The following is a 57,671-nucleotide window of genomic DNA, read 5'->3' as shown; positions in this document are numbered from 1 at the left end:
TCCGAAGAAATGTCGCTCACCTCCTTCTTTACCGGCCTTTCGATGACCAACGCGGTGCGTACGGCAGGCATTCGAGGTGTCACCGAGATCTGCCCAGCCAACGCCAGCTTCCAGATTCGCTTCAACCCCGACATCGTCAAGCCGCAGGATTTGCTCCGCGAACTGAAGTCGATGGAAGAGGCGGCCTCGAAGGCGGACCCGGTGCTGAAGACCCGGATCATCGAACTGCCGGTTTATTTCCAGGATCCATGGACGCGTGAAACCTGCTTGCGCTTCCGCGAGCGCCATCAGGACCCGTCCTCCACCGATCTTGAATATTCGGCCCGCATCAACGGCTACGCCACGGTGGAAGAGTTTATCGCGGCCTATTCCGGCCAGCCCTGGTTCGTATCCATGGTCGGCTTCGTCGCCGGACTGCCCTTCCTGTACCAGATGGTTGAGCGCAAGAAACAGATTCAGGCGCCGAAATACTTGCGTCCACGCACCGACACTCCCAAGCTCACCATTGGCCATGGCGGCTGCTTTGCAGCGATCTATTCGGTGCGCGGCGCTGGCGGCTACCAGATGTATGGCATAACCCCGGCCCCGATCTACGACCCGACCAGGAAGGTGCGCTACCTCTCCGATGACATGTGCCTGTTCAAGCCAGGCGACATCGTCAAGTTCAAGGCCATTGGCCGCGATGACTACGACGCCACGCTGGAGGAAATCGAAGCCAATCGGTGGCAGCCGACGGTTCGCGAGTGCACCTTCAGCCTGAAGGACTTCAACAGCGATATCTACGGCACCAATGCAAAGCTGATGGAGCTTATCAATGGCCGTTAAGGTAATCTCTCCCGGCCTCTCCACTTCCGTGCAGGACCTTGGCCGACCAGGCCACTATCATGTCGGCATTCCCGAAGGCGGCGGCATGGACCGCTTTGCCACACGCATCGCAAACCTGCTTGTCGGCAACGATCCGGGTGCCGCGGTGCTCGAAGCCACCTTCATGGGCCCCGAACTCGAATTCACCCAATCCGCGGTCGTCGCCGTCACGGGTGGAGAGCTCCCACCCAAACTCAATGGCGAGGAACGGCCTACCTGGGAAAGCTTTCCGGTCAAGGCCGGTGACCGGCTTTCCTTCGGCTTCCTCAAGGGCGGCGCGCGCGCTTATCTGGCCGTCTCCGGCGGCATCGACGTACCCGTGGTTCTCGGTTCGCGCTCGACTTACATTCTGGGCGCACTCGGCGGCCATCAGGGCCGCACGCTGAAGGCGGGTGATGAGCTTCCCCTCGGCGAAGGTTCCGGCAAAGCCGGTCTTTCACTGCCTGCAAATCTGCGCCGCGCGGGCAATAGTCCGGCGGAACTCAGAATGCTTCCCGGCATGTACTGGCATCGGATCACCGAGGCTGCCGGCAATCGGTTCTTTGAGGAAACCTGGAAGGTCGCGCCCGAAGCCGACCGCATCGGCTATCGCTTCCGGGGCGGGACGCCGCTGGAGTTCGTCGAGCGCGAGCAGCCTTTCGGTGCGGGCTCCGACCCCTCGAACATCGTCGATGCCTGCTATCCCTACGGATCCGTCCAGGTGCCGAGTGGCACGGAGCCGATCGTTCTTCACCGGGACGCGGTTTCGGGTGGCGGGTACATGATGCTGGGCGTGGTGATATCGGCCGACATGGACCTTATCGCCCAGCTCCAGCCGCACACCCCGGCGCGCTTCGTTCCGGTGACGCTGGAAGACGCGCTTGCCGCGCGAACCGAACAGCGCGCCGCGCTGGCGCGTGCTGAAGGGCATCTGGCCGGCTGACGTCAGCCGGAAAAATGCCGGCGGAGGAGCCGGTGGCGAGGAGATCGGCCGGCCAAAACCGACCGTGCGTGGCGGAAGACAAAATCCGGTGCGCGAAACGACAAGACGACGCCGGGCAACGGCGTGAATTTGGCATCCGAGCAGTCCGCTAGAGACCGCCGGAACCGACAGGGGAAGACATTTGCAACGTGACTGGCCGCAAGGCCGGATGCTTCGCGCCTTTCCGTCGGTAGAAAGAAGGAAAGGGTCATGAGTCATCTGAGCGCGGAGAACGTCTCGGTATCGTTTGCGGGGCTGAAGGCCCTGTCATCGGTAGACCTCCAAATTACGCCCGGCCGCATCAGTGGCCTCATCGGCCCGAATGGCGCTGGCAAGACCACGCTCGTCAACGTGCTGACCGGCTTCCAGGCACCGACGGAAGGCACCGTCAAGCTCGACGGGGCGGCACTCACGGGTCTCAAGCCTCATCAGGTCCGGCGGCGCGGCATCGCCCGCACCTTTCAGGGTGGGCGGCTCTTCCGCGACCTGCCTGTGCTGGACAATTTGGAGGTAACCGGCGTTGGTCTGGGAATGAGCCGGCGCGCTGCCGTCGCCGAAGCGGAAGCGATGCTCGACTGGATAGGCATCGGTGCGCTGGGCACCCGCATTGCCGGAACGTTGCCATATACGGACGAGCGCCGCGTCGCCATTGGCCGCGCCCTGATGGGACGGCCCGCATACATCCTGCTCGACGAGCCCGCGGCTGGCATGAGCGCACTGGAGGCGCGGGAGCTTTCGGCCCTGATAAGACATATCGCCAGCGATCTCGGCTGCGGTGTCCTGCTCATCGAGCACAATGTCGGGCTGGTGCTCGGCCTCTGCCAGCATATCGTCGTGCTCGATTCCGGAGCGATCATCGAGGAAGGCCCGCCTGCCGCGATCCGCGACAGCGAAAAGGTGCGCCACGCTTATATGGGCACAGCCGCAAACACCGACCTGCCTGTGCTGGAGGCGATGGAATGAGCCTGCTCGCCCTTTCCGATATCACCATCCGCTACAGCCGTCTCACGGCGGTCCGAAATGTCTCCTTCTCCATGGACGAGGGAGAAATCCTGTTCATCACCGGCCCGAACGGAGCCGGGAAGTCTTCGCTGCTGCGCGCGATCGCCGGTGTTACGCCGGTGGCGGGCGGGCGGATCGACCTTGCAGGTCATGAGATCACCGGCCAGGCGCCGGAGAACATCGCCCGGCTCGGATTCTCCATGGTGCCGGAGGGGCGCGATGTCTTCGGCTCGCTGACGACCGAAGAGAACCTTCTGGTCGGAACCGGCATGCACGCCCGCGAACGCGGCTGGCGCGGCCGAGCGGCCGACGAACTCGAAGCCGTCTACGCAACCTTCCCGATGCTGAAAGAGAGGCGGCACGGGCAGGCGGGATTGCTGTCCGGCGGGCAGCAGCAAATGCTGGTCATCGGACGCGCGCTGATGACCAATCCGCGGCTTGTAGCCATCGACGAGCCTTCGCTGGGCCTCGCCCCCAACATCAACGACCAGGTCTACGAGCGGCTGATCGCGCTGCGTGCGCAGCGCCAGCTCACGCTCCTGATCGTTGAGCAGAGCTCGGCCCGGGCGATGATGGTGGGCGGGAGGATGATCCTGATGCGTGGCGGACAGATCGTGCTCGATGGCGACGCGCGGACGCTCGGCAATGGCGAGGCGATCCAGGCTGCCTATTTCGGCTACGAGGACAATTGAGATGCTTCAGATCCTGTTCGACGCACTCTCGCTTGGCTCGCTGTACGCGCTCGGAGCGCTTGGCATTGCCCTCATCTTCGGCGTCATGCGGCTGGTGAACTTCGCGCATGGCGACGTCATCGCCTTCTGCGTCTTCGCGCTGCTATGGCCGTCTACGGACGCAATGGCCATCGTCTTCGCCGGCCAATTGCCGTGGTACCTTCTGGTTCCCTTCGTCCTCCTCTGCGGGGCCGGGCTGTCGGTTTTGTGCGAAATCGTCGTCTTCAGGCGGTTCCGCCAGGCAAATCCGGCAACCATGATGATCGCCTCCTTCGCGCTCGGTTTCGTAATTCGCTACTTCCTGCTCATGCTGTTCTCCAGTCGGCCGAAATCGATTTCGCTGCTGCCCGAACTGTCCCAGCCGGTGGCGATCCTCGGTGCCCGGCTTCCCCTCCTCCAACTCATAACGATCGTGACTACGATGGTCATCCTGATCGGCCTGACATTGTTCCTGCGTCAAACTCGCTTCGGCCTGGAGATGCGGGCGGCGGCCGAGAATTTCTCGATGGCCCGCATGCTGGGTGTGCGTGCGAACCGGGTCATCATGGGTGCGTTCGCCCTCTCCGGCGCGTTGGCCGCCGCCATTGCGCTGATCTTTGGCGCCCAGACAGGCACGCTGGACATCCAGATGGGCGCCTCGATCATGTTGATGGCCTTCATCGCCACCGTCATTGGCGGCCTCGGCAGCCTTGGGGGGGCCGTGCTCGCCGGCTTCCTGCTGGGTGCCGCCTCGGTGATCATGCAGGTCATGCTGCCCATCGACGCCCGGCCATTCCGCGATGCCTTTGTCTATGGAGCGGTCATCCTCGTCCTCCTCTTCCGCCCGCAGGGGCTTATTGCCGCGCGCGGCACCAAGGAAAGGGTCTGATTTCATGGGTGTCGCCGCCTCCCTCACCAACTCTACCGCTGCCGGTGCCGCGGCTGCCGAGCGAAAGCCCGCCCGCTTCGCGCTTGCCCGCCGCACAATCCTGACGCCGGTCCTGCTTTCTCTGCTGCTGCTGGCCATCGCGCTGATCACGGTGATGACCGGATCGCGGCCCTTCAACCAGACGGTGATCGACGTGTTCGTCCGTGTCATCCTCGTCGTGGGCCTATACATCTTTATCGGAAATTCCGGCGTTCTCAGCTTCGGGCATATCGGCTTCACCTGCCTTGGCGCCTACGCGGCCGCATGGCTCACCATCAATCCGATGATGAAACGCGGTTCGCTGCCGGGACTGCCCGAATGGCTGCTGGCGACCCGTTTGCCCTACTGGCAATCGGCTGTGCTGGCGGCATTGTTCGCCGCCCTCGCCGCTCTCATTTTCGGGCGGGTGCTGATGCGGCTATCGGGCATCGCGGCTTCGATCGCGACCTTCGCGATGCTCGCCATGATCAACACAATTTATTCCAACTGGGAGAGCGTGACCGGAGCGACCTCATCGGTCGTCGGCATTCCGATCGTGCGCGTGATCTGGCCGTATCTCATCGGCGCCGTGGTCGCAATCTTCATCGCCTGGGCGCACGCGATCTCCCGGTCCGGCCTGGCCCTTCGTGCTGCCCGCGACGAGCCCACCGCCGCCGCGGCTTCCGGTATCGACATTCCCAGGGAAAGACTGGTGGCGTTCGTCGTATCGGGCGCGGTGATGGGGCTGGGCGGTGCGCTCATGGCTCATTCCATCGGCGTGGTCACACCCGATACATTCTATCTCGGTCTCACCTTCATCACCCTTTCCATGCTCGTCGTCGGCGGCATGGGCAGCCTGTCGGGGGGTGTGGTGGGTGTCGTCCTGCTGTCCGCCCTCATCCAGGCGCTGCGCTGGCTGGAGGCAGGCGTACCGCTCGGCGAGTCCACTTTCGCCCTCCCGAAAGGGGTTCAGGAAATAGCCCTCGGCGTCATCATGATCGTGATCCTCGCGCTTCGCCCATCCGGACTCATGGGCAACCGCGAGCTCACCTTACCTCGCAGCAGTCGCAACAAGTGACCGGCGGCACAAGCCCGACCGGAAAACAAAAAAGGAGACGTGCATGACATACAAAATGAGAATTGTCGCAACCGCTCTGGCCTCGATGTCCATCACATACCCGGCCCTGGCAGATGACAAGACCATCGTCGTCGGCTTCGCCACTGCGGAGTCGGGCTTCATGGAGGCCTATGACAAGCCTGCCCAGGAGGCGGCCTTGATCCGCATCGACGAGATCAATGCGGCTGGCGGTCTGCTTGGAAAGCAGATCAAGGTCGTCAAGGCCGACACCAAGTCCGACCGGGCCGAGGGCGCCAAGGCGGGCCTTTCCGTGCTCGACCAGGGTGCCGATCTCGTGGTCGTCTCCTGCGACTACGACTTCGGATCGCCGGCTGCGCTCGCGGCCGAGGACGCGGGCCGTATCTCCTTCTTCCTGTGCGCGGAATCGGTCAAGGCCGGTATCCAGGGTGTCGGCCCGCACAGCTTCTCCGCGTCTGTGCTGGCGGCCGTGCAGGGAGCGACCATGGCCGAATGGGCATTCAAGGAAAAGGGCGCAAAGGACTTCTACCGTCTGCTCGATACCTGGACGGCCTACAACAAGGGCATCTGCGACGGCTTCGACTGGATGATGCCGAAGCTCGAAGCCCAGGGCGCGAAGCTTGTCGGTGAAGACACCTTCAAGAACGAGGATGCCTCCATTGCCGCGCAGATCACCCGCATCAAGTCTCTGCCGAAGGAGCCGGATGCGATCATGCTTTGCACGATGATGCCGGGCGCCGTCTCGGCCATCAAGCAGCTTCGCGCCGCGGGTATCAACTCCATGATCCTGAATGGATCGGGCGTCGACGGTAGCTATTGGCTCTCGGCTGTGCCCGATCTGACGAACTTCTACGTCCCCGTTCAGGGATCGATCTATGGCGACGATCCCAATCCGGCCGTGCTGAAGTTCAATGCCACCTACAAGCAGAAGACAGGCGCCGATCCATCGAGCCAGTATGTCTTTCCGGGTTACGTCATGGTCGACGTCTGGGCCAAGGCGGTGGAGCGTGCAGGCACGGCCGATGCCGACGCGGTCGTCGCGGAACTGGAAAAGATGAAGAATGAGCCGACACTGTTCGGGCCTCGTACCTTCACGCCGGAACTGCATCACCAGAACCAGACCCGGTACCTGATCGTCGAGACCAAGGCCGGCAAGCCGGGTGTTGTAGGCAACTGGACGATTTCCGAGCCGGTACCGATGGAAGCCTTGCTCAAGTAGGAAAGATGGCCGGATAAGTCCGGCCCTTCATATGCGAAAGGCCCGGTTCTTTTGGGACGACCGGGCCTTTCGTCTTTTGAGGATCTCGCCTTTGGAAAAAACGAGGGCGGCCCGCTTGGACCGCCCTCGTCGCCCGATGAATTCAGATTTTCGCTATCCTCGCGCTTTGCGGTACGAATCCTTGAGCGCTATGAGCTCCCCCGAGAAAGCGAAGATATCGCAGCCGTCGACTTCGATTTGCTGCCCCGCTGCCGTGGTGCCGACGAAGCGCCATGATGAAAGCCCGGTGTCGCCCGTCACGATGTGCCGTCCCCTGATCCACGCGGCTTTCGGGAAGGCATCGAACAGCGCTGCATAGGCGACGCGCACTGCGTCACGCCCCACATGCTTGCGCCCTTCGGCATCGGGGCCGGCCGAGCCGTGGAAAGCGCAATTCTCAACCATGCAGTCCATCAGCGCGCCCACGTCGCGAGCGTTCCAGGCCGCGAGGAACCGGTCGAGCACGGCGAGCCGCCTGGCTGCGAGATCGCCAGCCTCAACGACCTCGACCTCGAGAAAGGCGAGCGGCGCATCGCCGGCATTGATGACATTGTGGGCCACACCCGTCCGCCGCGAGTAGGGCACCCCTTGAGTGAGAGCGGCTTGCGACTGCGCGCCGTCCGGGCCTTCGAGACCGAGCTTGCCGTCCGTAAGCGGCACGATGACGTAGTCATGGCCATGGATGTGCCAGCCGGTCTCGGCCCCGGTGGCAAAGCGCCATTCGGTGACCCGAAAGCGTTCGTCGTCGATATGGATGACCGGTTCGGCTTTCATGCGGGTCATTCAAGTCCCTCCTTGGCAACCGCACCGGTCAGGCGCTCAAGCGTCCGGCCCATGCGCGTCATGATTTCCTTCACATCGTCTTCTGTCGAGATCATCGGCGGGCAGAGCGCGAGCTGGTCGCCGATGGCGCGGAAGATGAGGCCTTCATCGTGGCCGATCCCTGCTGCGATAGCCCCTGCACGCCCAACTTTGGTGAAGGGGCGTTTCGTCGCCTTGTCTAGCACCAGCTCAACGGCGCCGATAAGACCGGTGCCCCGCGCTTCGCCGACAAGCGGGTGATCGGCGAATGAGCGGATGCCGGCCTGGAACGACGTCTCAAGGCGGGCCGCGTTTCCGATCAAGTCCCGCTCCTCGAAGATGGCGAGGTTTTCGAGACCCACCGCCGTCGCGACCGGATGACCCGACGCCGTGAAGCCGTGGCCGAAATTGCCGATCGTTGCGGTGTTGTCGGCGATCGCCTGATAGATCGCATCGGAGAAAATGACGGCGGCAAGCGGCATATAAGACGACGTGATTTGCTTGGAGACCGTCATGATATCAGGCGTGAAGCCGTATTTCTGAGCGCCGAAAGGCGTGCCGAGCCGCCCGAAACCACAGATCACCTCGTCTGCTATCAGAATGATATCATTTGCCCGGCAGATTTTCTCCACGCCTTCCCAGTACCCGACCGGCGGCGGCAGAACGCCGCCGGCTGCCATAAGCGGCTCGCCTATGAAGGCTGCGATGGTGTCAGCTCCTTCTTCCGCGATCACCGCTTCCAGCTCGGCGAGCAGGCGCGCCGTGAAGGCGGCTTCGTCTTCGCCTTCCATACCGAAGCGATAGAAGTGCGGACAGGTCAAATGGCGAACGGGAATCGCCGGCAGATCGAAGTCGCGATGGTTGACCGGCAGGCCCGTCAGGCTGCCGGAGGCGACGGTGATGCCGTGATAGCCCTTGGTCCGTGCCAGGAATTTCTTCTTTTTTGGCCGGCCCAGCGCGTTGTTCATGAACCACATCATCTTGACGATGGTGTCGTTGGCTTCCGAGCCCGACGACGTGAAGAAGACACGCGTCAGGTTTTCCGGCGTCATCTCCACAAGTTTCTCCGCCAGCCGGATGGATGGCTCATGCGCCTTGGAAGAGAAGGTGTGGTAGTAGGGCAGCTTCAGCATTTGCTGGTAGGCAGCGTCGGCCAACCGCTTTTCCGAAAAGCCGACGCCCACCGACCAAAGCCCGGCGAGCCCTTCGATGTATTCCTTGCCGCGTTCGTCATACACACGGATGCCGTCGCCTCGGCTGATGATCAGCGGCCCGGTTTCCTCGTGCTGACGCAGGTTTGTGTAGGGGTGCATGGAGGTGGCGATGTCGGCGGCGGCGAGAGAGTTGGAAAGCGCATCCATGGAAGTCCTCAGCGGCTTGGGGAAATGGTTCGGGCGGTGAGTTCGAGATAGTCCTCGATCCCATGCGTGGAGCTTTCACGATTCGGGAAACGAATCATGGCAGGCTGTTGGAATGGGTGTCGATGATCCGCCGCATCAGCGCGGCGACGTCGCGCGCATTCGGCGGATCGGAGTGGATGCAGACGGTGTCGAAGTCGACCGGGCGGATCGTACCGTCTGTCGTGACGAGTTCGCGTCGGGTAAGCGCCCCCACCATGCGACGCTCGGCAAGCTTCAGGTCGATGGCCGACTGGACGCGCGGGATGATCAGGCTGCCGCCGGGAGCGTAGGCAAGATCGGGAAAGAACTCGCCCACGAAGGCAACGCCGAGTTCGGCTGCCGCCGTCTCGTGACAGGTTCCCGCCATGCCGAAGAGAGGGACGCCGAACGGCTTGACCGCCGCGGCAATTGCTCGCGCAGTGTCCACATCGTGCGCGGCCATGCCGTAAATGATGCCATGCGGCTTGACATGACTGAGCTGCCCGCCCTCGGCGGCCAGCATTCCTGTCAGCGCACCGATTTGGTAGAGGAAGGCGGCTGTCAGTTCCTCGGGCTGAAGTTTCATCTCGCGCCGGCCGAACCCCTCGCGATCGGGAAGGGACGGATGCGCGCCAACCTGCTTTCCGTGCGAAAGCGCGAGCCGCACGGTCTTCAGCATCGTCCATGGATCGGAGGCGTGGAAGCCGCATGCGATGTTGGCGCAATCGATGTGAGGCATGATGCCGGCATCGTCGCCGAAACGCCAGTTGCCGTAACTTTCCCCCATGTCGCAGTTCAGGGTGACCATGGTTTGCTTGCCTCAGCCCAGAGTGTTCGACGCCCAGCCGGGGGCGATGTGCGGGAATTCCGGCGGTGGTTCGCGCTCATGCAGCAGTCGAAGCACGCGCGGCGGCGTCAGTGGCAGCTGCCGCACCGGCTTGCCGATGGCGCGTGCCACAGCGCAGCCGATCGCCGCGCCCACGGCCAGGATCGGGACCTCGCCCGCGCCCTTGGTGCCTAGAGGTCCCATCGACGGTGCGCCCTCGTAGAGATCGGCGGCGACCGGGATCACGTCCTGCGCCAGCGGCAGGCGATAAGTCTCGAAATCGTCCTGCGCGATGCGTCCGTCAGCGGTGATCGTCACCTCCTCATGCAGGGCGTAGCCGAGACCCTGCACGACACCACCCTGTATCTGGCCCATGACCGCGCGCGGGTTGAGTGCGCGGCCGACATCCTGCACCACGCGATAGGCCAGCACCTCGACATGGCCGGTGTCCGGATCAACCGCCACCTCGGCCTCGTGAACGACGAAGACGGGGATGTCGAGCGCATCGATGAAGTGCCCCATCGCGCAGCCGGACATTGCCGGAGTGTTCCTGGCGGTAAAGGCTCCGCTTCCGGTGATCGGGCCGGTGGTTGCCTGCGCATGGGCGACCACAGCGGGGATCGACATGCCGGAACCGGGACGTCCCGTGATCTCGACACGACCGTCCCGCAGCACCAAGTCTTCCGGTCGGGTCTGCAGCATCTCGCCAGCGGTCCGCAGCAGCTTCTCCCGCACTTCCGCGCAGGCAGCCACACTTGCCGCGCCGATGGACACGGTGGTTCGTCCGCCGCCAACGCCGACATCGAGACCGGCGGCATCCGTGTCGGCTTCGCGCACGATCACCTGGTCGGGAGCGAGGCCGAGTTGCCCGGCCACGATCTGCGGCAGGGATTGCACCATCGTGCCGGAACCAATCTCCACACCCGACGTGACCAGTGTTGCACTGCCGTCGGCGTTCAAATTCACCGTCGCCGCCGAAGGCCCGACGAAAACGAACCATGTGCCGACCGTGGTTGCAATACCATAGAGCCTGCCGTCGGCCTCGGCCTCTGACGTACCGGTACTGGCGCGCAGTGTCTCCATGCGATCGAGCATCGGACCCAGCACGTCGGCCTCGAAAACCTGGCCCGTGGCACCGAGATCGCCATCTCCCAGGACATTTTTCTTCCGGAACTCCATCGGGTCGAAGCCTAGCGCATCACAGATTTCGTCGGTGTGTCGTTCCAAAGCGAATGTGTTGTAGACGCCGTTGCAAGCCCGGAAAGCACCGTTGGGTGGTGTGTTGGTGTATACGGCGCGGCTGACGAGCCGCGTTGCGCCAACCCTGTAATTGCCGCCCAGCGTGTGCGCCGTCATCGTCGTCAGAAAAACCTGTTCGCCTCCATACGCGCCGCAGTCCATCAGCACGACCGCCTCGCGCCCGGCGATGTATCCTTCGGCAGTGACAGCGGACCGGATGCGGATTTCCGCATTCTCGCGGCAGAGGCAGGTTGCCATCTCTTCCTGTCGGGTATTTTCCAGGACCACCGTGCGCCCGGTCATCCGCGCCAGAAGTGCAGTGATAGGCTCGATGGATGCATCGAATTTCAGGCCGAACCCGCCGCCGACAGGGGGTACAGTGACCCGCACACGCCCGGGCGGAAGCTGCATGACCCTTCCGGTGACGTTGCGCACGGTCCAAGGCACCTGCGTCGAGGTCTGTATGTGAGCACGGCCGTCCTCCCAGGAGCCGATGGCAACGCGCGGTTCGAAGGGCACATGGTTCTGCCGGCCGACGGTAAAGCTGCTCTCGACAATGCGTATGTCGGGGCGGGCGAAGGCCGCATCGACGTCGCCGCGACTGGATTTTGCCTCCCATGCGATGTTGCCGGCACGCGCACCGCCCTCGGTGATCACCTCATAGCCGCGCCAGCCCTCGTGGACGAGACGGGCGGCGGGCTGGAGCGCTTCGGCCATGGTGGACACCGGTGCCAGCGGCTCGACCTCAAGCACGACGACTGCAAGCGCCGCCCGCGCCTGCTTCTCCGTTTCGGCGGCAATGACGGCGATTGGTTCGCCGTGATAGCGGATCGTGTCGATGGCCAGGAGCGGATGGTCGGCAATGCCGATGCCGTAGAGCCCTGGCGCATCGGCGCCGGTCGCCACCGCGCGCACACCAGGACAGCGAAGTGCTGCCGAAACGTCGAGCTTGCGGATCCGGCCAGCGGGAACGGTCGACCGCAGCAGCACCGCATGCAACATGTCGGGGCGAACTCGGTCGTTGGTGTATTTCGTGCGCCCGCGCAGCTTGTCCTGCGCATCGCGGCGGGAAAGATTCATCACCGTGGCGGACAGCTCAGACATGGATGCCTCCTACCACCTGGCCAGCCATCCGCGCTTGGTCGAGGCAGTCGGCCACGGCGTCGACGATCCGCTCATATCCGGTGCAGCGGCAGATGTTGCCGGCCATCGCGGCCTTGATTTCGGGACGGCTCGCATGCGGATTGTCACGCACGAACGCCGAAAGGCTCATGACCATTCCCGGAAAACACATGCCGCATTGCACGGCGTCGGCGGCCTCTAGACTGGCCTGGAGCGGGTGCAGCGCCTGGTTTCCGGAACTCAATCCCTCGATGGTCGTCACCGCGCATCCCTGGACGAGGCCAATCGGCTTCAGGCAGGACGGCACCGCCTCATCGTCGACATGTACGGTGCACGCGCCGCAGAAGCCTTCGCGGCACACGGCTTTGGTCCCCGTCAGGAATCGTTCCTGCCGCAGGATGTCGACGAGCGGCGTCATCGGATCGCCATCAAAGCGGCAGTCCTCGCCATTCAGCTGGAATATCACGGTCATACCAGGCGCCCGGTCTTGAGAAGTGCGGCAACACCGCGCTTGACCAGCGGGGCAAGAACCTGGCGCCGGTACCAACCCTCCGCTTCCTTGCCGTCGCGGCCCTGAAAATCATTGTGCTCCAGCGCAAGCCCGGCGGCGCGTTCCGGATCGAACGCAGAGGCCGAGTCCGCCGCCATGGCCTGTTCGAGCGCCGTCCAGCGCCGCGCTACCGGCTCCACCGAGCCGACGGCGATGCGACATCGTTTGTCTTTGTCTACCGCAAGCGAGACGATGGCGACCGGATAGTCGCCGGCTTTCCGAAGCGGCAGGCGGATATGAGCACTTGCGACAAGGTCGCGGCGCAGATGAATTCTCGTCACAATCGCTTCGGCCAGCAGCGTATGCCTGTCCTTGAGGAAATCTGAAATACCGAGAAGTTTTGGGCCTTCGAACGTCTCCAGTTCCACCGCCGCCTCACAGACGAGAAGCGCAGGGGCGAGATCGGCGGCGGCAAAGTCGAGGGCACAAAGGTTGCCGCCCACGGTGGCGACCTTTCGGATGCCGGGATTGGCCGCATTCTCCGCCGCGGCAACCAGACCTTCGAAGCCCACTGCCCCGTGCAACGCGCGGCCAAGGACTGCATGGGTAACGGCTGCGCCGATCACGACATGGTCCGGTTCGATTTCGACCTTGGACAAGGCGGGTATTCGGTGGAGTGCGACCACCGCCTCGGGAAGATCGACCCCGCGCCGTGGATCACGCATCATCCAGGTGCCGCCGGCAAGCACCGCCGCGCCTTGCCGGCGTGCGGCCATTGCCTCTTCAATCGTGCTGGCTGCGGTGAACGATCGTTCCACGCTTGGTGCCATCTGTCATACCCCTCGGAAGCAGCCAACTTTCGCGGCGCTGCGGCATTGTTGCTCCAGCTTTAGGCTCCTGTGAAATAGTAATTCTTTGAGTATCGTATCGAAAAAACAGATAACTCTGCGGCGTGCTCTTTGGCGCTCAGGCCCAGTGAGCGACCGTGCGTTTCTCAAAGCTCTCACGGAACTGGGCGGTGGTTTTGGGGAGCAGTTCGCCAGTCTCCCAGTCGAGGATCACGGCATAGTGCCGAACCGCATCGAGCGTATCGATCTCGCCGGAGCGGTATTTGCGCGCGACCTCCTCAGGATCCATGCGTGCCCAGTCCTTCCGTTTCGCCCGGATGTCGGCACGGCAGGCTTCGGTTGCCGTCCCGTCGATTTCGTACTGGCACAGGTCGCGGTCGATTTCGCGGATCACCACGCCGTAGTCAGTCTTGGCGCGCTCCAGAGAAACGTAGTCGTCGATCACGTCCTCCATCACCTTGCGGGGCTCGCGCTGCAGTGGATCGCCGAAACCGCCGCCGCCGGCGGTCGGACGAGCGAACTGGTCGCCTGTGTGGACGGAGTAATCGGAGAATACGGAGCCGAGCCAGATCTCGGTCTCTTCTCCGGCGCGCTTCATGGTCAAGCCGTGGGGCATCGACGGCAGGCCTCCTTCGACACCCCAGACGACAGCGCGCTCGCGGTCGCAAATATAGGACATGACGGCATTTTCAGCCTCAAGCAGCAACGAGGTCTTCTGCACGCCGACGCCGCCCCGCCATTTACCGGGTCCGGCTGAATCCTGCTTGATTTGGAACTCGACCGTCCGAGTCGGATTCACCCGTTCGTTGCCTTCGTTCGGTTGCGACATCAACCCGGTTCCGAAGCAGGCGGTGGTGACATCGGCACCATCCTTGCCGTTGCGCCCGCCCCAACCGCCGGGCAGCCATTCGTAGAACATGAAGATCGGCTTTTCGGGTTTGCGCGCGTCCCGTCCCCCGGCCAGCAGATATTCGAGGTTGAAGGCGCAGGCGATAGCGCGTTCGGGCATGATCTTCGACCACATCTCGAAGATCGCGTTCATGATCTTTTCGAACGGCATCAGGAACCCGGTCACCGCCACCGGCCATTCCGCACTGACGATGCTGTTCTTTGGCGCAGTCACCTCGATCATCCGGTAAAATCCGCTGTTGAGCGGGAGGTCCGGAAAGAAGGTTTTCATGCCGGCGACCACGGCCGAGAAGGTCGCGCCCGGGGCGGAATTGTACATCGAGGCAATGGTCGAATGGCTTCCCGTAAAATCGTAGTGGATCGTGTCGCCCTTGATCGTCATCTTGATGCGGATCGGGATCATGCCTTCGCCGGCACCGAGATCCCGGTCGATGTAGTCGACCGTCTCCCAGGTGCCGTCGGGTAGCTCCGCGAGACGCTTTCGCACGGCACGTTCGACGTAATCCTGAACCTCCTCCATCCCGCGCATGACCTGGCCACGCCCGTACTTCTTGACCAGCCGCAGCAGTTCGCGCTCGGCGGCCTGCGTCGCCTGCGCCTGGGAATGGATGTCGCCAATGATCGACGCGGGATCGCGCGTGTTGGCCGCGATCATGTTGGCAACATCGGAGCAGAAGCGGCCGCGCTGGAAAAGGCGCAGCGGCGTGATCCGCAGGCCTTCGCGGAACATGTCGCGGGCGGTGACGTCGAAGGAACCCGGCACCGAGCCGCCGAGATCCGACCAGTGTCCGTTCGACTGGGAGAAGCCGATCAGTTTGTCTTCATCGAAGATCGGTCGGACGAGCCGAACATCGCTGAAATGCGTACCGCCGGCATAGGGATCGTTGATTGCGTAGACGTCACCGGGTGCCATATCGCCTTCGAAAACCCGGATCACCTCCTTGCATGTGTTGTGCAGTGTGCCGACATGGACCGCGATGTCGTAGTTGCCCTGGGCAACGGAGTTGCCATCGGCGTCGTGCAGGGCGTTCGAAAAGTCTCGGTTGTAGATGACGAAGGAATAGCAGGTGCGAAGCATCTGTTCGGCCATCTGGTCGACGGTGGTGATGAAGGAGTTCTTCAGCACCTCGAACGTTACCGGATCGAGGCCAGGGCTCGTTTCAATCAGCTTTGTCATGTCTCAGCCTTTCGTCACGATGAGAATGTTCAGGAAGTCGTCGACGGTGGCGCTCATTCCCGGCGGAACCACGGTGGTGGAATCGAACTGTTCGACGATGGCGGGTCCCGCAAAGGCAGCGCCGGCCCTGAGTTGATCGCGTTCATAGACAGCCGCATCATGAGATACGCCGTCGAACCAGACGCCGCGGCGGCCGAGCGGCTCGGGCACATGAGGCAAGACTTCGTGTCGCGGCATCTCGGCTTTCGGGACGATGCCGATCGCCTTGACCGCGATGCGGAAGATCGACACCGGCGCCTCTTCGCGGCGGTAGTTGAACTCGCGTTCGTGCTCGTTGTGGAATGCCTCTATCAGCGAGCAGATGCTCTCGATCCGCGCCGGGGCTGACACCGCGAGCGAGCGCCACTGGCCCTGGTACATCATCTCGACCGTACGCTGCAGCGCCATGTCTTCGCGCGCCACGCCCTCATGGGTCAGACGCTCAACCGCCTGTTCTTCCATCAGAACAAAGGCCGTCTGCATCTCGGCGGGCGAGACCGTCGAAGCATCGGCCATGAAGCTTTCGGAGAAATCATGCTGCACGTCGACGAGAAGGCAACCGAGCGCGGAGGTGACGCCAGGATTGGGCGGCACGATCACGGTTGGAATCGAAAGCTCCTTCGCCACGGCCGCTCCGTGCAAAGCGCCTGCACCGCCGAATGCGACGAGCGCAAAGTCTCGTGGGTCATAGCCCCGGCTGATGGAGAGAAGCCGGACGGCATTGCCCATATTGGCGTTGGCGACGGCGATGATCGCCTCGGCCGCCTGGTGGAGTTCCATGCTGAAGGGTGTCGCCACAGTCTCCTGCACCGCCTGGGCGGCCAGGGCGGGGTCGAGCGTGATCTTGCCGCCCGCAAGGCTGGTGCCGAGACGACCGAGCACGACGTTGGCGTCGGTGTTGGTGGCAATGCGGTTGCCATTCTTGTAACAGGCCGGGCCCGGAAAGGCGCCGGCGGACTGCGGTCCGTTGCGCAAGCTGCCGCCCTCGTCCTGCCATGCCAACGAACCGCCGCCCGCGCCGATGGTCAGCACCTCGATGGAGGGGAAGCGGATCGGATATCCGAATTCGATGTACCAGTCTTTTGTGATGCGCGACTCCCCGTTCCATGCGAGCGAGACGTCGGTGCTGGTGCCGCCCATGTCGAAGCCGATCGAGTTCTGGAAGCCACAGAGATTTCCGATGAAGCGGCTTGCGATCGCACCGGCGGCGATGCCCGATCCTGCGAGCCGGGCTGAGAAATCCCTGACGCTTGCGGGTGTCATGACCCCGCCACCGCTGTGCAGCAACAGGAGATCTCGCTTGTATCCGGCCGCGGCAAGCTTTTCTCCGAGACGCGACACGTAGTCGACGACGACCGGGGCGCAGACGGCGTTGGCCATGGTGGTGGAAAAACGCTCGTGCTCGAAGATTTCCGGCATCACCTCCGAGGAGATCGAAACCGGCAGATCCGGCATGGCCTCCTTCAGAATCTCACGCATACGGCGCTCATTGGCGCCGTTGACATAGGAGTTCATGAAGCAGACGGCGATGGACTTGACCTGCCGTTTGACGAGAATTTCCGCGACGCGGTGAGCGGCCTCTTCGTCCAGTGCTTCCAGGATCGTGCCCTCGGCACTGACCCGTTCCCGGACTGTCAGCCGGTCGCGCCGCGGGATATAGGGCTTGGCGACATCCTTGTAGGTGTCCCAGAGGTCTTCCTTGTTGGCGCGGCGGATCTCGACAACATCACGGAAACCCTCGGTGCAGACCATTGCGGTGCGTGGCAGGCGGCGGGTGATCAGCGCATTGGTGGCGACCGTCGTACCATGAGAGAACAGCGTCACCTCCGAAAGATCGATGCGGCCCTGCTCCACGCCATTCATGATCGCCTGCATGGGATCGTCAGGCGTGGAGGCGGTCTTCTCGATGCGGATCGCGCCGCTATCTTCGTCCATGATGCAGATGTCGGTGAAAGTCCCTCCGACATCGACGGCAACTCTTATTCTGCTCATGACAGTTCCTTCGCGGGATATTTGCGGGCAAGGCCCGGCTTTCGCCGCCCTTGCCGGGGCGGCGTCGCAATAGATTATGGAATTGGCCCGGATTTCGCCGGGTCTAGTGCCGCTCTCTTGAGGTCGAAGCGCGGCCTGCCCGGTTCGCTGCTTCGCGACGGGTATCAGTCGGTGCGCAACCGAACCGCGTCCGGTAGTGCTTGCAGAATTGAGACTGGTCGGCAAAGCCCCAGCGGTAAGCAATCTCGGCAACGCTGCTGATGTTGGTCACCGACATCAGTTCCTCGGAGCAAAGTTCAAGCCGGGCGTCGCGGATGAAGCCGTTGATCGACTGGTTGCTGTCCTGAAAAAGAACCTGCAGGTAACGCAGGGAAATCCCGCAGGCATCGGCCACCGCCTGCGGGCCGAGGCCGGAATTCTTCAGATTGTCGCGAATATACTGCTCGGCACGATGCAAATGGCCGGCCCGGATCGACGAGATGCTGCTGTCCAGCACGCGATCGTCGCTCACGATCGACAGGCACAGCATTTCCAGGATGTGCCTGCCCATCATCTCACGAGCGACTTCAGTGATCTCATCGACATGGCCGATCGTGGTTCGCACCGTGTCAAGGAAGAGCGCGGCGACGCCTTGGGTTGCGTCGAAACTGAGCGCACTGAGCCGTTCGGCAGACCCGATCCGCGCCCGAACGCTCGACGACGGCACCTTCAGGACCCACAGCGCGTTTGGCTTGCCGTGCCAGAATTCGTAAGGCGCATCTCCCCTCTCAACGAGGAAGCCCCCCGGACCGCAATTGACGGTCCTCGACCCTTGCGAGAAATTCACCTCCGACATCTCCGGGATGGTGATGAGCAGGCTGGCGTCACGTTCGTTGAGGAAGTGGCGGCGATGGCGGCGATAGCTTACGGCATCGCAGCGCATTTTAGACACGCTGACGAGCCCAAGCGAGAAGGTTTCCAGCGTGCCTGAAAATTCACGACGGTTCCGATACTCGGTGTCGAGCGGAAAATAGGCTTCGGTAACAGCGGCTTGCCAGGCATCACCGCCTGTGGGACCGCCGATCGTATCGACGACGTATTTCATTCCCCGACCTTTCTGGTTGACCCCGGTTAGCCGGTGTTTTTCTGAAGATTACAGGAATCCGCCGGCGCGTATTGGTCAAAAACGAATAAACTTATGTGGCCGTTTGGCCCAAGGGCCGGAGCTCGCGACGGTTTCAATTGTCGTCACGGTCCTGGTGTGCAGTTGATCAAACCAGCCTTGGGCGCGCAAACCGCAAGCCAACTTGGAGCCAATGCATTCTTTTCGCACACTCATTCAGGATAAGTTGGCCAGCGCCGGGATCGCCGCCATGTTCTGTGCCAGGCCGACGGTCACCGCCGCCTCGGCCAGTTCCTGCGCACCCTTCACCCCGAGGATCTTGAGCGCGATGTGGGCCAGCGGACGCGTCCGGTGGCGCCGCCAACCAGACCGAGCGCCATCGGCATCTCGATCGTCCCCCGAGAAACCCTGTTTCGCCAAAAATGGTGACGATCCGCTCGGCTCCTCGGTCGTTTTGGCCCATGAGCCCAACCCTTCCACGCGCCGAAGCAACGCGCCGGCCTAGTCGGCCGCCGGGATAATCCGCCAAATCTTGTTGCCCACATCATCCGCGATCAGCAATGCGCCAGTTCGGTCGATGGCGACGCCAACCGGACGACCGAATGCCTTGTCATCGTTGCTCAGAAATCCGGTGAGCAAGTCCTGTGGCGGCCCCGACGGCTTGCCGTCGGCAAACGGCACGAAGATCACCTTGTAGCCGCTTCGCGGCATGCGATTCCATGAACCATGCTGGCCGACAAAGGCGCCATTCTTCATGTGCGGGCCGAACAGGTCGGCGGTGTTGAAGGTGAGCCCAAGCGACCCGGTGTGCGCCCCGAGTGCGTAGTCGGGCACGATCGCCTTGCCGACGAGGTCCGGACGCGGTGGCTGCGCCCTGACATCGATGTGTTGGCCGAAATAGCTGTGGGGCCAGCCGTAGAAGGCGCCATCCCTGACCGATGTCATGTAGTCGGGAACGAGGTCGCTGCCGATCTCGTCCCGCTCGTTGACGACCGCCCAGAGTTCCCCGCTTTCAGGGTTCCAGGAGAGGCCGTTCGGGTTGCGCAGACCCGACGCAAAGAGCCGCGTCTGCCGCGTCGCGAGGTCGATTTCGTGCACGGCGGCGCGGCCTTCTTCCTCCTCCATGCCGTTTTCGCCGACATTGGAGTTGGAGCCCACGGTGGCATAGAGCTTCGTTCCGTCCGGACTGGCAATGACGTCCTTGGTCCAATGGTGATTGCGGCCGGCCGGAAGGTCGACGATCTTCTCGGACGGAGCAGTGATCTCGGTGGTGCCGTCGCGATAGGGGAAAGCGACGACCGCGTCGGCATTGGCGACATAGAGCTTGCCGTCGAGCAGCGTCATGCCGAAGGGCGAGAAGAGGCTGCTGAGGAGGGCTGTCCTGGTCTCAGCCACGCCATCGCCGTTCTCGTCGCGTAACAGCGAGATACGGTTGGCGCTCCGCACCTCGGCGCCAGCCCGGCTCTGGAACAGGTTCATGAACCAGCCACGTATGGAAAAACCTTCGTCAGGTTTTGGCGGCGCGTTGCTTTCGGCGACCAGCACGTCGCCATTGGGCAGCACGTGCAGCCAGCGCGGATGGTCGAGGCCGCCAGCGAATTCGTTGACGGCGAAGCCTTGGGCGGCGACCGGCATCTTGCCTTGGGGCCAAGGGGTCGCCTCGGCAACGTGGACCGTGGGTATCCAGGTCGGATTGGGTTCGGCGAGCGTCGGGTTTGGACCGTAGGTCTGCTCGATCGGAACGGTGGCCTGTTCGCGCGAGAAGAAGAACAAGCTCGCCCCCGCGATTACGACGAAGGCGACAATGACGAGTAAAACGCCGAGAATTTTTCGCATCAGATATTCCCGAGATTGGGACAGTGACGTAACGCCATCAGGGCGTTCCGGTTGCGGCGGCACGCGACATTTGCACGAAATAGGCGGCCAGTGCGGCAATATCGTCGTCCGAGAGGTTTTTAGCAGCGTTGCGCATCAGATGGGCGAAGCGCGTGCCGCCGCGCTTTTCCTCGCGGAAAAGCTCGAGCTGGGTCGCAATGTATTTGGCGGGCTGTCCGGACAGTTCCGGATAGATGGGGTTGCGGTCCGGACGACCGTGGCAACCCAGGCATGCCGGAACGTCGCGCTCCGGGATGCCGCGTCGCGCGATCTCATCGGCACGCGCGAGCCGGGCACGGTCCGGTTGCGTTGACGTTGCAGGCGCAGGCAGCGCGGAAAAATGCCGCGCGAGATCGGCGAGGAGTGCAGGGTCGACAGCGGTGACAGAAATTCCCATGACACCGCTCTGGCGGTGGCCGGCGCCGTAGGCTCTCAAACTTTCAAGAAGATAAGTTTCGCGCTGAGAGGCCAAGACGGGCGTTGCGGGGCTCCGGCCGAGCCCATCTGTGCCGTGGCAGCGGGTACAGTCGGCGAGTGCGCGTTCGAGGCCTCGTGTTTGGCCAGTCGGCGGTTCGCTACTGCCATAAGCAAGGTCGCGCCACCGCGCCTGGTCCATCATCGGCAGTTCGCGCAGGAAGGCGACCATCGCCCAGACTTCATCGTCGCGCTGCTGCGTCGGCCAGGCCGGCATGCCGGTGAAGCGCACGCCGTGCTGGACGATGCGGAAGAGTTCGGCGTCCGTCCATTCGCCGACCTTACCGGCAAGGTCCGGCGGCTGCGGCAGCATCGCAAGGACGGCGGGCGAGCGCGGTTCGCCGGGCGCGCCGTGGCAGATGGCGCAGCCGCGGGCGAAGTGGCCGGCAGCCGGCTGAATAGCGTAGCGCGGCAGCTCGTCCGGCACCTTGACCGTGAGTGCGTATGTCCGTACGGCCGAGCGCATGGCGAAGTGCAGGAACCACTCGGTCACCTTCCAGTGGCCGGTCGAGGCGCCAACGTTGAAGAAGCCGATCCAGGTCGCGAAAAGCACGGCGGCCGGCAAAATCGCCAAGCCTATCGCCAAGTGTTTCCAGTTGACGTGCATCAGCCGGCCAGCCTCTCGGTTTTGCCGCCTAGGAGCCTGGCAAGCAGGAAGACACCTCCAGCGAGGTAAGCGGCAGCGCCGATCATCAACATGATGATGCCGCCGAGCGCTTGGTCCTGTCCCGCCCCGAGCACGAGGCCGAAGCACGTCACATCGCTGAGGCCATAGAGCGGTCGCGAGGCGAGCGAGAGCAGCGCGCCAAGCAACGTCATGTGGATGGAGGTCAGGAGCAACGCAAAGGCGCCGGCAGCGTCCCTAGCCGGCGCATCGGAATTGCGCGGCGCCACGCACGTCAGCCACAGGAACAGCCCGGCGCCAAGGAAGGACACCTGCTCGATCATGGTGGCGATGGTCGATGTCTCGGCCCACTGGCGCGCAGCCGGCGCATGCCAGCCCCAGACGACAATCAGTTCGACGAGAGAGGCGATAAGGGGAGCGGCGGTGGCCACGGAGCGTATCGTCCTGGCAATACCGATTGCGATCAGCGGCGCCGCGATCGCGACGACGCCCATGTGGGCAAGCATGTGGGCCGCGAACGAGCCACGCCATGCATCGAGCAGCGGTCCCGCCCAGACCAGCGCGAGGGTGACGAAGCCCAGCAACAGGCTTGCCGTCCTCATGAGGAGCATCCGTCGATGAAGAGCAGCGGCAGCGCCACGTAGAGCACGGCGACGAAGCTCAGGCCGCAAAGCAGTAGCGTGGCAAACCCCTGGAAGAGGTTGCGGTCCGTCGCTGTGGGATCGTCGTGCGGCGGGTCGTTCGTGCCGAAGCCCCACTGCCTCCAGGCGAGCCACCCAGACAAGACGATCATCGCGAGTGCCGCCAGCGTCATAGCCACTATGCCAGCCTGGACGACAGCGAAACCGAGGTCACCGCGCTTTGCACACCAGATTGCGGCCAGTGCGTAACAGGCGAGGAAATGTCCGGCCCAGATCACGGGCGCGGTGAAGAGCGTCCAGAGCGTTTCGACCTCTTTGGGAATGATGCGCATCACCGTCTCACATCGCTTCAGGGAAAAGACCGATGACGGCGAAGGTGATGACAGCGGTGATCGCCATAAAATGCCAGTAGAGCGCGACGTTGTGCAGTTCCATGTCGTGCTCCCGCGTCAGGCGACCGGCGAGGCTGCGCGCAAGGCAATAGAGCTGCATGACGGATCCGACCGCGGCATGAGCAAGCGCCCAGATGACGAGAATCCAGACGATCGCCGGATAGACATGCGCGGTCGGCTGCATGTCATGCTGCCAGGGTCCGGCAAAACCGGCTGCAGAGGCAGCAAGCGTCAGCAGAAACGCGGCAACAAGCGCAACGCGTGCGCCGTCGATCCACCCGCTTGCGTTCAGTCGGCGCGCACCAAGCATCGCGACCCATGCGGCGACGAAGAGAGACAGCGCGATCATCGGCCACCGCATACCGGGACCCGGCTGCCCCAGAGTGAAGTCGGGATGGATGGTCCAGTAGAAGAAATAGCCGAAGATGAGGCTGGCGAAGGCAGTTCCGTCGCCAACCATCGTAATGAACATCGCCCACCAGCCAACAGAATCCGGACCGGAGGCATAGAGCGGCAAGCGCAGTCCAAGGCCGACATCCTTGGTCTTCTTTTCCGGGGTTTCGCCGGTGCCGGTCCAGAGCCACCACAAAATGGCAGAGAGCGTGCCGATGCCCGACAATAGGGCGAGGATCCAGAGTTCGAAGGTGAGCGCGACGAAGACGCCGCCGAGCAATGCGGCCGAGATTATTGTGATCGTGGTTGATGTCGCCACGCGCTGGCACTGCAGCGGATGGGCGTCGAGCACCGAGGTGATGAGCGTCTCGCGGCGATTCTCCTTGGCACTGCGAAGATAATAGGCGCCCCCATTGACCTTTTGCATCAGATCCGCCTGGTCCCAAAGCGGATACCGGCTCTCGATGATCGGAATGGATCGAACGCCCCAGTTCTCCTCGGGCTCGTTCAGCCATTCGAGCGTGCCCGCCTTCCACGGATTCTGCTCGCTGCGGGGTTCGCGATGCTTCGGCCGTACAACATCGAAGACAACCACCAGCACCCCTGCCGCGAAAACATAGGCGCCGATCGTGGAGATGAGATTCAGCCAGTCCCACCCGATCCCCTCGGGGTAGGTGAAGACGCGGCGCGGCATCCCGCGCAGGCCGCTGAGATGCATCGGAAAGAAGGCGACGTTGAAGCCGGCAAACATCAGCCAGAAGGCGGTGCGCCCGAGACGGGGCGAGAGCATCCGCGCATTGATCAGCGGGTAATAATAGTAAACGCCGGCGACCAACGGGAACAGCATTCCACCGATCAGCACGTAATGCAGATGTGCGACGATAAAATAGGTATCGTGCGCCTGCCAGTCGAACGGCACGAGCGCGACCATCACGCCGGTCAGCCCGCCGATGACGAAGATAGCGAGCCCGCCGGCGCCAAACAGCATCGGCACCGAGAAGATGACACGTCCGGCCAGCATGGTGGCGATGAAGACGAAGATCTGCACGCCGGTTGGAATCGCGACCGCTTCCGAGGCGGCAGAGAAGAATGCCAGCGAAATCTGCGGCAGGCCGGTCGCGAACATGTGGTGGACCCAGAGGCCGAACGATAGGAAGCCGGTGCCGACAGCAGCAAGCACGATCCAGGAATAGCCGACGATCGGACGTTGCGAAAAGGTTGGCACGATCATCGCCATCAGCGCGATGGCGGGCAAGAAGATGATGTAGACCTCGGGGTGCCCGAAGATCCAGAACAGGTGTTGCCACAGCAGTGGGTCGCCGCCCCGCGTCGGGTCGAAGAACGGCCAGTCGAACATGCGCTGCATCTCAAACAGGATGTCGCCGGCGATCAGCGGCGGAAAAGCGAATAGGATCATGCCCGCGACGATCAGCAGGTACCAGGCGAACAGTGGCATTAGGTTGATGCGCATGCCCGGCGCGCGGCACTTCATGATGCCGACGATCAGTTCGACCGCCGCAGCAATGGAGGCGACTTCGATAAAGGAGAGGCCCAGCAGCCAGATGTCGGCACCAATGCCGGAATATGCCTTGTCAGTGGCAAGAGGCGGATACATGAACCAGCCTGAAGAGGGAGCGGCGTCGAAGAAGATCGAACCGCAAACGAAGACACCGCCGATCAGAAAGCTCCAGAAGCCGAAGGCGCCAAGACGGGGAAATGGCAGTTCACGCGCACCGAGCATTGGCGGCAGCAGAAAGATGGCGACGGCCTCGAAGATGGGCACGGCAAACAGGAACATCATCACGGTGCCATGCAGCGTGAAGGCCTGGTTATAGAAGTCGGCAGAGAGGAAATTGTTTCCCGGAACCGCGAGTTGCGTGCGCACAAGAAGCGCCAGAACGCCGCCAAACAGCATGAAGGCAAAGGCCGCACCCCCGTACCAGAGGCCAACCTGCGTATTGTTGACCGAAGTCCAGTAACGCCAGCCGATCGGCGTCTTCCAGACGAGGCGCAGCTGTTCTTCCTCGATCTTCTCTGCGGAGGGCAAGGCGTTTCGCTTGATGCGGGCTTTGAGGGTTGTCATTCGAGTCCCTTCAGCCAGGAGGCGATTTCGGCGATGTCCTGTTGGGGCAACATGTTGAAGTCGGGCATCTTCGAACCCGGCTTGATCAAATGCGGATGGGCGATGAAGCTACGAACGGCCTCATCGTCGGTGGGCAAAACGCCGGCACCAATCGTTCCCCGCGAACCCATATGCGAGAGATCCGGGCCGACACCACCCTCAGCTTGTGTGCCCGCAACGCGGTGGCACGCGCCGCAGCCGTTGCGAAGGAATATGTCGCGTCCGGGCAAGGATGCGCCGGGCGAAGGGTTCGCCCGCACAGCCAGCCATTCCCGGAAGGCAGCGGGCTGCATGGCGACGGCCGTGAAGGTCATCAGCGCGTGCGAGGTCCCGCAATATTCCGCGCAAGGGCCGCGGTAGGTGCCAGGTTTGGTAGCCAGCAACGAGAGCCGATTCACGCGACCCGGGATCATGTCCATCTTGCCACCGAGCGCGGGAATCCAGAAGGAATGGATGACGTCGGTGCTTTTCAGCAAGAACTCGACGCGCTCGCCAACCGGCAGCCTGATCTCGTTGGCGGAAAGAATAGGAACTCCGCCGTCAGCCGGGTGGTAGGCGACCCGCCACCAGAATTGCTCACCGGTCACTTCGATCCTGAGACCATTGGCTTCGCCGGCTCGTGCGAAAGGTCTCAGTCCAGGCATCAACCAAAGCGCATAGCCTAGCAAGAGAAAGAGGAGTAGCGAAGGAATGGCTGCCCCGCCCCAGAAAATCAGCCGGCTTGCAATACGCTCGTCTATGGGAGTGCGCTCATGACGCGTCGCGTGGACCAGAAGACCGATGACCGTCAGCCAGATAAAACCACCAGCAATGGCCATGAGCCAGAAAAGGTCAGCGATCTGGCGCGCTTCCTCTCCGGCCGGATCAAGCGCCGACTGGGCTCCCGAGCAGCTGGAACAGGTTCCCAAACATAACCACAGCGCGAGCCAGCGCACCGCAGCGAGTTCCGTAATCCGGGCGCTTGTGCTTGGAACTGTTGACGAATCTATCCCTCCAATCGATGCCCTTGCTCACAAACGCGCCCGCAACCGAGTGGTTGCGCCAAAACTTCAGTTTAGCGGCAATGGCCAGTGCTCATGCAATCTATGCGCGTCATTTGTGCGCCGGTAGGCTTCGCCGAGCCGGCCGTCGATCTCGAACATCTCGATCAGGAACCCGCGCCTCCGGCGCGGTTGCAACGCCAGTCCTGTAAATGTCCGCAACGCCAAGGGGGCGGCTCAGCCATCCTCCCTGGCGACCAGTAGAAAAGGTTCGCGCTCCGGCGTCGTCACCGAAAAGCCCGAAGGGCCCACCGCGCTGAAAAAGCGATGGAACATGTCGATGAAGACACGCACGAAGAGTGGCTTTGCCGAACCGTACATGTCGGCGACGATCAGCGTCGGTGGCGGCAGTTCATCGAGGATTGGTCTTCGAACGATCTCCTCGCCATCGGCGGTGGCGCGACCGATCGGCCGCATGTTGAGGACGGCCATGCCGAAGCCGGATGCGACGGCCGAGCGCACCGTTTCGTAAGAGCGCGTGCGAAAGCGCACCTCCGGCCGTTTCGCCAGCACGTCGAACAGGGTCAGGAGATAGGTCGCCGTGTGCGGCAGGTCGAGCAGCACCAGCGGCCGTGCCGCCAGTTCCGCCAGCCAGATGCCGTCGCGCGCGGCAAGGGGATCGTCTGCATTGAGCACGGCATGCGCCGGTACCTTGCAGATGCGGGTTACGCTGTCGATACCGATTGGACCGATATCGTAGAGAATGGCCAGATCGATCTGGCCGGCGACAAGCCGTTCCTGCAACTGGACCTGGTCGGCCTCGACAAGGTCGATCTCGACATCGCCGACGCTGTCGAGGTAGCTGCGCAGCATCTCCGGCATGAACAGCGCGCCGAACGGCTCGAAGCAGCCGATGCGCAGGACCTTCGGCACGCGCCCGTTGAGGTCTCCGATCGACCGGTTGAACTCCGTTTCCGCCGCCAGCATGATGCGGGCGGCGGCGACGAAGCGTTGGCCGGCCGGCGTGATGGAGACGCCGCGCGCCGGCCGCCTGTCGAAAATGCGCGCCTCCATCCCGGCCTCGGCCAGAGTGATCGCCGCGAGGATCGAGGATTGCGAGATGTAGAGCGATCTGGAGGCCGCCAGCACGCTGCCAAGGCGGGCGACTTCGCAGACATAGCGCAACTGCCGAATGGTCAGATTCATGGCTCTTTGTTACATTAAATAGCGAATATTCCCCACAACAATACATTTTATGGTGATGAAAAAACCCGCCAGATTGCCCGGGCTGACAAGGCTGCCGCAAGAGCGGCCATGAAGTGAGGGGTTCGAACTGCATGCCGAATGGGCTGTCTCCCATTGCCGACGCCGATGATCTGTGCCGCCTGGCTGCTGCGGAGCTTAGCGCCGCCTACCGCGCTGGATCGCTGTCGCCCGTCGAGGTGACGCTGGCGGCGCTGGATCGCGCCGAAGCGATCAATCCGCTTTTCAACGCTTTCACCATGATCGACCGCAAGGGTGCGATCGAGGCCGCAGGTGCTTCCGAGAAACGCTGGCGGGCAGGCGAGCCGCTGTCGGAAGCCGACGGCATACCGACGACGCTGAAGGACATCGTCTGGGTCGAGGGCTGGAGCGTGCGTTACGGCAGCCGGACGACGACTTCCGCCGCCTATGACAAGGATGCCCCCGCCGTTGCCCTGCTGCGCAGAGCCGGCGCCGTCTTCATCGGACAGACGACGACGCCCGAATTCGGCTGGAAGGCGATTACCGACAGCGGCCTCTGCGGCATCACGCGCAATCCCTGGAATGCGCAAAAGACCCCCGGCGGTTCCTCCGGCGGAGCGGCGGTGGCCGCCGCCACCGGCGCCGGCGTCTTCCATCTCGGTACCGATGGCGGGGGCTCGATCCGCATTCCGGCCTCGTTCACCGGCATCGCCGGATTGAAGCCGACCTTCGGCCGCGTGCCCGCCTATCCGTCCAGCGCGTTCGGAACCGTCGCCCATATCGGACCGATGGCGCGGACAGCACTCGATCTTTCCGTCATGGCCGGCGCCATGTCCGGCCGCGATATCAGCGACTGGCAGCAAGGCGTGGGAACGCTGGCGCCGCTTGGCCGGATCGAAGAAGTTTTGCGGGGCGCCCGGATCGGCTACTGGTCGAAGCCGCCTTCAGGAGCGCTGGATTCCGGGATCGCCGCCATCGTCTCCCATGCCTTGACGTGTTTCGACGCCTTCGGCGCGACGGTCGAGCCGATTGATCTTCCTGGTGGCGATCTCCTCGATCTGTTCCAGCATCACTGGTTCACCGGCGCCGCGGCGCGGCTGGCGCTGGTTCCGCCGAGCGAACGGGCGGGCATCGATCCGGGCTTCCTGGAGATCGCGCAGGCTGGGGCGGCGTTCGAGGTCCATACGCTCGTCGCCGCACAGTTGGAGCGCGCCGAATTCGGCGCCGCCATGGACCGGCTGCTAGACGACTATGATTTCATCGTTTCGCCGGGGACATCGATTCCAGCCTTCGACGTTGGCCTTGAAGTGCCTCTGGGCAGCGGCCTCTCGCGATGGATCGAATGGGCGGCGTTCAGCTACCCGATCAATCTCAGCCAGCAACCGGCCTGCGTCATCCCTTGCGGCATGACCGAGGCGGGCCTGCCCGTCGGCTTCCAGATCATCGGCGCGCGCGGCGACGATGCCCGCGTGCTTTCGGCGGCAGCCGATCTGGAAGCCGCTTTCGTGCCCATGACCCACGCGTTTCGCCAGAAAGATCTGGTGTGAAAGATTTCGCATGAAGAAAAGACTGTAACCAACGCCAAAAAGGGGAACTTTGCCATGATGAACAGACGTGCAATGCTGCAGGGCGTGGTCGGCACGGGTGCGGCCGGTGCCGCGCTTCTTGCCGATATGAACACTGCGGCGATCGCCCAGGACACCAAGCCCATTCCGGTCGGCTCGGCCCTGCCGATGTCCGGCATCGCCGCCGCCGACGGCATCGAGTTCAAGAACGGTCTCGAACTTGCCGCCGAGGAGATCAATGCGGCGGGCGGCATTCTCGGCCGGCCTGTCGAGATCCACATCGAAGACACCAAGGAAATGGGCGCCGACCTCGTCAGCCAGTCGATGCAGCGCCTGATCGACCGCTTCGAGGCGCCGGTCATCATCAATGGCTATAATCTCGGCACCAACATGATCGAGATGGACGTCGCCGCCGACAACGACGTCATCATGATGCACTACAACACGCTGATTTCGCACAATGAGAAGTTCAAGACCGACCCCGCCCGCTATTACAGCTCCTTCCAGGGCGATCCGCCGGAGTTCTGGTATGGACCGGGCTGCCTGAACTTCCTCAAGACGCTTGCCGCGGACGGCAAATGGAAGGCGCCCAACAAGAAGATCGCCATCATCCCGTCGGCCAACGAATATTCGATCGTCATCGCCAACGCGATCCGCGACAAGGCCGCCGAATACGGCTTCGAGGTTAGTCTGTTCGAGACCGTTCCGTTCCCGACCAACCAATGGGGACCGACGCTGGCGAAACTCCGCCAGGACCCGCCGGCGGCGATCCTGGTCACGCACTTCCTGCCGCAGGACCTGGCGCAGTTCATGGTCCAGTTCCTCGCCGAGCCGATCAACAGCCTGATCTACATGCAGTACGGACCATCGCTGCCGGCTTTCCGCGAGATCGGCGGTGAGGCGGTCAACGGCGTCTTCTATTCGACGGTGATCGGCTGCCTGCCGGACGATTTCTCCAAGCTGTTCCGCGAGAGCTACCGGGCCAAATTCGGTCCGAACTCGGCCTACATCACGGGATCGCAGACCTATGACGGCCTGTGGATGTGGGCGCTTGCCGCGGCAATCGCCGGTGGTCCAGGCGAACCGATGGACAAGGCGCAGACCACCAAGGTGGCCAATGCGATGAAGCGCCTGGTCTATCGCGGGGTCAACGGCACCTATCGGGCCGATCCGGCCGGCCAATCGGCCTTCTGCTATCCGACGCAGGTGGCCGATCCGTCGCTTGGCATGCCGCACCAGTTCCTGCAGCATCAGGATTACAAAACCGATCCGAAGCTGATCGCGCCGGCGCTCTATGCCACGGACAGCTTCATCCTGCCGCCATGGATCAAGTGACCGGACGCGGAAATGAAACCAACGACACCGGCCGGGCCCTTTGCCCGACCGGCTCCATTGGGTGAGAAATATGACTGAGGCCGCCGGTCCGATGCTGGTTTGTGACAGTGTGGTCAAACGGTTCGGCTCGCTGGCCGCCGTCGACGGCGTGTCGATGGTGGTCAATGCGGGCGAGATCGTTGGCATTGGTGGGCCAAACGGCGCCGGCAAGACGACCTTCTTCGACGTGGTGACCGGGATCACGCCGGCCAGTGGCGGCCGGGTGCATTTCGGCGACACCGACATTTCGGCGCTTCCGGCCGACCGCATCTGCCAACTCGGCATCGCCCGCACTTTCCAGCTCAATGCCGCCTTCGACAGCTTGACCGTTCGCGAAAACATCGAGATCGCCGCCTATTTCGGCCGGCAGCGGCGAAGGCTGGCCGGCTTCCGCCTCGGCGAGGATGTCCGGCAGGCAACGATCGAAGCGCTGGACTTCGTCGGGCTTGCGGCCAAGGCCGACGAGACCGTGGCGCGGCTGCCGGTGCTCGACCGCAAGCTGCTGATGATTGCCGGCGCCATCGCCACCCGGCCGAAAATGCTCTTCCTCGACGAGCCGGTGGGCGGGCTCAACGTCGCCGAGATCGACCAGATCATGGCGATGGTGCTGAAACTGCGCGACCAGGGACTGACCATCGTCCTGATCGAGCACGTCATGCGCTTTCTCCTGGCGCTCTCCAGCCGCGTGATCATCATGCACCATGGCAAGGTGATATTCGAAGGCCGGCCGGACAAGGTCGCCGAGGACCAGACCGTAGTCGAAACCTATCTCGGCCAGGGCACGCAGAAACGGCTGAAGAAATTCTTCGATGAGCAAGCTGCCATGACGAATCCGGCGGTGGGGGGAACGCCATGACGGGCGCAGCCGCAAAACCACCTGTCCTGCAACTCGACGGCATCGTCTGCGGCTATGACGGACTCGACGTGCTCAAGGGCATTTCGCTGACCGTTCATGCCGGTGAATTCATCACCGTCGTCGGCCCGAACGGCCATGGCAAGTCGACATTGCTCAAGACCATTTCCGGCCTAGTGCCGCTGCGCGGCGGTCAGATCAGCATCGACGGCCGGCGCCTGTCCGGCAAGCCGCATGAGACGGCGATGCTGGGCGTCGCCCACGTGCCTCAGGGCGATATGCTGTTCGCGCAGATGAGCGTGCTCGAAAACCTTTTGATGGGCGGCTATCTCGCGCCGGACAAGGCCGAGATCGCGCGTCGGCTGGACGAGGTCTACGCGCTTCTGCCGAAGCTTGCCGACCGTCGCAACCAGATCGCCTCGAGCCTATCGGGCGGCGAACGGCGCATGGTCGGCATAGGCCGCGGCCTGATGATGGGCGGGCGCATCCTGTTGATCGACGAGCCGTCGCTTGGCCTCGCGCCACTGATCATCGATCAGGTCTACGACGTCATTTCGCAACTGAGCAAGGCTGGGCGCACGATCCTGCTGGTGGAGGAGAACCCGGCCCGGGTCGAGGACCTCGCCGACCGCCTGCATCTGCTCGACGACGGCGCCATCGTCTGGTCAGGCAAGCCCGCCGAACTGATGGCGCGCGACGAACTCCTCGCAACCTACCTCGGAGGCTGACGCCATGACCGACGTTCTCATGGCCATTCTCGTCGCCGGCTTCACCTCGGGCGCGCTCTATGCGCTGGCGACGGTCGGGCTGTCGCTGGTCTGGGGTTCGATGGGCATGCTCAACATGGCCCATGCGGCGATGCTGACGCTTGGCGGCTACGTCGCCTTCACGGTGATCACCTCGCTCGGCCTGCCGGTCGCGATCGGTTTCGCCGGTGCCATCGTCGCGGGTGCTTTGGCTGGCGCCATCCTCTATTTCGCGATCGTTCGCAATCTCCTGCAGAATGACAAATCGACATTCGAAGCCAACGTCATGATCGCCACGGTCGGCATCGGCATCGCCCTCGAGAATGCCATCCTCCTGACCTATGGCGGGCAGCCGCTGAAGCAGCCGGTTTCGATCGCCGGTGCCTTACGCCTGGGGCCGCTGACGCTGCCGTGGCAGAACCTTCTGATCATCGCGGTGGTGGTCGTGATGATGGTGGTCGTCTCGGCGGCGCTCGGCCGCACGCGGATGGGCCGTGCGATCCGGGCGACGGCGCAGAACCGCGACGCGGCGCAGCTCATGGGCGTCGCCGTCCACCGCGTCTACCTGCAGGTGCTGATGCTGTCGGGCGCGCTCGCCGGCATCTGCGGCGTCATGGTCTCGTCGATGACGCAATTGTCGCCGCCACTCGGCAACGACCCGATGCTGAAGGCCTTCATCATGTGCGTGGTCGCCGGTCTCGGCAATCTACCGGGCGCAATCGCAGCAGCACTTGGGCTGGCGTTGCTCGAATCCTTCGTCCAGTACGCCTTGGGCGCCAGGTGGGGCTTTCCATCGCTGCTGTTCGTCGTCATTGCCGTGCTGATCTGGCGGCCGTCCGGCCTTTTCGGCCACGCCGAAATCCGGCGCATGTGAGGGGCATCATGACAGAGACACGTCGCATGTCCCGTTCCTCCATGTCTCGCTCGGCCAGGACTGATCTTGCCATCAGCCTGATGCTGATCGCGGCGGCGATCGCGCTGCCGTTCCTGGTCGACAGCCGCTACATCCTTGGCCAGATCGTGCTGGCGCTGTTCTATGCGACGATCGCCTCGCAGTGGAACCTCCTGTTCGGCTTCTCGGGCATCTTCTCGCTGGCGCAAATGGCGATCTTTGCCTTCGGCGGCTATGCGACGGCGATGCTCTGCTTCTATTTCGGCTGGAACGTCTGGGCAGCACTTGTGCCTGGCGCGCTGGGCGCCGTGCTGTTCTCGCTGGTCGTCGGCCTCGCCTGCCTTCGCCTCACCGGCGTTTATGTGGCGCTGCTGACGCTGGCGATCGCCCAGACGATGTATCTGCTGATCGTCACCGACACCGAATGTTTCGTCATGGTCGGCTCCGTCTGCCGCCAGTTCACCGGCGGCGCCGTCGGCTTTGCCCGCTTCGGCGACCTCGGCACCAGGGCCTTGCTCCGGGCGCAGTGGCTAGTCGGCAATTACGCCATCATCGCGGTGCTGTTCGCGCTCACCATGGTCTTCACCTACGCGATCGTCAAAAGCCCGATCGGCCTTGCCTTCCGGGCGCTGAAGGACAATCCGGGCTATGCGGTGGCCCGCGGCGTCAACCGCTTCCAGGCGCAGCTTCTGGTGTTCGGCATCTCCGCCTTCTTCACCGGGCTGGCCGGCGGTTTCTATGCCGCGCATTTCCAGGCGATCGGCCCCGGTGTGCTGTCGATGTCGCAACTTATGTTCATCATCGCCATCGTCGTGGTCGGCGGCGTCGGCACGTTCTGGGGACCGCTGGTCGGGACGGTGGTGCTGGTGCTGGCTGACGAATTGATGCGAGAGAGCGGCGAGTTCCGCACGCTCGGGCTCGGCCTGATCATCGCCCTGTCGGTGGTGTTGATGCCCAAGGGGCTGGTCGGCCGTTTTGGCGATCTCATCGACTGGCTCGGGCGCCGTCGCGCCAGCCCTGACAGCCCCGACAGCAAGCCGGCAGCAAGCAGCATTGTGCAAAGCCCGACCCCGGCCGGAAAGTGAGAGACTGACGATGTTCGATACGATCATAGTGGGCGCCGGCTCGGCCGGCTGCGTGCTGGCAAACCGGCTCAGCGCCGATCCTGCCCGCAAGGTGCTGCTGCTGGAGGCCGGGCGCGAGGCGCCGCTCGCCTCGGACGTGCCGTCGGACTGGCCGACCATGTTCAACACGCAAGTCGACTGGGGCTACCACACCGAGCCGCAGGCCGGCTGCCGCGGCAGGCGGGTGTTCTGGCCGCGCGGCAAGATGATCGGCGGCTCCGGCGCGCTGAACGCCATGATCTATATTCGCGGCCTGCCGTCCGACTATGATGGCTGGGCGGCGATGGGCTGCCCCGGCTGGGCGTGGGCTGACGTGCTGCCGGTGTTCAAGGCCAGTGAAAGCAATGCCGAACTCGGCAACGACCCGCTGCACGGCGCCGACGGGCCGCTGCATATCGGCAATGTCGGACATGTCGATCCCAACGAGCTTGCCTGGATCGAGGCTTGCAAGGCCGCCGGCTACAAGCACAATCGCGATTTCAACGGCGTCGAGCAGGAAGGTGTCGGCCTGTTCCAGTTCACCATCAAGAACGGCGAACGCTGGGGCACCGGCAAGGCCTATCTGCGCCCGGCGCGGGAACGACCCAACCTGACCGTGAAAACCGGTGTGCTGGCGACGGGCCTGATCGTCGAGAAGGGCCGGGTCAAGGGCATCCGCTATCTCGTCAATGGCGAACCTGAGACCGCTTTCGCCGACAGCGAGGTGGTGCTGTCCTCGGGCTCGATCGGCAGTTGCCAGCTGATGCTGCTTTCGGGCATCGGGCCGGCCGACGAACTCGCCCAGGTCGGCGTTGCTCCCGTGCACGACCTCCCGGGCGTGGGCAAGGATCTGCAGGACCACATCAACATTCCGATCACCTTCTATACCAAGGACAAGATCGGCGTCGGCGCCTGGACCGACGAGACGCTGCAGCGCGACTTCGCGGAATGGCAGACGTCGCGCAGCGGTCCGCGTTCCTCACCCTGGGTGGCGGCGGGCGGCTTCGTCAGGAGCCGGCCCGATATCGAGCCGGACCTGCAGCTTTACGGCGCCATCAGCCCGCATCGCGACTATGTTCGGTTTCTTTCGTCCAGGCCAGGCATCACGCTGCACACCACGCTGCAGCGGCCAGACAGCCGCGGCGAGATTTGCCTGCGCTCGGCCAATCCAATCGAATATCCGGCGATCGACCCACGTTACTTCATCAGCGACGAGGATGGCTCGGACATCGCCACGCTGGTCGAAGGCATCCGCATCAGCCGGCGCATCGCGGCGCAGTCGCCGCTTGCCGAAATGCTCGTCGGCGAAATCACGCCGAGCGCCGAATGCGAGAGCGACGCCGAGATCGCCGACTATATACGCGGCCACTGCACGACGCTTTATCACCCGACCAGCACCTGCCGCATGGGTTCAGATGCGATGGCCGTCGTCGATCCGACGTCGATGAAGGTTCATGGGCTGGACGGGCTTTGCATCGCCGACGCCTCGGTCTTTCCGAAAATGGTGTCGGGCAACACCAACGCGCCGACGATCATGATCGCCGAACGCGCCGCGTCAATGATCCTGGCGGGCTAGGAAACAAAACATGACGACAGGCTGGAATTTCCACGAACTCTATCTCTGGCACGAGACCGGCAATGCCGCGCAGTTCTTTCAGCCGAGCCTGACCATCGAGCCAGGCGAGCATGCGGAGAATGCCGACACGAAACGCCGATTCCGCAATCTGATGGAGGTTTCGGGCCTGACCGAGAAACTGTCCAAGATCGCCTCCGTCGCGGTGAGCGAGGATGACCTCGCCCTATTTCACGACCGCGACTACATCAGCCGTATCAAGCTGCTCAGTGATGGGCGCGGCGGCGATGCGAGCTATCTCACCCCCTTCGGCCATGGCAGCTACGAAATCGCCTGTCTGGCCGCCGGCGGCACGGCAGCGGTGATGGATGCGGTGTTGAGCGGCGATGTCGACAATGGCTATGCGCTGGTACGACCGCCCGGCCATCATGCCGAGCGCGGGCAAGGCATGGGCTTTTGCCTGTTCGGCAACGTTCCGGTCGCTATCCTGAAGAACCGGGCCAAACATGGCTTCGAGCGGGTCGCCAGCGTCGACTGGGATGTTCATCACGGCAACGGCACCCAGTCCGCCTTCTATTCGGACCCGTCGGTACTGACCATCTCGATCCACCAGGACGGGCTTTATCCGGATGACAGCGGTCTTCACAAGGAACGCGGCGAGGGCAAGGGCGAAGGCTACAACATCAATGTACCGCTGCCGGCCGGCTGCGGCCACGGCGCTTACATGTCCGTCTTCGAACGCGTCGTGCTACCGGCGCTCAATCGCTACAAGCCTGATCTCATCGTCGTGCCATCGGGCTTCGACGCCTCGGCGGCCGATCCGCTGGGGCGCATGATGCTGCATAGCGGCAGCTACCGCGACATGACGCGGATGCTGATGCAGGCGGCGGACGACCTCTGCGGCGGGCGCCTGATGATGTCGCATGAGGGCGGCTATTCGGCCTCCTACGTTCCCTATTGCGGCCTGGCGGTGATGGAGCAACTGTCCGGCATCAGGACGCATATCGACGACCCGTTCCTGCCGGTCTTCGAAAGCTATGCCGGCCAACCCGTGCAGCCACATCAGGCGGCCGCTGTTTCCAGGGCGGAGGAACTTTTGGGCGGCATCGCCTAGAATTCTGATTGCGGTCAGCCAATGAGGCGATCTCAAGACACACCGGCGCCCAATCTCACAAATGCGGACTTGCGCTGACGGTAGGACGTGCGGCTGATGCATGTTGCCCAAAAGTGGCCCCGGTTTGGGACAACGACATGCATGAAAACAAAGACTTAAAGCGCGTCGCATGAATCCGTTTCAACGCGACGCGCTTTAAAGTACCGTTCGCGCCGAAACGTCACCGGGAAAGCCATTTTCTGTATATTTTTCAAATGGTTGATCTACAAAAAAGCACCGTCAGGCCGAGAAACGGGTGACTGTCCTTTCTCGGACGTTGATTCACGTACGAAAAGTACCGTCAAAAGTACCGCCAGATTGATCTGCTGCCCTTCACACGCAACGACGCCCTCGTTTGCACGGGGCCAAAAAAATCAGTGACTTAGACAGTCGGAGACTTCAGTTGATGATGAACCGGCAAGGTGTTTCATGGGCCTGCGGCGGCACGAAACGGCAAAATTCATGTCGCAGGCGCAGGCTTCCGACGTGTGGGAATAGACGCCCTGCACGCCGCCATGCGATCTGTCAGCGGAGATGATCTTCATCTGTTTTGACATGTGCTTCTCTCCGCCAATTTCAAACGCCAACCACGGGTGGTGTCTACGGCATCGGTCGGGATCGCGGCAACTCCTGGCGGATTGAACCATGAACCGGATTCCGTGGGATGACGCAGGTCTGGTCGACCGGCGGCGCGGGCATTCCGGAATGCCTGCGCCACCGGTCTTACACCGATGCTGGGGAAGCCGGTATTTTGGGAACACAGAGCTTTCAGCGCGGCGTATGGCTCAAACCCGTCAGTAGACCACCACGCTGCGGATGCTTTCACCGGCATGCATGAGATCGAAACCCTTGTTGATGTCCTCGAGCTTCAGCGTGTGGGTGATCATCGGGTCGATCTGGATCTTGCCGTCCATGTACCAGTCGACGATCTTGGGCACGTCGGTGCGGCCGCGCGCGCCGCCGAAGGCGGTTCCCATCCAGGTGCGGCCGGTGACCAGCTGGAACGGCCGTGTGGAAATCTCCTGGCCGGCACCGGCCACACCGATGACGACCGATTTGCCCCAGCCGCGATGCGAGGCTTCCAGCGCCTGGCGCATCACCTTGGTGCTGCCGGTGCAGTCGAATGTGTAGTCGGCACCGCCGATCTGGTCGGCGCCGCGCTTGGTCATGTTGACGAGGTGGGGCACGACATCGCCGTCGATCTCCTTCGGATTGACGAAATGCGTCATGCCGAACCGCTCGCCCCACTCCTTCTTGTCGTTGTTCAAATCGACACCGATGATCATATCGGCGCCGGCAAGTTTCAGGCCCTGGATGACGTTGAGGCCGATGCCGCCGAGGCCGAAGACGGCGGCGGTGGCGCCGATCTCGACCTTGGCGGTGTTGATGACAGCACCGATGCCGGTGGTGACGCCGCAGCCGATGTAGCAGATCTTGTCGAAGGGCGCGTCGGGGTTGACCTTGGCCAGCGCGATCTCGGGCAGCACGGTGAAGTTGGAGAAAGTCGAGCAGCCCATATAGTGAAAGATCTTGTCCTTGCCGATCGAGAAGCGCGATGAACCATCGGGCATCAGGCCCTGGCCCTGCGTGGCGCGGATCGCGGTACACAGATTGGTCTTCCTCGACAGGCAGGACGGGCATTGCCGGCATTCCGGCGTATAGAGCGGGATGACATGGTCGCCCTTCTTGAGCGAGGTGACGCCCTCGCCGACATCGACGACGACGCCGGCACCCTCATGGCCGAGGATGGCCGGGAACAGGCCTTCGGGATCGGCGCCAGACAGGGTGAATTCGTCGGTGTGGCAGATGCCGGTCGCCTTGATCTCGACCAGCACCTCGCCCTCGCGCGGACCGTCGAGGTCGACCTCCATGATCTCCAGCGGCTTTCCGGCGGCGACAGCGACAGCGGCGCGGGTTTTCATCTTTTCTCTCCCAATCAGTGTTCTACCGAGCCGTAACTCAGGCTCTTTCTGATCAACTATGCGGCGACCTTGGCAGGTCCGGCCGGGAACACACCCGACATCACGGTAAAGCCCTTGATGCGCTTGACCCGATCGCACCAGCGCCGTATGGCCGGATAATCCTGACGAGGGACACCGCCCTCCTCCGACAGGATGATGTAAGGAAAGCAGGCAATATCGGCGATGGTCGGGTGACCGGCCGAACAGATCCAGTTGCGGCCTTGCTGTTCGCCGAACCACAGGTGCTCGTCGAGGATGCGGAACAGCCGATGCGCGCCGGCGCGCGCGGCATCGATGTCGAAATCGTAGAACAGCGCATCATGCAAGCGGGCGGCCGACGCAGTCGAAGTGATACCGTCGGCGAAAGCCAGCCACTGGCTGATCTCACCAAGCAGTGCCGGATTGTCTAGCGGGTACCAGCTGTTTGACGGATCATATTTGGCGGCGAGATAGACAAGAATGGCTTGCGCGTCGCGAAGCACCAGCCCGTCATCGTCGAGCACCGGCAACTGCCCGAGCGGATTGAGCTTCAGGAACCATTCGGATTTGTGCTCGCGGCCGGGGTAGAAGTCGACAGGCACAGTCTTGTAGTCGATGCCGAGGAAACTCATGACCAGCCGCAATTTGTAGCAATTGCCCGAGAGTTCGTAGTCGTAAAGCGTGATCATCGGCTGCTCCTAGATGTCCAGCACGAGGCGTGCCGACCTGGCCCGCGAAACGCAGGTCATGATCTTGGTCCCGGCCTGTTTTTCGGCGTCGTTCAAATAGACATCCTGATGGTCCGGTTCGCCTTCGATCACCGTCGCCACGCAGGTACCACAGGCGCCCTGCTCGCAGGACGACGGCACATCGATGCCATTCTCGCGCATGACCTGCATGATGGTCTTGCCGGCAGGCACCTTGAGCGTAACGCAGGAGCGCGCCAGGGCTACTTCGAAGCTCGAACTGTCATCGATCTTGTTGGTGTTCTTGAAATACTCGAAATGCACGGCAGCGTCCGGCCAACCCTGTTCCGCCGCTGTCCTGCGGGCAGCTTCCAGCATCGGGCCGGGGCCGCAGATATAGACATGCATGCCGTTCCGGTATGGCGAAAGTAGTTCGCGCAGTTTCGCGCCTGTCTGTTCCGGCGTAAGGCCAAGATGCGGTACCAGTGAGCCACCGAGTTGCCGCAGCCGATCGGAAAAGGCGAGATGCTCCTCCCCTTGCGCGAAATAGTGCAATTCGTGCGCCAGATCCTGGTTCTTCAGCGCCTGCGCCATCGCCAGCAATGGCGTGATGCCGATGCCGCCGGCAACGAACAGCGTCTTGATCGCGTCGCGGCGCAGCGGGAAATTGTTGCGCGGCTCGGAGATCGCCAGCACATCGCCTTCACACACCGTCTCGTGCATGCATTTCGAACCACCCTTCGAATCCCTCTCCAACTTGACGCCGATGGTAAAGCTGTCGGTTTCGCCAGGACCGTTGGTGATCGAATATTGCCGGACCTCGCCATTGGGCATGTGGACATCGATATGGGCGCCCGGCTGGAACGTAGGCAGGAGGCCTTTGATCGGGCGAAGCTCGAACCCGGCTATGCCATCGGCGGCCTGCCATTTCCTTGCCACGGAGACGCGCAGCGCCGCCTTGCGGCCATGCGTCGTCAGTTCCGGCATTTCGGCGAGTTCGGCTGACATTTTTTCGTAGACAGGCTCGATCGGCGCGGGCGCGGCAGCGCTTGCCGCCTCACGTTCCGCCGCATCGCGCAACTTGCCGAGCCGCTCATTGTGGTGGCGCAGGATGGCGATACGCGCGGCTCCCTCGGCGTCTCTGTCGAGCACGCCGCGAATGACCGAACGGTTGGAATCGACGGGCTGGACGAAGAAGACGCCATGCGTCTCCTGGGCGCCGTCACGCGAGCGGAGCGCCACGGCAAAATCCTGCACGGCTTCGACCAGTACCCCGGCGGCGTCGCCCTCGACGGCCTGGCTGGGCTGAAAACGATAGGCTTTCAGCATTTCCACCACCTTGTCGGCAGGCGCATTGACCGGAATGCCGCGCAAGGCAAGCAACTGGCCCTCCGGCAGCCCGGCGACATCGGGCACCTCTCCTTGCGGCTCTTCGGACGACCAGACGAGGCCATAGCGCTCCACCGCCGGAAAGGTGCGGTTGGTGATGGTGCGAGCTGGCGCATCGGCCGGGTGCGCCGGGATATAGGTGCAGCCGGCGGTGCGGTTCGAATAGCGCCAGCCATGGTATTGGCACTTCAGTTCGCGCCCGTCGTTGATGCCGATCGACAGCCTTACACCGCGATGCAGGCAGCGATTCTCCCAGATGTTGACGTAGCCGTCATCGGCTCGCCAGACGGCAAATTCCCGGCCAAGCAGTTGGCCGTGGAAGACGTGGCGGTAAGGCAAATCATAGGCAGCGGCGATCGGATGCCACCGGCTTCTGGCTTCTTGCAACATTCGTCGTCTCCAAAAAATCTTGTCAGGCGGCAACCGGAATGACCCCGTAGGTCACGCCCTTCTGGCTAAGCCAGCGCCGGTAGGCGATGGCCGACTTGTCGGCCCGGATCGGTGTTTCGGCGCGTGGGTCCAGTGGCAGGCGCTTTGGTACCTGGTTTTCCAGGATCGGCTTGTCCTGTCCGAAGATCGTCTGCTGAAAGCGCTTGATCACCTTGTCTTCATTGTCTTCGTCGAGCACGCAAAGCAGCATATGAGCGCGCACATGCTCTTGGTCGACCGGCTGCAGGAAGACGGCAATGACATCACGCCGGGCTTCGTCGACGGGGCTCGATTTGTAGAGCACCGAGCAATAGGGATGCGGCACGCGGTAGACATAGTCCACATCCGCGCCACCATCCGAAGCTGTGGAAGCCATCGGCTGAAAGAAGCGGCAACGCGTGGCCAGGATCTCGTCGCGGTCGACCGAGATCTCGACGTCGTATTCCTTGACTTCGGTATGCGGTTCGACGCCGAGGATGTCGGTGTGCACATAGGGGAAGTGGCCCATGTCGAGAAAATTCTCGATGGCGCGCGGCGCCGAGACGTTGACGCCAAACGTTGCCGCGTTGAGCTTGCGGCGGTCCGGCTCTTCATATTCAGGGATCGGAAACAGTTCTGCCGGCGGCGAACCGAGGGAGGTCCAGACATAGCCATAGGCGCTCTTGGCGGGCAGCGCTTCATGGATCGAGGCCGGATCGATCCTGGCGCCGGGTCGCAAGTCGGGCCTGGATATCCAGACCCCGATGGCGCCGGTCGCGCCAATTGCGAAACTGACCTGCTCGCCGAGCAGGGTCGTCTCCACCACACTGTCTGGCGTCGTCTCGGCAATGGCACCGATCGGATGCCAGAGATTGAGAATGACCGGGTCCGAGCATCTCGTCTGTATCATTTTCATGTCCCTCGAAGGAGCCAGGCCAGCATCGATCCCATCAGGCCTGGGCCGGAATGGCGCCGTAAGTTATTGCCTGATCCCGTAACCAGCGCCGGTAGGAAACAGAGACGGCGTCGGCGCGGATCGGTGTTTCAGCCCGCGGATCCAACGGCAACCGTCGCGGCACCTGGTTTTCCAGGATCGGCTTGTCCTGGGCGAAGATCAGCTGCATGAAGCTGCGCACCGTCGCCGCGTCGATGCCGTCCACAAGGTAGCAAAGGAAGGGATGAGCGACGCAGTTGTCCTCATCGACCGGCTGCACGAACAGGGTGATGACGTCGAGCCGGTCCTTCTTCACAGGATTGCTCTTGTAGAGGGCCACCGTATACGGCCGGATCACCTTATAGATGTAGTCGACGACAAAGCCTTTCTTGGCGGTCGGCGAGGCCAGCGGTTGATAGAATTTGCATTCGGTCGCCAGCACCTCGTCCTTGTCGGTGATCTCGACCCTGTAGGGCACCACTTCGGTGTGCGGCTCGTCACCCAGCAGGCCTGTATGCACGAAGGGGAAATGCCCCATGTCGAGGAAATTCTCGACGGCGCGCAGACCCGACACCTTGACCGCGATCGAGCCGCCGCTGACCAGATGCCGGTCTGCCTCGTTCGATTCCGGAATGTAAATGATGTCCCGCCAGGGCTTGCCAAGACATGCCCAGACGAAGCCGTAGCGCTCGGCAGAATTGACCTGTTCGTCGGTGTCATGGCGGATGATCTCCTTGTTGTAGCGTCCCTTGCAGGTGATTGAGAGAGCGACCCCCAGAAGCCGTGTGGTGAACGGAGCACCAGCGGACAGCATCAAGCAATCCGCAACAATATGCCAGTCGTTCAAGAGAACCCCGTCTCTGCAAGGGCTGTTCATCGCAATCGTCCTCCCTGGCCGGCTCTTCACATCGAACCCGGCTTGGTCAGCGCCACCATTGCAAACACAAGATTGGATATCAATCAATGCATTTTTTGTAGCCAATGAATGTTTTTTGGTTGACAGACTGAAAGGATTGCATCCCATATATGCCACACCGCAACCTGGGATATGGGGCGCTGGAATGACGCCGATCATCGGCAGTGACATTGCGAAAGACGCATGGAAACCCACGCGGAGCGCCGTCTCGTGAGCAGCCGTTCCCAGTCAATCGCCGACACGCTGACGCGCGCCATCATTGATCATCGTCTCGTCCCCGGCTGCAAGCTCGGTGAACGCGAACTCGCTGAAATATTCGACGTTAGCCGCATCGTCGTCCGCCAGGCGCTGATACGGCTCGCCGATGATGGACTTGCCCAGATCGAGCGCAATCGCGGCGCCTTCGTCGCCAAGCCGAGCATGCAGGAGGCGATGGAAATCTACGACGCCCTGACGCTTGTCGAACAGGGCGTGGCAGCACAGCTCAGCGATCGGCTGGGCCCGGCCGGCTGGGCCGAACTGCGCCACCATGTCGAACGGCAGCGACAAGCCGTGGCCGCCGGCAATGATGCCCTGGCCGACGTGCTCGGCCAGGAGTTCCACACGGTGTTCGTGCGCCTCAGCCGCAACAAGGTGATGCAGGAAATCCATGCGCAACTCGTGCGCCGCACGACGCTGCTGCGCTCGCTCATTACCGCCGATTTCGACTATTGCAATCTGCTGGACGACCATTCGAGGGTTGTCGACCTTCTGGAAAAAGGCCGGCTCAAACAGGCTATGGATCTCATCGACACCCATCACCGCACGGTGGTGCGCGGCTACATCATGGACCGCGAGGTGTTTCCGGAAATTACCCCCGCCGAGGCGCTTGCCCCCTATCTCGACGGTGCGACGGACGCAGCCGCAACAGCTGTTCCGCTCAGACGGATGGCGAAGTCGTCAAGCAATGGCGATGGGGCGACGCATCTCCACGTCCATCTTCCAAAAACAGACCCGGCACCCACAAGCCGGGCATCAAGCAAAAAAACCAACAGAGGGTTACCATCATGAACAACGCAACAAGACGGGATTTCCTGAAATACAGCGGTGCGCTCGGCGCTGCACTTGGTGCAGGAGGCCTGAGCACGATCGCGCAAGCGCAGGAGGTGCTGAAAATCGGCGCCGTCTATGTCTCCCCGGTCGCTGAAATCGGCTGGACCAAGCAGCACAGCCTCGGTGTCGAAGCCATCAAGGCCGCATTCGGCGACAAGGTCGAGCTGACCGTCATCGACAACATCTTCATGCCGCAGGACGCCGAGCGCATTTTTCGCGAACTGGCGAGCGCCGGCAACAAGCTGATCTTCGGCACCAGCTTTTCACACGGAACGCCCATGCAGAAAGTGGCGCCACGGTTCCCAAAAGTGGCCTTCGAACATTGCTCCGGCATCGACCACCTCGCCAATCTCGGCACCTTCGAAGCCAAATATTACGAGGGTACTTTCGTCGCCGGCGCTGCCGGCGGCTACATGTCGAAATCAGGCAAGATCGGCTTCATCGGCGGCTTCCCGATCCCCGACATCGTTGGGCCGGCCAATGCGCTGCTGCTCGGTGCGCAAAGCGTCAACCCGAACGCTACCTGCAACACCATCTTCCTCAACTCTTGGTTTGATCCGGGCAAGGAAAAGGAGGCCGCCAAAACCCTGCTTTCACAAGGCTGCGACGTCATCTGCTCGATGACGGACACGGCCACCGGTGTCCAGGTCGCCGGCGAAGGCGGTGCCTGGTCGATCGGCTATGCCAGCGACATGGCGAAGTTCGGTTCGGGCAAGCAATTGACGGCATTCGTGCTCGACTGGACCAGCGACTATGTTGGCGCCGCCAAGGCCGTTGCCGCGGGCACCTGGAAGCCGGAAGTGCGTTGGGACGGACTGGCGGCAGGCGTCGTGAAAATGGCACCCTACAATGACGGCATTCCGGCCGACACCAGGGCCAAGCTCAAACAGATCGAGGCCGATATCGGCAGCGGCAAGGTTCATCCCTATGGCGGCGAGCTGAAGGACCAGGAGGGCAACGTCAAGGTCGCCGCCGGTTCGATTCTGGCTGACGACGACATTCGTGGCATGAACTGGTTCGTGAAGGGGATGATCGGCAAGCTGAGCTGATCGTCGCTCAAAAAGCCAACCGGCGCCGAAGCTGGAATGCTTCGGCGTCTGCCAGCTTGCGCCTAGTCCAACCCCGCTTCACGCCACGGCAGGACCCGCCATGCATCCGCGTTTAGAACTGCGCAACATCTGCAAGCGCTATCCGGGCGTCGTCGCCAATGACGACGTTTCATTGTCGATCCAACCCGGGGAAATCCACGCTGTCTTGGGTGAGAATGGCGCCGGCAAATCTACCCTGATGAAGATCATCTATGGCGCGGCGCAGGCCGACTCCGGGGAAATCCATAGCGATGGTAATCCGATCGTCGCTCACAATCCGGCGGTATCCCGCGCGCTCGGCATCGAGATGGTCTACCAGCATTTTGCGCTGTTCGAATCCGTGTCGGTGGTCGAGAACATTGCCCTGTCGACAAGCAGCACGTTCCATCTGCCGACGCTTGCCGAAAAGATTCGCGACCTCTCCATGCGCTACGGCATGCCCATCGATCCGCATCGCCAGGTGCACGACCTGTCGGTTGGCGAGCGCCAGCGTGTGGAGATCGTGCGCTGCCTGCTGCAGGCGCCGAAACTCCTGATCCTCGACGAACCGACTTCCGTGCTAACGCCGCAGGCAGTGGTCAAGCTGTTCGAGACGCTCCGGCAACTGGCCGCCGAGGGCTGCAGCATCGTCTATATCAGCCACAAGCTGGACGAAGTGCAGGAGCTTTGCGACACCGCCACCGTGCTGCGCAACGGCAAGGTCACCGGCACCGCCCGCCCGAAAGAGACGACATCGCTGGAGCTTGCCCGCATGATGGTCGGCTCCAGGCTGCCTGAAATGCATGTCAGTCCGCCAAGTCCGAGCGACAAGCCGGTGCTCGAGGTCAACAATCTTTCGGTCTCGGCCCGAGACCATTTCGGCGTCGACCTAAAGGATGTGTCGTTCAATGTGCATGGCGGGGAAATCGTCGGCATTGCCGGCGTTTCCGGAAACGGCCAGGCCGAGCTGATCGCCTTGCTCAGCGGCGAACGCACCCATGGCCGCGGCGACGCGATCAGGATTTGCGGCACCGACGCCGCCCGCCTGCGTGCCCACGAGCGCCGCAAGCTCGGCGTCGCCTTTGTTCCCGAAGAAAGGCTCGGACGCGGTGCGGTGCCGTCGCACACGCTGTGGGAGAACGCCGTGCTGACCGCGCACCGCTTCGGCACGGTGCGCAACGGACTGGTCGATCGCCGCAAGGCCAAGGCTTTCGCCGCCGGCATCATCGACAGGTTCAAGGTCAAGGCCAATGGAGCGCAGTCGACCGCGCAAAGCCTGTCGGGCGGCAACCTGCAGAAGTTCATCGTCGGACGCGAGATCGCGCTCAAGCCAAAGCTGTTCCTGGTGTCTCAGCCGACCTGGGGTGTCGATGTCGGCGCATCCGCCTTCATCCGGCAGACCATCATCGATCTCAGCCGTGCCGGGGCAGCGGTTCTTGTCGTCTCCGAAGAACTCGATGAGTTGTTCGAGATCTGTGACCGGCTGCTGGTGATCTGCAAGGGAAAGGTGTCACCGCCACTCATCCGCACGACAACCGACCGCGAGGAGATCGGACTTCTGATGACCGGCCGGACAATGAACGAGCCGACATCGGCGAACGGGAGTGGCGATATTGCACTTCAGGATTGAACAAAGGCCGGAGCCATCCGCGCCTATGCGCATTGCCGCACCGATCCTGGCGACGATACTGACGGTCGTCGTCGGCTCGGTTTTCTTCGCCTCTCTCGGACATGATCCACTGGCGACGCTCCATGCGTTCTTTGTCGAGCCGCTCAGTTCGATGAACGGACTGTCGGAATGGCTGCTCAAGGCCTCGCCGCTGATCCTGATCGCCTGCGGGCTGGCGGTCGGCTTTCGCGCCAATGTCTGGAACATCGGCGCCGAGGGCCAGTTCACCATGGGAGCGATTGCTGCCAGCGGCGTCGGGCTGTTCTGGCCAAATCCGGAGAGCGTGCTGCTGTTGCCCCTGATGTTCCTGGCCGGCATGGGCGCCGGCATGGCATGGGCGGCCATTCCGGCCTTCCTGCGTGCCCGCATGAACACCAACGAAATCCTCGTCACGCTGATGATGACCTACATCGCCACGCTGTTCCTGTCCTATCTCGTGCATGGGCCGTGGCGCGATCCGGCCGGTTTCAACTATCCGCAGACGGCCCTCCTGCCTGCCGCCGCGATGCTCCAGTCCTTTGATCCGGCATACCGGCTCAATTCCTCGGTCTTCATCACCGTCGTCGCCGTCATCGCGATGTGGCTGTTCACCGACCGCAGCTTCCTCGGCTACAAGATGTCGGTGAGCGGCGCGGCACCGCTGGCCGCGCGGTATGCGGGGTTCCGCGAGTCGGCGGCGATCTGGATCGGCCTGCTGGCCGGCGGAGCAGCAGCCGGCATCGCCGGCATGGCGGAAGCTGCCGGACCGCTCGGCCAGCTCTCGCCACAGATATCGCCAGGTTATGGTTTCGCGGCCATCATTGTCGCCTTCATCGGACGGCTGAACGCCTTTGGCATCGTGCTCGGCGGTCTGCTGATGTCGCTGCTTTTCCTTGGCGGAGAAGGCGTGCAGATGACGCTTGGCCTGCCCTCGGCGCTGACACGGATTTTCCAGGGCATCCTGCTGTTCTTCCTGCTCGCCGCCGACTTCTTCATCTTCTACCGCGTTCGCCTGGTCCGGGAGAAAGCCTGATGGATCTGTTCATTGCCATCTTCACCGGCACCGTCATTGCCGCAACGCCCCTGATCTTCGCAGCCCTCGGCGAACTCGTGGTCGAAAAGTCAGGCGTTCTCAATCTCGGCATCGAAGGCATGATGCTGATGGGGGCAGCACTTGCGTTCTGGGCTGTCACCGCGGGCTTTTCCATGCCTGTCGCGATCATGGCCGGCGCGCTGGCCGGTGCTGCCGCATCGCTGCTGTTCGGCGTTCTGGCACTGACCTTCCTGACCAATCAATACGCCGCCGGTCTGGCGCTGGCGATCTTCGGGTCAGGTGTTTCGGCCTTTCTCGGACGCGGTTTTGGCAGTTCCCCGATCGAAGCGCTGCATGGCGTCGACTTCCCCTTCTTGTCCGACATACCTTTCCTCGGTCCAATGCTGTTCCGCTTCGATCCGATGGTTTACCTGGCCTTGCTGATGTTCGCAGCGATCAGCTGGTTTCTCTATCGGACCAAGGCTGGGCTCATCTTGCGCACGATCGGCGAGTCGCCGCAGACGTCGCATGCGATCGGCTACCCGGTGATCAAGATCCGCTACATGGCCGTCCTGTTCGGCGGGCTGATGGCCGGACTGGCGGGCGCCTATCTGTCGGTCGCCTACACGCCGCTGTGGGTCGAGAACATGACCGCCGGCAAGGGCTGGATAGCGCTTGCGCTGGTGGTTTTCGCCACATGGCGGCCGCTGCGCATCCTGCTTGGCGCCTGGCTGTTCGGCGGCATGACGATCCTGCAGCTGCAAGGACAGGCGCTCGGGCTGGAAGTGCCGTCGGAACTGCTGTCGGCCCTGCCCTATCTGGCCACCATCATCGTGCTGGTCCTCATTTCACGAAACCGCCAGATGCTCGCGCTGCATTTCCCGGCCTCACTTGCAAAGCCCTTCCGCCCGGCGACCTGAACCAGGAACTATTCTCTGTTGTAGGGTATGCCGAGCGCCACCGGCTGATGCGTGCGCGATCGCAACCCGGCCAGCAGCACCAAGGATGCCACATAGGGTAGCACGAGGAATATCTGATGGGGGACGGGTATCCCCACGACCTGCGCATGGATGCCCAACGCCTCGAGAAACGCGAAAATGAAGATCGCACCGACAACCCGGAACGGCATCCAGTTGCCGGCAATGATTGCGACGACGACCAGCCAGCCGCGCCCGGCAATGAGGTCGGGGACGAATTTGTCGGAATAGCCGAGCATCAGAAACGCACCACCGAAGCCGGACATCATGCTGCCGAACATGATCGCCAGGCACTGCCTGAGGCCGACATGCAATCCCTTGACGTCGAGCGCCTTTGGATTTTCACCGACGCAGCGCACCTCGAGGCCGTATTTGGTTCGGTAGAGAAAGAACCAGACCAGGACAGGCAGGAAGAAGCTGACATAGGTGAGCAGACGTTGCGAAAACAGCACCGGACCCAAGACCGGAATATCCGCCAGGTAGGGGATCGGCACCCGGTCGAAGCCAGCGAATGTCGGCGGCTCGCGGCCGGCAACATAGGCCTGGAACCAGAACAGTGTGACGCCCGAGGCGAGAAGATTGAGGGCCAGTCCGGCGACGAACTGCTCGGCCTTCAACACGATCGTCACGAACGACATGATCAGGCTGCTTGCGGCGCAGGCAATGATGGCCACCGCCAAGGCCAGCCACGGCGATCCTGTGGTCGAGGCGACCATGTAGGCGACCACCGCCCCGATCAACATGGTGCCTTCGACGGCGATGTTCCATATACCGGCGCGCTGTGTGACCAGCTCGCCCATTGCCGAAAACAGCAGCGGTGTCGCAATGCGGACCATCGCCGCCAGCAGGCTGATCAGCAGCGGTCCCTGCAAGAGCTCAAGCATGGACTTCCCTCCGCACCAGTTGGAGCCGTGTCGCCACCGCGGCGCACAGGAAAAACAACAGCACCAATCCCTCCATCGCCGAGACCAGTCCGGCCGGTGTGCCGCTTTTGAGCCGCATGTAGATGGTGCCGCTCTGAAGGGCGCCGAAGAACAGTGCCGCGAGCATCGTCCCGCTAGGGCGAAGCCCGCCCACCATGGCCACGACAATGCCGGAACTGCCGATGCCGAGCAGCGTTTCAGCGCGCAGCCGATGCGTTACGCCGAACAGCTCGCCCGCACCTGCCAGCCCAGCCAGCGCCCCCGACATCAGCATGACGGTCAGGAGAAGCCGGCGGACATTGGTGCCGCGAAAGGTCAAAGCGGTCGGGTTGGAGCCGAATGCGCGGATTTCATAGCCAAGCGACGTCTTGTCGAGCAAGACCGAGCAGAACGCCGAGGCGGCAAGCGCAAACAGGAACCCGACATGCAGCTTTCCCGCACCCGTGCCAAAAAACACCGGCCATTCGAGAGCCGGATTGATCGGCGGCGATTGGTGGTAGGCCACGGTGACGCCGGTCTCCATCCACGGGCCCCCGTCGAGAAGATAGGCAAGCAGGAACATGATGATGTAGTTCAACATCACCGTTGAAATGATCTCATTGGTGCCGAACCTGGTCTTCAGAGCGCCGGCAAGCAGGCCAAGTGCGCCGCCGCCGGCCAACCCGGCGACGGCGAGAACACAGACCGCCAGCCACGACGGGAGCGGTGCCACCCAGAAGCTGACCCAATAGGCCGCCATGGCGCCGGCGAACACCTGACCTTCCTGGCCGATGTTCCAGATCTTGGCCCTGAACGCCAGCACCGTGCCCAGTCCGACGAGCAGAAGCGGCGTCGCCTTGGCCAGCGATCCAAGCAAGGCGCCTGGGCTGCCGAATGCACCGATCAGCAAGGACGAGAAGGCCTTGGCCGGATCGCCGCCGGAAAGCTTCAACAGGATTGCGGAAGTCAGAAAAGCACCGAGCATCGCCGCCGAATAGCAGACGACGTTCCACCCCAGGCTGCCGCCCGAGCGTCGTTGAAATGATATCATTGAGTTACCTGTCCAAGCTGGCTGGTGTCGCCAGCCATCATCATTCCGAGTTCGAGAAGGCTGGTCTCCTGCGGCCGGACGATGCCCATGATCCTCCCCTTGAAGATCACCGCGATGCGGTCGCAGAGGCGCAGCAGATCCTCAAGCTCCTCGGATGCCAGCAGGACCGCAAATCCGGCGGCGCGTTTTTCCAGGATCTTCTCGTAAACGAATTCCGAGGCGGCGACGTCGAGGCCGCGCGTCGGCTGGTTGGCCAGCAGCAACCGCCTGGCATGCTGGAACTCGCGGGCGAGAATGACGCGCTGGGCATTGCCGCCCGACAGTCGCTCCACCGGCAGCTCGGCCGAGGCGGTCGCGACCTTGTATTCGTCGATCTTGCGCCGCGCCAACTCAGCCAGTTTGCGGCGATCGAGAAAAGGGCCGCGGCAATACTCGGGCGAGCGCTGCCAGCCCAACACGAGATTCTCGGCGGTTCCGAACTCCGGGATCAGCCCTTCGAGAAAGCGGTCTTCCGGCACGAAGCCGACGCCTCTGTCGAGGATTCCGCGTGACGTCGGCGCCACCACCGGAATCCCTTCGAGGGAGAAACTACCGGATTGAAGCCTGCGAACGCCCATCAGGACTTCGAAGAGTTCCCTCTGGCCGTTTCCGGCAACCCCCGCCAGTCCAAGCACCTCGTTGGCGGCAATGGTGAAGGTGACGTCCTTGAGAACGTCCTCGCCCCACTCGCCGATTGCCGATGCGCTTGCCATGGCGAGGATTTCGCCCGCCGGTGCAAGCGAAGCGTCCCTGACGCTCTTGGTCACCTTGTGCCCGACCATCAGCGCGGTGATCGCTTCGGCGGTCGTTCCCACGGTATCGACGGTGGCGACGACCTTGCCCCGGCGCAGCACCGTCACCCTGTCCGACTGCATCACCTCACGCAGCTTGTGGCTGATCAGGATGATCGAGAGGCCCCGTTTGCGCATTCCGTCGAGGATAACGAAGAGCTGGTCGGATTGCTGCGGCGTGAGGACCGCCGTCGGCTCGTCGAGGATCAGCAACTCGGCGCCGAAATAAAGCGCCTTCAGGATTTCCACCCATTGCTGCTCGCCGACCGAGAGCTGCCAGATCTCGCGATCCAGATCGATGTCGATGCCGCAATCGCGGCAAAGGGTGAGAATCTTGCTGCGGGCGTCGGCCTTCTTCAGCAGCAGCCCGACATCGGCACTGCCGACAATGATGTTCTCCAGCACGGTGAAATTGGAGACCAGCACGAAATGCTGATGCACCATGCCGATCCCCAACCGCAGGGCATCGGCGGGAGAGTTCAGCTCCACCACCTCGCCCTTGAAGCGGATGACGCCGCTGTCGGCCTTGTAGTAGCCATACAGGCAGGACGACAGCGTCGACTTGCCAGCACCGTTCTCGCCGAAAAGGCAGTGGATCTCGCCCTTGCGGACATCTAGATTGACCCCGTCATTGGCGACGACGCTGCCAAATCGCTTGGTAAGGTTCTGGACGTTCAGCAGGTCTTCCATTGGGTCGCGCACCGGGCTGCCTGTTCGATATCTCTTACTTCACCTCGGCGGTATCGAGGGGAACGACAAACTTGCCCGACATGATGTCCTGCCGCTTGGCCGCGATTTCGTCCTTCACCGCTTGCGGGATCTTGCCGTCGAAGTCGTAGTAAGGCGCGATGTCGGTGCCGCCTTCCGCCATGGAGAACCACCTTGGCTCGGCATTGCCGCTGAACTGTCCGCCGGCCTTATGTTTCAGCCACTCGGCGATGATCCACTTGACGTCGGGCTGCCAGTTGATCAGCGCGCTGGATGCTATCGCGTCGGGAGCAACCTTGTTCTGGTCGTTGATATTGGCAAAGCACATGATCTTGTGCTCCTGGCACGGCTTGAAATTGTCGGTCAGCATGAACACGACGTCGGCACCGGCCGCGATCTGCACATTGGCGTGCTCTGCCGCCAGCGCATTGTCGGACCACGAGCCGATGAACGACAGCCGATGCTGGATGTCGGGCCTGATCGATTTTGCCCCATCGAAGAATGCGTTGATCTGGTCGTTGACGTCGTCGGCGGCGAAGGTTCCCACCACCCCGACCATGCCGGATTTGGTGGTGTGGCCAGCCAGCATTCCAAGCAGGTAGGACGGTTCGTGCAACCGCTTGTAGATCCAGTACTGGTTGGCCCCGACCGGAAGATTGCCGGAGCCGGTGACGACGAACATCAGGTCCGGAAATTCGGCGTTGAGTTTCTTGACCTGGTCCGAATAGCGGCCATGGCACCAGATGATGTTGTATTCGCCGCTTTCAGCGTAGAAGCGCATCGCGTTTTCCGCATCGTCGCCCCACAGTGGGTCGGTGTATTCCCAGGAGATTTCGAGTCCTTCCGGCTTCTCCTGTTTCAGGTGCTCGAGCGAATCGAGCAATGTGCTGGACCAACCGACATCGGTGCGGCTTTCCAGGATGATCGCCAGTTTCAGCGTCTTTGGCGTGTCCGCAAAGGACCGCACAAGCCCGGAAAGAAGCAGGGCGCCTGCCGAACCCAGGATGGCCGTGCGTCGCGTGATGGTATTCGTCATTGCTTGATCCTCTCATTCCAGTCCGAGAACTGTCTAATGCCGCCCTGTCGTCATCCGGATATTGTTGTCTTTTCCGGTTGCCGACGTGGAGGCTGCGATCGCCAGGCCGACGTCCCCTATGGCGTTGCCAGGCAGCCGGTTTTCCGGCTTGGGTCCGAAACTTCCATGGCGAAGCCCGGCTAACAATGGCTGCGATTTCTTTCGGGCATATCCGCAATTAATCATGCCCGAAAATGCGTCCATGCCTAGTGAGCGCGGATGCCGTCGGCGGCGACGACGCCATAGCGCAGGCCTCTTTCGCGCAGCCAGCGCCGGTAGGCAGCCGATGCAGCGTCGGCCCGGATCGGCACCTCGGAACGGGGATCCAGCGGCAGCTTCTTCGGCACCTGGTTCTCCAGGATCGGCTTGTCCTGACCCAGGATGGTCTGATGAAACCGCCTCAGGGTCGCGAGGTCGCGGACTTCATCCAGCAGGCAGATGACGATATGGACGAGCACCCAGTCCTCTTCGACCGGCTGCCCGAACAGCGCGATGACGTCGCGCCGGTCACGTTGCCGCGACCCCGTCTTGTAAAGGACGGCGCAGAACGGGTGCGGCACCCGGTAGATATATTCGGTGTCGGCACCTGTCGTCGAACCCGCATTCGCCTGCGGCTGGTAGAACTCGCAATCCGTGACCATTATTTCGGGCGGCTCGGTCGAGACCTGCACCTTGTAAGGTTTGACCTCGGTGTGCGGCTCCTCGCCGAGGATACCTGTGTGGACGAATGGGAAATGCCCCATGTCGAGAAAGTTCTCGACGGCCCTGGGCGCCGATACGTTTACCCTTACGACGCCCTGGATGATGTGGCGGCGATCGGCTTCGGAAAACTCCGGAATCTCGAACAGGTCGCGCTCCGGCGTGCCCAGCGTCGTCCAGACATAGCCGAACCGCTCAATGACGGGGAGCTCTGTTCGGGTAGCATCGACGCTAGCCTCGCCTTGCCAGACTGCAATCTTGCCGCCGCGCCGGCCAACGGCAATCGGCTGACCGAGCAGGACCGTCCGGATCGCCCGATCGACCGGCAAGTCCTCGATGCAGCCAACGACATGCCAGTCGTTGAGCGCTACGGGATCCAGGTGAGAGAAATTGTCCATGATGCTGTCCAGCCCGGAATGTCTGTTGTCGGTGAACGGATCTGGCCGAGGCGCTACCGGCAACGAGGTTGAGGACATCGGTCCCTTGCCCTGCGGGGCTTGGCGCTGCAAGCCGGATCAATCCTGATAGGTCCGACATTTCATCCGCGGCCGGAAATCCGCCATGCCTGCTGTTGAGGAAAGCATATCGCCAGTTCATCCGCCCTCGTTCCGGCGGCAATGCTTGCCCCGCCCATCCGGAGGCATGTGGGCAGCCGTCAGGCGTTGCGCTTCTGCTCTCTCAATTCGGTCGGTGAGCAGTCGAATGCCAGCTTGACCTGCCGCGAGAAATGATAGGGGTTCTTGTAGCCGACCTGGTAGGCGATCTCGCTTATCGACAGCCCCGTCCGCTGCAGCAGATGCGTGCCGTAGTCGAGACGGCAACGCCACAGATATTTGGCAGGCGTCATGCCGAGATGTTTCTTAAACGCCGAGACCAGATATTGCGGGCTGACGCGCACCTGCTGCGCCACCCGCTCGATCGACAGATCAGCGGCAAAATTCTCCTCGAGGAACCGGCGCGCCTGCAGGATCGTCTGCGGGATCGGCCGCTCCGCCTCGATCACCTCGGCCTCGTAGATGAAAGCGTGGAGGAGCGCGTTGGTCAGCGACTCGCGAACACCGCTGCGACCGCCGCGCTCACCGAGGCCAAGGTCGACACCCAATTGCATGAGGGTGTGGACCATCGGCGAGGCGACGATGAACGGCGCGAACTTCTCGCGCTCCTTGTACAGCCATGCCGCGTTCTGCGGCCGGCCATCGCACCAACTGATATGGGTCAGCGTGTCCGACGCAACCGTCGTCATATAGCGGTGGCGCGTAAGCGACAGAGCGCATTGCCCCGCCTCCAATTGCAGGACGCTGTCATCCGTCTCCAACCGCAGGGATCCAATGTGGACAAGCATGAAAGCCAGATAGTCGCCGCCAATCGGCCCGTACTCGCCACCATTCTCATAGGTCAGTGCACCGAACGTGTTCTCGCGGCTAAGATCGATTGGAGGCAGGCGCATGGCGACGTTCCCTCTCAGGCTGCCGGCCTCGTGTCGAGCCGCTTGCCGGCACTGTCATCTTCAATAGTCGAGGGTGTGGCTCCGTGGCGCAAGGCATTTGCTTGTTCGAATGAAAATCTGACTTTGGTGCGTCTCAGCGACCGTAGATCGGGAATGCTTCGCAAAGCTCCTCGACCGACAGGCGAGCCGCCTTCTCCTGTTCGGCGCCCCATTGCGTTCCAACCGCGTCAAGGACGTCGGCTATGAGATGACCGACACGCGCAAACTCGCCCTCGCCGAAACTGCGCGTCGTTGCCGCTGGCGTGCCCAGCCGGATGCCGGAGGTGACGGCGGGCGGCGCCGGGTCGAAGGGAATGCCGTTCTTGTTGCAGGTCAGCCCGGCACGGCCCAGCGCCTCCTCCGCATCCTTGCCGGACAGACCCTTGCCGCGCAGGTCCACCAGCAGCAGATGCGTATCGGTTCCACCGGAGACGATATCGAAACCGCGCTCGCCAAGCGTGGCGGCCAGGGTTTTGGCATTCGTCACCACCTGACGGGCATAGTCCTTGAACCCCTCCTCCAAAGCTTCACCCAAGGCAACGGCCTTGGCGGCGATGACATGCATCAGCGGACCGCCCTGCAGGCCCGGGAAGACAGCCGAATTCAGCTTCTTGGCGATGTCCTGACTGTTGGTCAGGATCATGCCGCCGCGCGGGCCGCGCAGCGTTTTGTGCGTCGTGGTGGTGACGATATCAGCGACCTCGACCGGGTTGGGATGCACGCCGCCGGCGACCAGGCCGGCGAAATGCGCCATGTCGACCATCATCAGGGAGCCGACAGCGTCGGCGATCGCCCGGATACGCTTGAAGTCGATGATGCGCGGATAGGCTGACCCGCCAGCGATGATCAGTTTGGGCTTGGTCTCATGTGCCTTCGACTCCAGTTCCTCATAGTCGATGAGGCAATCGCTCTGGCGGACGCCGTACGGGACGGCGTTGAACCATTTTCCCGACATCGTCGGCTTGGCACCGTGAGTTAGATGCCCTCCGGCGGCGAGCGACAGACCCATGAAGGTGTCGCCGGGTTTAAGCATGGCGAGCATCACCGCGCCATTGGCCTGCGCGCCGGAATGCGGCTGGACATTGGCATGCGCCGAACCGAACAGCCGGCAAGCCCTGTCGATGGCCGCCGCTTCCGCCAGATCGACATATTGGCAGCCGCCATAGTAGCGATGCCCGGGATAGCCCTCGGCATATTTGTTGGTCATCACCGAGCCCTGCGCTTCGAGCACCGCCGGCGAGACGATGTTTTCGGAAGCGATCAGCTCGATCTCCGACCTCTGCCGGCCGATTTCGCGCTCTATCGCGTCGGCGATCACCGGATCCTGCCGCGCGAGGTTTCGTTGGAAGAAGCCGGACATTCTGCTGGTCTCCTGGCGTGCCTGCGGATGCTTGCAGGCATCCGGCGATGGCTGTGCTCGTTGAGTTGAAAACGCGTGGCTAATTCACGGCGTCAGGCGGGGTGCGCCCTTCGAAGAAGGCCGACAGATTGTCGATCACCCTCATGCCCATGGCGATGCGCGTTTCGCTGGTGGCACTGCCCAGATGCGGCAGCAGCACGACATCCTCGCGCTCGGTCAAGGAGCGTGGCACGGAAGGCTCCGTCTCGAAGACATCCAGTCCGGCGCCGGCGATCCGGCGCTCACGAAGCGCCTGAACCAGTGCGTCCTCGTCAATCACGTCGCCACGCGCCGTGTTGATCAGGAAGGCCGATCTCTTCATGCAGGCAAGACGGCGTTCGTTGATGAGGCGGGTGTTCTCGCCACCGCCAGGACAATGCAACGACACGAAATCCGAAGCCGAGAGCACGTCATCGACTGTTGCCATTTGCCGAGCCGGCATGCCGGGATCAGCAACCGGCATGCTGTCGAAGAAGACGACATCCATACCGAAGCCGAAATGACAGCGCTTCGCCATTGCCTGGCCGATGCGGCCCATGCCGATGATGCCGACGGTCTTGCCACTGACCTGGGTCCCGCACAGATGCGTTGGTCGCCAGCCGGTCCAGTTGCCGGAGCGCAATTCGCGTTCGCCCTCTCCGGCACGGCGTGCGCACATCAAAAGCAGCGTCATGGCGAGATCGGCGGTGGCATCGGTCAACACGGCGGGCGTGTTGGTGACGAC

The 57,671-nt window shown here is 62.7% G+C and carries 50 protein-coding genes and 1 pseudogene (1 of these 51 running past the window's edge); 20 read left to right on the top strand and 31 right to left on the bottom strand.

Annotated features, from left to right (window positions below):
* The 7 genes from EOA13_RS17205 to EOA13_RS17175 all read left to right on the top strand — a co-directional run.
* Window positions 1-825 carry the 3' portion of a carboxyltransferase domain-containing protein gene (locus EOA13_RS17205; protein WP_127294328.1) on the top strand. It extends 51 nt beyond the left edge of the window, so the window shows 825 of its 876 coding nt (coding positions 52-876); its start codon lies off the left edge, out of view; the stop codon is at window positions 823-825.
* Window positions 815-1,786: a biotin-dependent carboxyltransferase family protein gene (locus tag EOA13_RS17200; protein WP_127294326.1), complete on the top strand. Its 972-nt coding sequence runs from the start codon at window positions 815-817 to the stop codon at window positions 1,784-1,786. The genes EOA13_RS17205 and EOA13_RS17200 overlap by 11 nt, the downstream gene beginning before the upstream one ends.
* A 249-nt stretch (window positions 1,787-2,035) precedes the next feature.
* Window positions 2,036-2,788 carry an ABC transporter ATP-binding protein gene (locus tag EOA13_RS17195; RefSeq protein ID WP_127294324.1) on the top strand — a complete coding sequence of 251 codons (753 nt, stop codon included), beginning with the start codon at window positions 2,036-2,038 and terminating at the stop codon, window positions 2,786-2,788.
* Window positions 2,785-3,519, top strand: a complete 735-nt coding sequence (locus EOA13_RS17190; protein ID WP_127294322.1) for an ABC transporter ATP-binding protein — start codon at window positions 2,785-2,787, stop codon at window positions 3,517-3,519. The genes EOA13_RS17195 and EOA13_RS17190 overlap by 4 nt, the downstream gene beginning before the upstream one ends.
* A gap of 1 nt (window position 3,520) precedes the next feature.
* A complete protein-coding gene (locus EOA13_RS17185) occupies window positions 3,521-4,426 on the top strand; it encodes a branched-chain amino acid ABC transporter permease (RefSeq protein ID WP_127294321.1) in 906 nt (301 codons plus the stop codon).
* Window positions 4,427-4,430: 4 nt separating this feature from the next.
* Window positions 4,431-5,522 carry a branched-chain amino acid ABC transporter permease gene (locus EOA13_RS17180; protein ID WP_127294320.1) on the top strand — a complete coding sequence of 364 codons (1,092 nt, stop codon included), beginning with the start codon at window positions 4,431-4,433 and terminating at the stop codon, window positions 5,520-5,522.
* Between the two features lie 43 nt (window positions 5,523-5,565).
* The gene (locus EOA13_RS17175; RefSeq protein WP_127294318.1) at window positions 5,566-6,759 is read left to right on the top strand and encodes an ABC transporter substrate-binding protein; all 1,194 of its coding nucleotides are present in this window, start codon (window positions 5,566-5,568) and stop codon (window positions 6,757-6,759) included.
* A 153-nt stretch (window positions 6,760-6,912) separates the two neighbouring features.
* On the opposite strand, the gene EOA13_RS17170 is transcribed toward EOA13_RS17175, so the two are convergent.
* The 17 genes from EOA13_RS17170 to EOA13_RS17090 form a co-directional block, all read right to left on the bottom strand.
* Window positions 6,913-7,581, bottom strand: a complete 669-nt coding sequence (locus EOA13_RS17170; RefSeq protein WP_127294316.1) for a nuclear transport factor 2 family protein — start codon at window positions 7,579-7,581, stop codon at window positions 6,913-6,915.
* The gene (locus EOA13_RS17165; protein WP_127294314.1) at window positions 7,578-8,960 is read right to left on the bottom strand and encodes an aspartate aminotransferase family protein; all 1,383 of its coding nucleotides are present in this window, start codon (window positions 8,958-8,960) and stop codon (window positions 7,578-7,580) included. The genes EOA13_RS17170 and EOA13_RS17165 overlap by 4 nt, the downstream gene beginning before the upstream one ends.
* 94 nt (window positions 8,961-9,054) lie before the next feature.
* The gene (locus EOA13_RS17160) at window positions 9,055-9,786 is read right to left on the bottom strand and encodes a LamB/YcsF family protein (RefSeq protein ID WP_127294312.1); all 732 of its coding nucleotides are present in this window, start codon (window positions 9,784-9,786) and stop codon (window positions 9,055-9,057) included.
* 12 nt (window positions 9,787-9,798) lie between these two features.
* Window positions 9,799-12,147: a xanthine dehydrogenase family protein molybdopterin-binding subunit gene (locus EOA13_RS17155; RefSeq protein WP_127294310.1), complete on the bottom strand. Its 2,349-nt coding sequence runs from the start codon at window positions 12,145-12,147 to the stop codon at window positions 9,799-9,801.
* Window positions 12,140-12,637 (bottom strand): (2Fe-2S)-binding protein, encoded by a 498-nt coding sequence (locus tag EOA13_RS17150; RefSeq protein ID WP_127294308.1) that lies wholly within the window; start codon window positions 12,635-12,637, stop codon window positions 12,140-12,142. Before EOA13_RS17150 ends, EOA13_RS17155 begins: the two co-directional genes overlap by 8 nt.
* The gene (locus EOA13_RS17145; protein WP_127294306.1) at window positions 12,634-13,485 is read right to left on the bottom strand and encodes an FAD binding domain-containing protein; all 852 of its coding nucleotides are present in this window, start codon (window positions 13,483-13,485) and stop codon (window positions 12,634-12,636) included. The genes EOA13_RS17150 and EOA13_RS17145 overlap by 4 nt, the downstream gene beginning before the upstream one ends.
* A 136-nt stretch (window positions 13,486-13,621) precedes the next feature.
* Entirely contained in the window at window positions 13,622-15,589 is a 1,968-nt protein-coding gene (locus tag EOA13_RS17140; RefSeq protein ID WP_023808991.1) for a hydantoinase B/oxoprolinase family protein, read from the bottom strand.
* Between the two features lie 3 nt (window positions 15,590-15,592).
* The gene (locus EOA13_RS17135) at window positions 15,593-17,620 is read right to left on the bottom strand and encodes a hydantoinase/oxoprolinase family protein (RefSeq protein WP_127294304.1); all 2,028 of its coding nucleotides are present in this window, start codon (window positions 17,618-17,620) and stop codon (window positions 15,593-15,595) included.
* A gap of 103 nt (window positions 17,621-17,723) precedes the next feature.
* Complete coding sequence (locus tag EOA13_RS17130) at window positions 17,724-18,704, bottom strand: helix-turn-helix domain-containing protein (RefSeq protein ID WP_023808993.1); 981 nt, start codon at window positions 18,702-18,704, stop codon at window positions 17,724-17,726.
* A 234-nt stretch (window positions 18,705-18,938) separates the two neighbouring features.
* Complete coding sequence (locus tag EOA13_RS38775; RefSeq protein WP_245490405.1) at window positions 18,939-19,142, bottom strand: hypothetical protein; 204 nt, start codon at window positions 19,140-19,142, stop codon at window positions 18,939-18,941.
* A gap of 81 nt (window positions 19,143-19,223) precedes the next feature.
* A complete protein-coding gene (locus EOA13_RS17120; protein ID WP_127294302.1) occupies window positions 19,224-20,558 on the bottom strand; it encodes a sorbosone dehydrogenase family protein in 1,335 nt (444 codons plus the stop codon).
* Between the two features lie 37 nt (window positions 20,559-20,595).
* Window positions 20,596-21,645 carry a c-type cytochrome gene (locus tag EOA13_RS17115; protein ID WP_245490404.1) on the bottom strand — a complete coding sequence of 350 codons (1,050 nt, stop codon included), beginning with the start codon at window positions 21,643-21,645 and terminating at the stop codon, window positions 20,596-20,598.
* Window positions 21,646-21,677: 32 nt separating this feature from the next.
* Window positions 21,678-22,298 (bottom strand): cytochrome c oxidase assembly protein, encoded by a 621-nt coding sequence (locus tag EOA13_RS17110; RefSeq protein ID WP_245490403.1) that lies wholly within the window; start codon window positions 22,296-22,298, stop codon window positions 21,678-21,680.
* Window positions 22,295-22,669, bottom strand: a complete 375-nt coding sequence (locus tag EOA13_RS17105) for a hypothetical protein (RefSeq protein ID WP_127294296.1) — start codon at window positions 22,667-22,669, stop codon at window positions 22,295-22,297. The genes EOA13_RS17110 and EOA13_RS17105 overlap by 4 nt, the downstream gene beginning before the upstream one ends.
* 7 nt (window positions 22,670-22,676) lie before the next feature.
* On the bottom strand, window positions 22,677-25,205 hold the full coding sequence (gene ctaD, locus EOA13_RS17100; RefSeq protein ID WP_127294294.1) for a cytochrome c oxidase subunit I: 2,529 nt from the start codon (window positions 25,203-25,205) through the stop codon (window positions 22,677-22,679).
* Entirely contained in the window at window positions 25,202-26,179 is a 978-nt protein-coding gene (gene coxB / locus EOA13_RS17095; protein WP_281040870.1) for a cytochrome c oxidase subunit II, read from the bottom strand. Before coxB ends, ctaD begins: the two co-directional genes overlap by 4 nt.
* A gap of 282 nt (window positions 26,180-26,461) precedes the next feature.
* A complete protein-coding gene (locus EOA13_RS17090; protein ID WP_127294292.1) occupies window positions 26,462-27,430 on the bottom strand; it encodes a LysR family transcriptional regulator in 969 nt (322 codons plus the stop codon).
* Between the two features lie 131 nt (window positions 27,431-27,561).
* On the opposite strand from EOA13_RS17090, the gene EOA13_RS17085 reads away from it, so the two are divergent.
* The 8 genes from EOA13_RS17085 (at window position 27,562) to EOA13_RS17050 (ending at window position 36,668) form a co-directional block, all read left to right on the top strand.
* Window positions 27,562-28,995 (top strand): amidase, encoded by a 1,434-nt coding sequence (locus EOA13_RS17085; protein ID WP_127294290.1) that lies wholly within the window; start codon window positions 27,562-27,564, stop codon window positions 28,993-28,995.
* A gap of 54 nt (window positions 28,996-29,049) precedes the next feature.
* Window positions 29,050-30,348 (top strand): ABC transporter substrate-binding protein, encoded by a 1,299-nt coding sequence (locus tag EOA13_RS17080; RefSeq protein WP_127294288.1) that lies wholly within the window; start codon window positions 29,050-29,052, stop codon window positions 30,346-30,348.
* Window positions 30,349-30,418: 70 nt separating this feature from the next.
* The gene (locus EOA13_RS17075) at window positions 30,419-31,243 is read left to right on the top strand and encodes an ABC transporter ATP-binding protein (RefSeq protein ID WP_031212363.1); all 825 of its coding nucleotides are present in this window, start codon (window positions 30,419-30,421) and stop codon (window positions 31,241-31,243) included.
* Entirely contained in the window at window positions 31,240-31,968 is a 729-nt protein-coding gene (locus EOA13_RS17070) for an ABC transporter ATP-binding protein (protein ID WP_127294286.1), read from the top strand. Before EOA13_RS17075 ends, EOA13_RS17070 begins: the two co-directional genes overlap by 4 nt.
* Window positions 31,969-31,972: 4 nt before the next feature.
* Complete coding sequence (locus EOA13_RS17065; RefSeq protein ID WP_127294284.1) at window positions 31,973-32,860, top strand: branched-chain amino acid ABC transporter permease; 888 nt, start codon at window positions 31,973-31,975, stop codon at window positions 32,858-32,860.
* 8 nt (window positions 32,861-32,868) lie between these two features.
* The gene (locus EOA13_RS17060; protein ID WP_127294282.1) at window positions 32,869-33,963 is read left to right on the top strand and encodes a branched-chain amino acid ABC transporter permease; all 1,095 of its coding nucleotides are present in this window, start codon (window positions 32,869-32,871) and stop codon (window positions 33,961-33,963) included.
* A gap of 10 nt (window positions 33,964-33,973) precedes the next feature.
* Complete coding sequence (locus EOA13_RS17055) at window positions 33,974-35,557, top strand: GMC family oxidoreductase N-terminal domain-containing protein (protein WP_127294280.1); 1,584 nt, start codon at window positions 33,974-33,976, stop codon at window positions 35,555-35,557.
* A 10-nt stretch (window positions 35,558-35,567) separates the two neighbouring features.
* Complete coding sequence (locus EOA13_RS17050; RefSeq protein ID WP_127294278.1) at window positions 35,568-36,668, top strand: class II histone deacetylase; 1,101 nt, start codon at window positions 35,568-35,570, stop codon at window positions 36,666-36,668.
* A gap of 456 nt (window positions 36,669-37,124) precedes the next feature.
* Here EOA13_RS17050 and EOA13_RS17045 read toward each other — a convergent pair.
* From EOA13_RS17045 to EOA13_RS17020, 6 genes and pseudogenes are all read right to left on the bottom strand, one after another.
* Window positions 37,125-37,264: pseudogene (locus tag EOA13_RS17045) on the bottom strand (S-formylglutathione hydrolase); the annotation flags it as partial.
* 237 nt (window positions 37,265-37,501) lie between these two features.
* Window positions 37,502-38,629 (bottom strand): S-(hydroxymethyl)glutathione dehydrogenase/class III alcohol dehydrogenase, encoded by a 1,128-nt coding sequence (locus EOA13_RS17040; RefSeq protein ID WP_127294276.1) that lies wholly within the window; start codon window positions 38,627-38,629, stop codon window positions 37,502-37,504.
* A 56-nt stretch (window positions 38,630-38,685) separates the two neighbouring features.
* Window positions 38,686-39,336 carry a glutathione S-transferase gene (locus EOA13_RS17035; protein ID WP_127294274.1) on the bottom strand — a complete coding sequence of 217 codons (651 nt, stop codon included), beginning with the start codon at window positions 39,334-39,336 and terminating at the stop codon, window positions 38,686-38,688.
* A 9-nt stretch (window positions 39,337-39,345) separates the two neighbouring features.
* Window positions 39,346-41,112 carry a 2Fe-2S iron-sulfur cluster-binding protein gene (locus tag EOA13_RS17030; RefSeq protein ID WP_127294272.1) on the bottom strand — a complete coding sequence of 589 codons (1,767 nt, stop codon included), beginning with the start codon at window positions 41,110-41,112 and terminating at the stop codon, window positions 39,346-39,348.
* Window positions 41,113-41,134: 22 nt separating this feature from the next.
* Window positions 41,135-42,040 carry an aromatic ring-hydroxylating dioxygenase subunit alpha gene (locus EOA13_RS17025; protein ID WP_127294270.1) on the bottom strand — a complete coding sequence of 302 codons (906 nt, stop codon included), beginning with the start codon at window positions 42,038-42,040 and terminating at the stop codon, window positions 41,135-41,137.
* A gap of 40 nt (window positions 42,041-42,080) precedes the next feature.
* The gene (locus EOA13_RS17020; protein WP_127294389.1) at window positions 42,081-42,941 is read right to left on the bottom strand and encodes an aromatic ring-hydroxylating dioxygenase subunit alpha; all 861 of its coding nucleotides are present in this window, start codon (window positions 42,939-42,941) and stop codon (window positions 42,081-42,083) included.
* Window positions 42,942-43,190: 249 nt separating this feature from the next.
* On the opposite strand from EOA13_RS17020, the gene EOA13_RS17015 reads away from it, so the two are divergent.
* The 5 genes from EOA13_RS17015 (at window position 43,191) to EOA13_RS16995 (ending at window position 48,740) form a co-directional block, all read left to right on the top strand.
* Complete coding sequence (locus EOA13_RS17015; RefSeq protein WP_127294268.1) at window positions 43,191-44,030, top strand: GntR family transcriptional regulator; 840 nt, start codon at window positions 43,191-43,193, stop codon at window positions 44,028-44,030.
* The gene (locus EOA13_RS17010) at window positions 44,027-45,121 is read left to right on the top strand and encodes a BMP family ABC transporter substrate-binding protein (protein ID WP_127294266.1); all 1,095 of its coding nucleotides are present in this window, start codon (window positions 44,027-44,029) and stop codon (window positions 45,119-45,121) included. The genes EOA13_RS17015 and EOA13_RS17010 overlap by 4 nt, the downstream gene beginning before the upstream one ends.
* 100 nt (window positions 45,122-45,221) lie before the next feature.
* Window positions 45,222-46,769: an ABC transporter ATP-binding protein gene (locus EOA13_RS17005; protein WP_127294264.1), complete on the top strand. Its 1,548-nt coding sequence runs from the start codon at window positions 45,222-45,224 to the stop codon at window positions 46,767-46,769.
* Entirely contained in the window at window positions 46,753-47,820 is a 1,068-nt protein-coding gene (locus EOA13_RS17000; RefSeq protein ID WP_127294262.1) for an ABC transporter permease, read from the top strand. Before EOA13_RS17005 ends, EOA13_RS17000 begins: the two co-directional genes overlap by 17 nt.
* On the top strand, window positions 47,820-48,740 hold the full coding sequence (locus tag EOA13_RS16995; RefSeq protein ID WP_127294260.1) for an ABC transporter permease: 921 nt from the start codon (window positions 47,820-47,822) through the stop codon (window positions 48,738-48,740). The genes EOA13_RS17000 and EOA13_RS16995 overlap by 1 nt, the downstream gene beginning before the upstream one ends.
* A gap of 8 nt (window positions 48,741-48,748) precedes the next feature.
* Here the strand turns inward: EOA13_RS16995 and EOA13_RS16990 are convergent, their stop codons facing one another.
* The 8 genes from EOA13_RS16990 to EOA13_RS16955 form a co-directional block, all read right to left on the bottom strand.
* Window positions 48,749-49,681, bottom strand: coding sequence for an ABC transporter permease (locus EOA13_RS16990; RefSeq protein WP_127294258.1), 933 nt, complete (start codon window positions 49,679-49,681; stop codon window positions 48,749-48,751).
* The gene (locus EOA13_RS16985; protein WP_127294256.1) at window positions 49,674-50,750 is read right to left on the bottom strand and encodes an ABC transporter permease; all 1,077 of its coding nucleotides are present in this window, start codon (window positions 50,748-50,750) and stop codon (window positions 49,674-49,676) included. The genes EOA13_RS16990 and EOA13_RS16985 overlap by 8 nt, the downstream gene beginning before the upstream one ends.
* Complete coding sequence (locus EOA13_RS16980; RefSeq protein ID WP_127294254.1) at window positions 50,747-52,270, bottom strand: ABC transporter ATP-binding protein; 1,524 nt, start codon at window positions 52,268-52,270, stop codon at window positions 50,747-50,749. The genes EOA13_RS16985 and EOA13_RS16980 overlap by 4 nt, the downstream gene beginning before the upstream one ends.
* A 34-nt stretch (window positions 52,271-52,304) precedes the next feature.
* Window positions 52,305-53,324, bottom strand: a complete 1,020-nt coding sequence (locus EOA13_RS16975) for a BMP family protein (RefSeq protein WP_127294252.1) — start codon at window positions 53,322-53,324, stop codon at window positions 52,305-52,307.
* A 245-nt stretch (window positions 53,325-53,569) separates the two neighbouring features.
* Window positions 53,570-54,460 carry an aromatic ring-hydroxylating dioxygenase subunit alpha gene (locus EOA13_RS16970; RefSeq protein WP_127294250.1) on the bottom strand — a complete coding sequence of 297 codons (891 nt, stop codon included), beginning with the start codon at window positions 54,458-54,460 and terminating at the stop codon, window positions 53,570-53,572.
* 257 nt (window positions 54,461-54,717) lie between these two features.
* Window positions 54,718-55,509, bottom strand: a complete 792-nt coding sequence (locus EOA13_RS16965) for an AraC family transcriptional regulator (RefSeq protein ID WP_127294248.1) — start codon at window positions 55,507-55,509, stop codon at window positions 54,718-54,720.
* A gap of 133 nt (window positions 55,510-55,642) precedes the next feature.
* Window positions 55,643-56,908: a serine hydroxymethyltransferase gene (gene glyA, locus EOA13_RS16960; RefSeq protein ID WP_127294246.1), complete on the bottom strand. Its 1,266-nt coding sequence runs from the start codon at window positions 56,906-56,908 to the stop codon at window positions 55,643-55,645.
* Between the two features lie 79 nt (window positions 56,909-56,987).
* Window positions 56,988-57,671: D-glycerate dehydrogenase (locus tag EOA13_RS16955; RefSeq protein ID WP_164780117.1), on the bottom strand; the 684-nt coding region annotated here is incomplete at its 5' end.

Source organism: Mesorhizobium sp. M7A.F.Ca.US.011.01.1.1 (genome assembly GCF_003998295.1).
In the GTDB taxonomy this organism is placed as follows: Bacteria; Pseudomonadota; Alphaproteobacteria; order Rhizobiales; family Rhizobiaceae; genus Mesorhizobium.
This window is presented reverse-complemented; position numbering and strand designations above follow the sequence as displayed.

Coding starts and splice junctions, on each gene's coding strand:
- EOA13_RS17200 (WP_127294326.1), top strand. CDS start 815: ATGGCCGTTAAGGTAATCTCTCCCGGCCTCTCCACTTCCGTGCAGGAC.
- EOA13_RS17195 (WP_127294324.1), top strand. CDS start 2,036: ATGAGTCATCTGAGCGCGGAGAACGTCTCGGTATCGTTTGCGGGGCTG.
- EOA13_RS17190 (WP_127294322.1), top strand. CDS start 2,785: ATGAGCCTGCTCGCCCTTTCCGATATCACCATCCGCTACAGCCGTCTC.
- EOA13_RS17185 (WP_127294321.1), top strand. CDS start 3,521: ATGCTTCAGATCCTGTTCGACGCACTCTCGCTTGGCTCGCTGTACGCG.
- EOA13_RS17180 (WP_127294320.1), top strand. CDS start 4,431: ATGGGTGTCGCCGCCTCCCTCACCAACTCTACCGCTGCCGGTGCCGCG.
- EOA13_RS17175 (WP_127294318.1), top strand. CDS start 5,566: ATGACATACAAAATGAGAATTGTCGCAACCGCTCTGGCCTCGATGTCC.
- EOA13_RS17170 (WP_127294316.1), bottom strand. CDS start 7,581: ATGACCCGCATGAAAGCCGAACCGGTCATCCATATCGACGACGAACGC.
- EOA13_RS17165 (WP_127294314.1), bottom strand. CDS start 8,960: ATGGATGCGCTTTCCAACTCTCTCGCCGCCGCCGACATCGCCACCTCC.
- EOA13_RS17160 (WP_127294312.1), bottom strand. CDS start 9,786: ATGGTCACCCTGAACTGCGACATGGGGGAAAGTTACGGCAACTGGCGT.
- EOA13_RS17155 (WP_127294310.1), bottom strand. CDS start 12,147: ATGTCTGAGCTGTCCGCCACGGTGATGAATCTTTCCCGCCGCGATGCG.
- EOA13_RS17150 (WP_127294308.1), bottom strand. CDS start 12,637: ATGACCGTGATATTCCAGCTGAATGGCGAGGACTGCCGCTTTGATGGC.
- EOA13_RS17145 (WP_127294306.1), bottom strand. CDS start 13,485: ATGGCACCAAGCGTGGAACGATCGTTCACCGCAGCCAGCACGATTGAA.
- EOA13_RS17140 (WP_023808991.1), bottom strand. CDS start 15,589: ATGACAAAGCTGATTGAAACGAGCCCTGGCCTCGATCCGGTAACGTTC.
- EOA13_RS17135 (WP_127294304.1), bottom strand. CDS start 17,620: ATGAGCAGAATAAGAGTTGCCGTCGATGTCGGAGGGACTTTCACCGAC.
- EOA13_RS17130 (WP_023808993.1), bottom strand. CDS start 18,704: ATGAAATACGTCGTCGATACGATCGGCGGTCCCACAGGCGGTGATGCC.
- EOA13_RS17120 (WP_127294302.1), bottom strand. CDS start 20,558: ATGCGAAAAATTCTCGGCGTTTTACTCGTCATTGTCGCCTTCGTCGTA.
- EOA13_RS17110 (WP_245490403.1), bottom strand. CDS start 22,298: ATGAGGACGGCAAGCCTGTTGCTGGGCTTCGTCACCCTCGCGCTGGTC.
- EOA13_RS17105 (WP_127294296.1), bottom strand. CDS start 22,669: ATGCGCATCATTCCCAAAGAGGTCGAAACGCTCTGGACGCTCTTCACC.
- ctaD (WP_127294294.1), bottom strand. CDS start 25,205: ATGACAACCCTCAAAGCCCGCATCAAGCGAAACGCCTTGCCCTCCGCA.
- EOA13_RS17090 (WP_127294292.1), bottom strand. CDS start 27,430: ATGAATCTGACCATTCGGCAGTTGCGCTATGTCTGCGAAGTCGCCCGC.
- EOA13_RS17085 (WP_127294290.1), top strand. CDS start 27,562: ATGCCGAATGGGCTGTCTCCCATTGCCGACGCCGATGATCTGTGCCGC.
- EOA13_RS17080 (WP_127294288.1), top strand. CDS start 29,050: ATGATGAACAGACGTGCAATGCTGCAGGGCGTGGTCGGCACGGGTGCG.
- EOA13_RS17075 (WP_031212363.1), top strand. CDS start 30,419: ATGACTGAGGCCGCCGGTCCGATGCTGGTTTGTGACAGTGTGGTCAAA.
- EOA13_RS17070 (WP_127294286.1), top strand. CDS start 31,240: ATGACGGGCGCAGCCGCAAAACCACCTGTCCTGCAACTCGACGGCATC.
- EOA13_RS17065 (WP_127294284.1), top strand. CDS start 31,973: ATGACCGACGTTCTCATGGCCATTCTCGTCGCCGGCTTCACCTCGGGC.
- EOA13_RS17060 (WP_127294282.1), top strand. CDS start 32,869: ATGACAGAGACACGTCGCATGTCCCGTTCCTCCATGTCTCGCTCGGCC.
- EOA13_RS17055 (WP_127294280.1), top strand. CDS start 33,974: ATGTTCGATACGATCATAGTGGGCGCCGGCTCGGCCGGCTGCGTGCTG.
- EOA13_RS17050 (WP_127294278.1), top strand. CDS start 35,568: ATGACGACAGGCTGGAATTTCCACGAACTCTATCTCTGGCACGAGACC.
- EOA13_RS17040 (WP_127294276.1), bottom strand. CDS start 38,629: ATGAAAACCCGCGCCGCTGTCGCTGTCGCCGCCGGAAAGCCGCTGGAG.
- EOA13_RS17035 (WP_127294274.1), bottom strand. CDS start 39,336: ATGATCACGCTTTACGACTACGAACTCTCGGGCAATTGCTACAAATTG.
- EOA13_RS17030 (WP_127294272.1), bottom strand. CDS start 41,112: ATGTTGCAAGAAGCCAGAAGCCGGTGGCATCCGATCGCCGCTGCCTAT.
- EOA13_RS17025 (WP_127294270.1), bottom strand. CDS start 42,040: ATGATACAGACGAGATGCTCGGACCCGGTCATTCTCAATCTCTGGCAT.
- EOA13_RS17020 (WP_127294389.1), bottom strand. CDS start 42,941: ATGAACAGCCCTTGCAGAGACGGGGTTCTCTTGAACGACTGGCATATT.
- EOA13_RS17010 (WP_127294266.1), top strand. CDS start 44,027: ATGAACAACGCAACAAGACGGGATTTCCTGAAATACAGCGGTGCGCTC.
- EOA13_RS17005 (WP_127294264.1), top strand. CDS start 45,222: ATGCATCCGCGTTTAGAACTGCGCAACATCTGCAAGCGCTATCCGGGC.
- EOA13_RS16995 (WP_127294260.1), top strand. CDS start 47,820: ATGGATCTGTTCATTGCCATCTTCACCGGCACCGTCATTGCCGCAACG.
- EOA13_RS16990 (WP_127294258.1), bottom strand. CDS start 49,681: ATGCTTGAGCTCTTGCAGGGACCGCTGCTGATCAGCCTGCTGGCGGCG.
- EOA13_RS16985 (WP_127294256.1), bottom strand. CDS start 50,750: ATGATATCATTTCAACGACGCTCGGGCGGCAGCCTGGGGTGGAACGTC.
- EOA13_RS16980 (WP_127294254.1), bottom strand. CDS start 52,270: ATGGAAGACCTGCTGAACGTCCAGAACCTTACCAAGCGATTTGGCAGC.
- EOA13_RS16975 (WP_127294252.1), bottom strand. CDS start 53,324: ATGACGAATACCATCACGCGACGCACGGCCATCCTGGGTTCGGCAGGC.
- EOA13_RS16970 (WP_127294250.1), bottom strand. CDS start 54,460: ATGGACAATTTCTCTCACCTGGATCCCGTAGCGCTCAACGACTGGCAT.
- EOA13_RS16965 (WP_127294248.1), bottom strand. CDS start 55,509: ATGCGCCTGCCTCCAATCGATCTTAGCCGCGAGAACACGTTCGGTGCA.
- glyA (WP_127294246.1), bottom strand. CDS start 56,908: ATGTCCGGCTTCTTCCAACGAAACCTCGCGCGGCAGGATCCGGTGATC.